Raw genomic sequence first — 42069 nt, 5'->3', positions numbered from 1 at the left:
TGCCGTTCTGAACGAATGCCGTAAAAATAGCCGATAAACATCATTTTAAAAAGAGTAATGGGATGAATCGAAGGTCTACCATTGTCTTTACAATAGTAAGGACGTAACTTTTCCTCTATAAAATCAAAGTCAATCGTTGCTTCCACGGCACGTAAAAAGTGGTCTTGTGGAACTAACTCTTCAACAGAAACCATTACACGCTCATCTCGATGATTTTTCAGTGCTCCCATCATGGGACATCGCTCCTTTTCCTCTTTTCTATCAGTATGAACAGATGAAAAGGCGTTCAGACACAAAAAAGGCTGTAGAGAAGACTTTCTCTACAGCCTGAGAAAGTCTTTATTTATTTTATAAATAAAGACTTTCTGAATAAGATAATCAAATAAACTCCTTATCTTTTTTAGATAGGGAGTTTATTGTTTTACATAATCAGCGTGGAGTTCGGCTGTTCGAAAAAGTAGACCTTTATGAACCGCCAATAATAGAAATAACACTTCTAGCGGTTGTTCTAGGAAAAGAAGGGATTGCATTCTTGGAATTAGAGGTTTTTTCACGCAAACCCGCCTATTTTTCAAAACCATGATATTGAAACAAGCCAACTTATCGGACAAACATTATATAAAGTATAACTCTTCTTATAAGGAGGGAACTTTATTGGTTTCAATTCCAAGACCTACGGACCTTGTTCTCATTACATTTGAAAGAAATCCTATAGACCCGAGTGCACAGCTTACGATTGTTACAGCAAATGTGATCGGAAGTGCCTACCCATGTACAAGCCGTCTCAGACCCGGCCGTTCTGCTCAACACGCCGTCGATTGCCTAGTGGCAAGCGGATTTGTAATTGAGTGTGCAGGCCCATCCACCGATGTAAGCGGATTTGTATTACTGCAGCGCCAACAATCACTTGCTACTTACTGCATATGAAATAACCGTCTGTTCAAGCAGACGGTTTTATTATTTTATCGCTTATGTTTTGGCTCCTCTTGTTTCCCCTTGTACAATCCGGTCGATATTTTAACATATGCGACTTTATTAAAATCAACCTGAACGAAAAAGAAACAGAGCAATTCGCCCATTCTGTTAAAGTTCTAAAAGAAACAATGCCTAAGCAATAGTAAACAAGGGCATCCTTCGTTCTGCTAAGGTGCTTATTTAGCCTGCTACATGTTCACTTCCTAGCTTAAAACTAATAAAGCCTATTGGATATGAAAAATTCCAATGGGCTTTAATTTAACACCAAAGCTGCTTATATATTATCTACTCATATATACCTAACACTTCATCCCAATTTCTTTTTTCATAATATCCTATCATTGAATCAATATTTTTTATCCAAATTCTTGCGTTTGAGCCATCCGCATTTGCGATCCACATATTTGTATGTTCACCGTCTGATCTAAGCCATGTTAATTTTCTTATACGTTTTAAATAATATGGATTATAGTCCCCGTATCCTTTTGGTGGAGAAGTAATGTTTTCTTGATGATTGTTCTGAACGTTAACCTGATACAGCACTGGTAGTGGTCTTTTTTTAGGGTCATTGGACCACTCCGACTCCTTTGCTCTTGAAATCGTAATAAGCGTATCGTTATGCCATGTAAAATCCCAATCGACATACCCTTTCGGAGTAAATACATTCTGTCTAAATGCAGGTAACTCCTTCAACTTTAGATGCTTATTTTCAAGAGCAAATCTTCCCTCTCCTTCTATATAAGCTAACGTAGTTTTAGTTGGTGCCCATTTAAACCAGTTCTCATTAATAATCATCTTATCAACTGTTTCAAACTCGCGTCCATCTGCTGAAATCACACAGAGCGAATCACTATCCATGGACCATGAAGCCGTAGGAATGGCTAAAAAAGCAATCCATTTCTGATTAGCTGACCATTTAAAAGTACTTGTCGATATAGCAAAGAAGTCATTTGACTGTTTTGGCAGTGTATAGAAATGTTTGATTTTACTCGAATCCATCTTTGCATCAATCGGGACTTTGAATAGTTCAACACCAGTCCACCCTGTCGGAAGTAAGTTAGCCATAGAAGAAACTAAAAACCCATTCCCCCCTGGAACCCATGAATAGTTTCCTACTCCTAAAGCTATATTTTCAAATCCTTTTTCCAATTTACGAACATCAATCATATTTAAAACACCATCAGATTGGAATGCCAACACATCTTTATTAGGAGCCCATTGATAATTTGTTGCTTCGGCTAGAAAAGGGTGTATATGTTTATCGTTCTCTATATCATAAAGCCACATTTGATTCTCTTCTTTTCCTCTCGCATATACAATCCATTTTGCATCATAAGACCATTTGGGATTCGTGACAAACTCTCCATGTGTGAGCTGTTTTTCTTTGTCACCTACTTTTATCCAAAGATCATGGTTTCTTGTAAAAGCCATTTTTACATAATCCACTTCTGCAAACACTTGCTGATCAACAATAAAAAGAACTAAAAAACTAATCGCTATTAAAAACTTGTATCTAAAAAGCATCCTGTATACCGTCCTTGTCCATTTTAATAACGCTTTGAATATTTAGCTAACCTTCCATTAATGTTTTGCAAAGTACTGTTTTTCATACAGATTGAAACCTTGTTCATGTAAGAGCAATAACGAAGAGCTCCTTAATAAAATTTGTGTAGAAAACAAAAATAAACCTCCTGTTCAACAGGAGGTTATGTTTTATTTCATTCCTGAATATGGATCGAATACATCATCTCCATATTCATCCACTGTGTCCATTATCATTTTACGAATCTCATGTTTAATAGACTTATCCAATTCTTGTTTAACCATTTCATAACTCTTTTCAAGCCCTAAGTAACCTATAATGGAAAGGGTGACATCGACTAAATCAACAGAATTCACATTCCAATTCTGGGAAACCCAATCCTCGACTCTGTCCTTAGTTATTTCGTCTAACTTTTCGTAAGTATGCCATTGCTTATCAGCTAACTCCAGCAAACCTTCAGAGATCTCCATTGTATCTTGGTGTTCTTCCTTCTCAACGTAATCTAAAAAAGAGGTAAAAAGCCTTTTTAGTTCATCTGCCGATACCTTATCAGGCAATTGATTAAATTTATTTAACATACAATTTCTCCATCTTGATTCTCTGCCGTAAACTGATGAACTTTAAACATTCATAATTACCAATTATCAATCGCTTCTTGAAAACGATCAATTACATAATCATAAAAAGTGTTATATCGAATAGGAGATGCTCCTGAAACACGATCCCATGTTATGACAGGACACTCTCCTTCTTTCATACTCCCCGTATCAAGGCAATACACAAAATCATCCACATCTTCGATTACAACATAGGGCTTAGGTAACCCAAACTTTCTTTGCCGCTCTGTTGATTCGACCACTGAGATTTCTTCTGGACTTTCATATCCTAGAATATACACCCCGCATATTCCTCCAGCATTATAATTCGTTACAAACCATCGATAACTCTCAGGAAACGTAACGCCCAGCTTATTCTCTATCCCCTTTACAACGCTGTCGTCTATTTCCTCATCAAAATCGGCTGTTTCTTCATGTTGATTAATCATCTCTAAAATTTTCTGTTTCATTGCCTCCCCCTACTTCGTATGATTTGTTTTGTTCAACTCAACTAGCTCTCCACCTACCGTTACTTAAGGCGCTTTCTTATTGTTCTTTACAGATTTTGTTCTAATTTATCTCCAATTTGCTGTTGCTCTTCAATCCATTTTAATATTTTTTCTTTCTCTTCTTTCTCTAATTTCCCTCTTTCATTTCTATACTGTACTAATTCTTTAAACCATACTAAGAGCAACTTTCTCAGTTCTATTGTTTCAATTTCACATTGTAGCGGATTATCTTCATCATCAGGGAGTAATTCCTCAATAACTGTTTTATATCGATCCATTTCGATGAAGCTTCCATAATTGCGCTTTTATTATGGGCACCTTTGTACTGTGTAGTGGCAGGACGCCTTTGTTTATGAATTTCTAATACTTTTCCACTGTCGCAATATAAGGTAAATTCCTATACATTTGGGCGTAATCAATGCCGTAACCGACGATGAATTCATCAGGAATGACAAAACCAATATAATCAACAGGCAAGTCTGCTTTTCTTCTCTCGGGCTTGTCTAAGAGCGTGCAAATTTTAATTTGCTTCGGCTTGTGCATGTGTAAATGATCCCGCAAAAAATGCAGCGTAAGTCCGCTGTCGATGATATCCTCAATTACTACTACATTCTGATTCGTAATATTAGCATCCAGATCCTTCAAAAGCTTTACTTTCCCCGTCGTTTCTGTTTGGTCGTTGTAACTGGAAACGGAGATAAAATCGACTTTAATATCGCCCTTCATCTCGCGAATCAAATCTGCGGCGAATACAAAAGATCCTTTAAGAACAATGATAAGGAAGATTGCTTCATTGTTATAATCTTTTTCAATTTCTTCTGCTAATTGCTTTACTCTTTGCTTAATTTCCGTTTCTGAAATCAGTGTATTTTTAATTCTGTATGCCATCTTGCAAACCCTCTTTCCATTTATTGTATAAATTGGAATACGACTGTGACACTTTGCAGGAATACACCGAAACAAGCATTCCATACTATTAACACAAAGGAGGTGCGTATATTTGAAAATCTTGAAATCCATGGTTTCCCTGTTCATCATGCTTTGCTTATTTTGTGCAGATCCTTCAGTTCACGCAGAAATGATCAAAAGAACAGAAGTGGAGCCGACCGGCCAAGTCATATGGAACATTCAAACACCGAAAAAAATCATTGCCCTTACATTTGATGACGGTCCTAACCCTGTTTATACTCCTCAAATTCTCGATCTTTTAAAGCAATATAATGGACATGCCACATTCTTCGAAATCGGCTACCGCATGGAGTGCTACCCTTCCGTAGTGAGCCGCGTGGTGCAGGAAGGGCACGAACTCGGTAATCACACGATGACTCACTCGTACGCCAATAGAGTGACGCTGGAGAGAATGCAGCAAGATATAATGCGTGCGCAGCTTCTGATCGAAAAATGGCAGCCCAACGGTCCCTTGTACTTCCGTCCGCCCGGCGGATATATCGACCAGGATTTGCTGGAGGCTTCCCACCAGCAAGGATACAAAATCATCTTATGGGCATGGCACCAAGACCCAAGAGATTGGGCTTCCCCCGGCTCGGACAAGATTGTTGATCATGTCATAAAACAGGCGCACAATGGAGATATTGTCCTGCTGCATGATGGGGGCGGAGATCAGTCGCAAACAGTCGAGGCACTCAAAACCATTCTCCCGTCCTTACAAAAGCAAGGGTACAAATTCGTGACAGTCTCGCAGCTGCTCAAAATGACCAATCATTAACAAAAGGCGGGCTTTCTCTGCGCTTCCACTGTTTCCGGCTAATACGAGAAGCGGTATACATGCCTTCATAAAGTTAATATTTCCTTGATAGAAGATAAGAATGTAATACAGCTGCTGAACAAGAATGCCCCTCGTTCCTGATTAGAACGAGAGGCATTCTTTCCTATACGTGCAGCAATTTTTCAATCTCAGACTTCAATTCTTCCGGCGCTTTTTGCGGAGCGAAGCGTTCCACGACTTTACCGTTTCGATCTACCAAAAACTTAGTGAAATTCCATTTGACTGCCTTGGACCCAAGCATGCCAGGCGCCTCATTGCATAAATATTTAAACAAAGGATCCGCATTATCACCATTCACATCCACTTTTGCAAATACGGGGAAAGTTACACCATAGTTCAGCTCACAGAAGCTGGAGATTTCTTCATTGCTGCCCGGTTCCTGTCCCATAAACTGATTGCATGGAAATCCTAACACTTCAAATCCTTGTTCCTTGTATTGCTCATACAATGCTTGCAGCCCTTTGTACTGTGGTGTAAATCCACACTTGCTGGCAACATTCACAATAAGGAGTACTTTGTCTTCATAATCGTGCAAAGACTTCTTTTCGGCTTTCATCGTTTCAACTTGAAAATCATAAATAGACATAAGAATGCCTCCTATTTTAAAATAATTTCGATACTTATATCATAAAGTTTTTATACCGTAAAGTCGAACGAATCGACTTCGAAATATTCTGAATAAACACAAGAATATACTAGACAGTAAAATGCTTATCCTATACAATGAGATTGCGAACATTTTGTGACGGTACATTATCTAAAATGTGCCAAAATGACTTTAGACGCAGCAAAGGATGGTGCAATGCAATGAAACACGTGCAACAGGAGACACTTTCCGATCGTGAGTTTTACTTCGTGCTTTACATAATCACTCTTTTAATATTAGGTTGGTTCATGGATGTGAATCATATGTTTGTAAGCAAATGGTTCAACCTTGCAGGCATGATCCTTATTCCAACAATCGGCGGAATTGCCGGGTATTTCGTGATGAAACTTGGTAAACGTACTCAAAACTAGTACCCCTACTCTATAAATTTTACATATTTGGAAGGAAACAGAAAACTTGTTTTCTTCCTTTTTCTTTTCGTCTTATAATAGTAGTATCCATAACTTGGAGGGAGAGATTAGAATGAGCACACCGGAATTATTAGGAGAACAGCTGTATTTAATTGATGATTACGATTTAGGACGCGCCGGACGTACTGGAACCGCAGTATTGTTAGGCGAAAAAATTACATTGATTGAAACATGTGCCAGCCCTTCCCTTCCTTATATTTTAAAAGGATTGGAAGCACTGAACGTGCAATTGGATGATATCGCTTACATCGTTGTAACCCATGTTCATCTGGACCATGCCGGTGCTGCAGGACTCTTGATGGAGAAATGCAAGAACGCAAAGCTCATCGTCCATCCGCGCGGCGCTCGCCATTTAGTTGATCCGACAAAGCTGATTCAAGGGGCGCAAGCTGTATATGGAGAACAATTTGATTCTTTGTTTTCTCCTATTCTGCCTGTATCTGAAGAGAGAATCATTACAGTGCAAGACGGAGATACATTGGAAATTGGGAACAACCGCACTCTTACTTTCTACGACACACCTGGTCATGCAAAGCATCATCTGAGCATTCATGATTCATTGACAAACGGTATTTTTACAGGTGATACAATCGGCATTTATTACCGTGAGCTGATGGATTGCAACGTGGAATTCTATCTCCCGTCCACGTCTCCTTCTCAGTTTGATCCGGAAGCGATGCTGAGCTCCTTACACCGCATTCATGCATTGGGGGTATATCATATTTATTTCGGGCACTACGGCAAATCCTCGCATGTTCGAGGGGTATGCCGTCAAATTGAAAATTGGCTGCCTCATTTTGTACAAACAGGCAAAGATGTATTAGCAAAAGAAAAAGATGATAAAGCTGCCGCTGCAAAAATCACGGAAAAGCTTATGTCTGATATTCGCACCTATTTGACTGAACAAGGCGTACCTGCTTCTCATATGGTATATGAAATTTTACAGCTTGATATGGAAGTGAGCGCAATGGGGATTGTTGACTATTTAGTGAAAGCAGAGGCAATAGAAAAAGCCTAGAATTATCTAGGCTTCTTGCGACCGGTAAATGTCGGTCGTTTTTTCTTTGGCGCCGGCGGCTTTTTCGTAACAAAACTTCCTTTATAAATCTCCAGCTTTTCAAACTCAATTCCGAGCTTCTTCGCAAATTGGAGCAATTTCTTTTCTTCATTTGGGGTAACGAGAGAGATGACCGTACCTTCCTTCCCCATTCGCCCTGTTCTTCCGGAACGATGAATGTATTGATCTACCGTTTCCGGCAAATCTAAATGGATAACGTGCGTCAGTCCTTCAATATCTAAACCGCGGGCTGCCACATCTGTTGCGAGCACAATTTGTACTTTTCCTTGACGGAAGGCACGAAGCGTTTCTGCACGCTCTTGTTTTTTCGCATCAGAATGAATGACGCCTGCTGCAACTTTGCGAAACTGCAGCTTTGCTGCCATATCGTCGAGACGGAACGGATCGTTCATAAACGCAACAGCCTTCACATTGTCCATATGAATAATTTTGCGGATGTTATCCAGTTTCTCCCGAACTTCCCCTACAATATACAGATGCTTGACACGACTTGCTTCTTCGCTTCTCTTAATACGAACGACAGACGGTTCATTGGCTAATTCGCGGGCCGCATCCTCAGCCGCTGTCGGCATTGTAGCAGAAAAGAACATAAGCTGCCGATCGCGCATCGTTGCTTTCACGACGTCTTTAAGAAATCCTGTCATATTTTGCTTTATCATTTGATCAAATTCATCGAATACAATCGCTTTTACCTCATGCATTTTTAACTTTTTCATACGGATAAGCTCTAATATGCGTCCTGGCGAACCGACAATCACTTGCGGATGCTTTTTTAATCTTTCTACTTGACGCTTAATATCTGCACCGCCGATTAAAGATGCACCGGAAATATTGCTTCCTTCCGTGAATTTTTGCACCTCGTTATGAATTTGCATAACGAGCTCGCGCGTAGGCGACAGCACAACTACCTGCGGATTTTGTATGCCCGCGTCGATCTTATGTAGTAACGGCAAGACATATGCCAATGTTTTACCGGTTCCTGTCGGCGATTCGGCAATCACATCTCTTCCTTCCAAAATAAGCGGAATTGTATCTTTTTGAACTTCTGTAAACTCTTGAAAACCAGCCTTCTCCCAGGCTTGCTTTAAAAAGGGCTTCATTTCTTTTATCATAACAGTTTCTCCTTTAACTCTATTTTTCAAGAATGTCTTTTAGTGTATGAAGTGTCTTTATCATATATTCGATAATAACGGGCAAGTCATCTGCGTGATCTTCTGTAATAACCTTTTGAAAGAAAATAGTCACTTCGTCCTCATATGAAATCGCTTGCTTGTTATATTCGTATGAGATTCGCTGCGTAATCATGCGCTCTTTGCCCCATATATCCTCAAAAAGCTGTTGCATGTGACCGCAGCTTTCTAATGAGGATAAGGAAAAAGCGAACTTAAGCTGCAATTGACAGCCAGGGACAAAGCGCTCCTCTAAAATTTCACCTGCCAAATTTTTTGTATCTGCCGTTAAAATGAAAGCAGCGCTTGTTTGTTCCTCTCTAAGCTGAAAGGAAATATGATATGTACGGCTCATTGCTGCCAAATCAATAAGATCTCGACGATTGGTTACGAGAATCTCGCCGTCAAGGTCACGGTCATACACGGCGCCTTCAGCTATCACTTTCAAATTTTCATATACGGTTGGATCAAACATTTTATCCTCCAAAAAAACGGAACGCCTTTCAATGTGAAAGGCGTTCCTTTATCACTCTATACAGTTTACCGAGAACATGGGAGAAAAGCAACTCTATGAGAAAAACGCAGCACGGGAGAAACCCGTGCCACATTCTTTTTTAGGCGGTAGCACCTAAGCTAGACATGACTTAATTTTTATACTTTTTTGCTCTAGAACAACCCAAGCGCCTTTCCGCTTTCGTCCACGTCCATGTTTAAGGCAGCCGGTTTCTTCGGAAGACCGGGCATTGTCAGCATATCGCCTGTCAGCGCTACAATAAATCCTGCTCCGACGGACGCCTTTAATTCGCGAACTGTAATAGTAAAATCAGTCGGACGTCCAAGCTTAGAAGCATCGTCGGATAAGGAATATTGCGTTTTCGCCATACACACCGGCAAGTTCCCCCATCCTTCGCTTTCAAACTGCGTAAGCTGTTTGCGGGCTTGCGGCGTAAAATCTACATCCTTTGCGCCGTATACTTTTTGTGCAACAGTGCGAATCTTTTCTTCCAGCGGCTCATTCAATTCATAAAGCGGCGCATAGTTATTTTCTTTCGTTTCTATCGCATGCACGAGCTTTGCTGCTAAATCGGCTCCGCCTTTTCCGCCTTTTTCCCAAACTTCCGTCAAGGATACTTCATAGCCATGCTGCCTGCACCATGCTTGCAAGAACGAAATTTCTGCCTCTGTGTCGCTCACGAAACGGTTAATCGCAATTACAAACGGCAAGCCGAATGACTGAATCGTTTCAACATGCTTTTGCAAATTTGCCATGCCACGTTCAAGCGCTGCCACATTTTCTTCTTTTAATGCCTCCTTTGCCACACCGCCGTGCATTTTCAAAGCTCGAATCGTAGCGACAAGCACAACTGCATCCGGTTTTATGCCGGCTGCACGCGCCTTAATATTGAGGAATTTCTCTGCGCCAAGATCAGCTCCGAATCCCGCTTCTGTTACAACATAATCACCGAGCTTCGCTGCCATCTTCGTTGCGATGATGCTGTTGCAACCATGGGCGATGTTAGCGAACGGACCGCCGTGAATAATAGCAGGCGTATGCTCGAGCGTTTGTACAAGATTCGGTTTAATCGCATCTTTTAATAGAAGCGCCAATGCTCCTTCTACGCCTAAATCCTGCACCGTCACAGGTCTGTTATGTACATTATAAGCAACGACAATGCGTGCAAGACGCTCCTTTAAATCCTCCAAATCCGTCGCAAGACAGAACACCGCCATAATTTCAGAGGCAACCGTAATATCAAAGCCGTCCTCACGAGGAACACCCTGCATTGGACCGCCAAGACCGATCACGACCTTCCGCAACGCGCGGTCATTCAAGTCTACACAGCGCTTCCATACGATTTTCCGCGTATCAATCTGCAGCTCGTTTCCTTGCTGAATATGATTGTCGATAAGTGCAGCTAACGCATTGTTGGCCGTTGTAATGGCGTGAAGATCGCCTGTGAAATGCAGATTAATATCCTCCATCGGAATAACTTGCGAGTAACCTCCGCCTGCAGCTCCTCCTTTAACCCCCATCGTAGGTCCAAGAGATGGTTCACGCAAAGCAATGACAACCTTCTTGCCGATTTGGTGAAAAGCTTGGCCAAGTCCGACTGTAACAGTGGATTTTCCTTCTCCGGCAGGTGTAGGATTGATTGCCGTGACAAGTACAACTTTTCCGTCTTTCTTGTCTTTGAGGCGATCTAAAATATGTAATGAAAGCTTGCCTTTATAATGCCCGTACGGCTCAAGCTCTTCTTCTTGAATATCCAATTGCGCGGCAATGTCTTGAATACGCTTCATGCTTGCTTCCTGTGCAATTTCAATATCAGATTTCGTTGGTAAAATAATTGTCATTGTCATTGCCTTTTCCTCCTAAATTAGTATCTTGGAAATATTATATCAATTTTCATTATTTCCTGCACTTATTTCCTCGTAAAAGTGAACATTCTCATACATATTTATATAAATATTCGCTTCTTTATCGACTACGCTGTATCCAGCTTCATTTTTAGAGCAAGAAGGCATTGTGTATACAGCCATTTTAATATGTTGTACTTATTCTTAATTTGGACATATGGAATCTTTTTATTTACAAAACGGAAAACAGCATTGCTAGATTTTTAAGAACGCTTAACTCTGGTACAACAGTTGTTCTCCAATATGATGATCAAGCACCGGCTCGCGGTATTTTCGCGGGCTTCCAAAACGGAAACCTTCTTTTATCTAACTTCAATGCCTTCCCTGGTCTTACTCGTATTAACGTAAACAGAGTGAATGCTGTTTCTGTTGGATGATAACTTGAAAAACTAAGACGCCTATTTTCTCTAAAATAAATGAGGGTTATGCTACTGCGCCTTCTCCTAAATGTGGAATGATAGAAAAATGAGAGTCGACTCCACAACTCTCATTTTTATTTGTTTTATTCACTTTACATACACAGCTTTTACTTTACATAATTCCCTTCTCGTAAAAAAATCCGCTTAGCAGCGGATTTACTGTTTTTTCATCATGAACACCCAGAGAAATGTAAGGGACTGCTTGAGCTCTTCCGGCAATTCTTGCAGTTGCTCTGTCTTTACCTCTCGTTTGTACACGCCGATTCCGTCTAAGATAGAAAAACCATTTTCCTTTGCAAGCTTTTCAAATTCCCACGGCATCATCGTATTGCAAATCACATGCTCTCCGTACAAGCGGCGATAGCTGTTCACGCGCGGTGCCGCCGTCGGTCCTAAGATAGCGACACATGCCGTGCCATTTGGTTTCAGCACCCGTTTCATTTCTTCAAGCGCCTGCAGCGGCTGTTCCGTCCATTCCAAGGAATTCACCGCAAGTACAGCGTCAAATGTTTCGGATTCAAACGGGATGGCTGATAAGTCTCCTTGTACGAAAGAAAGCATATCGCTTTCCCCGCGCTCCTTCCCCATTTGCACCATTTGCTCAGATAAATCCACACCACATGCTATGTAACCCGCTTTGCTCAGCTTATATGTACCATAACCATCGCCACAGCCCACATCCAGCACGGACGAGCCTTGCTTCACGAAGGTTTTAAAAAACGGAATAATCGTGCTTCTGCTTCCTGTATCCCACATTTCTTGACTATTTTGATTCCAGAATGCAGCACTCTCATCCCATTTCTTCTGTGCTGCTTCGTGCCACTTAAACGTCATGCATATCCCCGCCTTTCATTAGTTTATCCATGCACGTATTCTACATACATACGAGCATCTCCTTTTATAAGTCCAAAATGGATGGAAAACAATATGGGAGAAAGTAACTCTTATCTTTTTCTATACAATGCGCAAAATAGGAATACCCCCATTGGAAAGTGAGGGATTCCATTGAGACGATTGAACCGTGTCAAAAAGTATCGTTTGCATCATCACGATAACGAGGAATACGCTGCCGAGTTGGCACCAGGACGTTTGTACATGGCCAAAAGTGAAGGCCGCAATCTGTTGACTTTCAAAACGGATACGAGCGTTATCGTAGGATATGTGGCGCTCTTTCTCGCGCTGTTTTCCATCACGTTTTATCCGCTCGTGTTCGGTTCGCTCGGCGTGGTCATCGGCCTTCTGGCTGTGAGATACGGAGCCAGAACCCTTGGTTTCACCGCGATTGGTTTCGGCGGATTTTCCGTTTTGTTCAGCTTGCTGTATCCGCTGATGATCTCGGCATTTTAAATAAAATAACACACCAAGTGCGCTTGGTGTGTTATTTATGAAACAGCATAATATGACCGCAGTTTTGGCAATGGTGTGCGATAATCTCTTGAAACACCGGGTAATTTTCTTCATCGCGTTCTTCAATAAAAACCTTTTCAAAACGATACATATTTGGGGCATACGCCCATTCCTGCTTTGTCCGTGCATATAAGGTCGACGTAAAGAACTCTCTGCCTCCGCATGCCATACATTCCTTCATCTCTTTCTCCCCCTAAAGGCTTGTCTTACCTCTACTATATGAGAAAGAGCTCAGCAATCAGAACTTATTTTTCAGTTACAGACGTGTCCCAAAATGCGCCTAGCATACCTAGCGCTTTAACAGTTTTAATTTGTCCCGTGTTCGTTTGAAATTTCTTTTCAATCGTCATGAAGAAAACACCATTTCTCATATTTGTTCCAATCAGTTCCAGCTCTCCATCAGCTTCTTTGCATGTAAAGCTTCCCTCACGACATGTAATGCCGTACTGTTCCTTCATATGCCGATCAAATTTTTCTTCACCAGGACGTGTCCATATGAACAGAACTACTAATAATAAACTTATAATTCCTGTAATTAAAAATGATTTGTTCATCCCTCTCTCCTTTCTTAACGAAAAAGAAAACTTGACTGCCTCAGTCAAGTTTTCTCATTCCGTTGCCCACTTCCATTCCTGATCCTTTTTGTCAAAGAGTAACCATGCTCTTTCATGAGCTTCCGCTTTTAACTCGTCAAGATTTTCAATAATCTCATCCGTATTTGTGAAGGAACCAATGACATAGACTGGAATCTCCAAACCTCTTCTCGTTTCAGCTTTATTCGTCAAGTCAATTAACAATCCATCCTCTGTAAAAGGAAGCAGCTGGTTCACTACCTCTTTTGCAATAGCGGGATAGATTTTTGTTTTTTGAAATAACATAAATCGTTTCTTTCCAAATGATCCAAGCTTATAAGGAATGACCTTGCTGAGAAGTCCGGTAAAGTCCTGCAGCTTTCTGTAATACATCTTGTTGAACCAGCCGTCATCATGGGATAAGTACACATATTTGTTTTTTAATAACGGGAAAAATGGTTTTCCAATCGGCTCTTTTTTATGAGCCAAATATAAAAGCTCGGCAATTTCTAACGGCTCCAGTTCTTCAAGATCGTTCACATCATCAAAATCAATCCAGCAAAATTCGCCGAATTGCTCCACATCTGCCGAGATAAGCTTCTGCATGTTCTCTTCTTCTACATACTCCAAAAGGGTATGATAGTTATAATCAGTCCATTCAAAGTCATGCTTTAAAAGGAGTACGTTATGGAGCGGGGATGGAATATTGCTGGCAAATTCACGGAATGTTATGCCGGATGTAAGGAAACAATGGTTGCGGCGGTCTCCATTAATATAAATAATATCTTTTACTTGGTCAGATCCTCCAGACAAAGCACCTAGCCACCTTTTTATAGATTAAATGCTACGATTTATTTTATCATGAAAATTTTTATAAACATAGCGAAACACTCGAAAACAGTCTATTTTTACCATTACATTTTAATTATAAATATTACATTTATATTACAAAAAAAGAACCTGCGTTTCCACAGGTTCCGGTTATATCAAATCATTTGGATTTATCTTTGGTGCAGGGTTTATATGATCTGTATGGTTTTGCTGATTTTTATTTTGACCGAACATCGTTTGCAGCTTGTCAATCGTTTGCGGCGCTAAATCGATTACCTTTTCCGCAAGATGCGTTGTATTTTGCAGATGCAGAATATTGACGCCCTCATTGTTCACAACGAGAAAAGCAACAGGCGAAATGGAGACTCCGCCGGCGCTCCCGCCGCCGAACGCATGATTTTCCGTCTCTCCTCTGTCACCGGAAAAATCGCTTCCTCCTGCCCCGAATCCGAACGCTACCTTAGAAACAGTGAGAACGACTCCTCCGTCTGCCGTTTGCACCGGTTCTCCGACGATTGTATTCACATCAACCATTTCTTTTAAATTTTCCATGGCCGCTCTCATTAGGCCTTGAATTGGATGATCCACCACACATTCCCTCCTTTTCTGTTTCTTTCCTAGTTTTTCCTAAAACATTAGAACTAAACATAGAATTTGGGGTTGCATGTCTTTTTTGTTTGTCATGAAATTTCTAAAATACATACTTTTCAAAAGACGGAATCCTTATGATTCGGAAACTGATGAAGCAAGACCATGAACAAGCCTTTTCCTACCCCCAAAGTTTTATACTTTCTTACAATATAAAACGGTCCTCATGTTGCGGACCGGCTTTCCCATTCTTCTCTTAAAATTCCCATTCGAATAGAATCGAAATATTCTCCATTATAACGACAGCTTTATTCCCAAGTAAGCTTACCGGTTTCATCCCTTGCACATCCTTTTACTTCAATAATAACGACAATGCAGCTGCCATTAAATTCGGAATGCTGAACACAAATAAAGCCGCCGCGTATTGCTTTCGTTTTTCTTGCGCCGCCCTGACCGGCGTTCCCGTGTAAGAGCGCTTGTGATTGATTGTCGCCAATACAAGCGAGGCGAATACGACAGCTGTAATGCCGATTACGCCGGAAAACCGGTACAGAAGCGTCCAGTCCTGAAGCAACACCGCTGCAACACCGGCAAGAGATGCGACACAAAAACCAAGCTCAAAGTATTGCTTCATCTCTCCCACCTCCGTTTATGTATAAGTTCGTTTGTTCCTCTTTTGCTTAAGCCAGCTCCGAATCCCGCGGCCAGCATACGGTTCATTTGAAAAAAGGGGAATAACAATGCTCATTGCTTAGTACGATGCTTTACTCTTGCATGCTATCAATATAACAAAATGGACAATTCATGATGTCAGTGTCTCCCTTTTCTCCCTATTTCTACATTTCTTGCTTTATTTCCTGCGAGCTATCACTCAACAAATTACTATTTCACAAGTTTTTATTTGAAAATTATAAAAATTAATTTTATACTTTTTGCGTTTGTCCAAAAGAAATCTAATATATCTTATTAGCGAAAAGAGAGGACAAACCCAGTTCAATTGCTCTATCTTGACTATTCCGCTTCACACCGAACCGCATATACAATTATCCCTTACTATATGCATTTTTTGTCAGCCCATGTGCCTCGTACACCGCATCCCAATTGACCGGGCGAATCATTTTGTTTCCCGGATCTTTTACAACTTGAAATCCGTACTTTTCGTATAATGTATGTGCATCTTTCGTACTAAGATTAAAAGCTGTCCCCTTCAACAGCGAATGTTCCATAATGATACTCATCAGCCATTTCCCCAAACCGGCTCCTTGATATTCCGGCAGAACGAACACATCACCAAGCCAAGAGAAGCGCACGAAGTCCGTCACGACACGTGCAAATCCCACCTGCTTTGCGCCTTTCGGATCTCCTTCATAAATACCGTAGCATAACGAAGAAGTCTCTATGAACGTTTTCACAAGCTCCTTCGAGATGCCATTCACCCAATACGAATCTTCGCTCAAGTATTTGTGAATTACGTCCACATCCAAGTACGCTTTATTGGTACTGATCGTGAATCTGTCATCCCTCGTCCAAATTTCCGCCTTTTGCTCCATTCGTCTCACCTCTTTTTTCTATATTATACCATCAGTAAAGAGAGAAGAGCCTCCTATTTTAGGAGCCTCTCTTCTTTAAAGCGCCTTTCCGAACGAAAAGCTCTTTTTCATGTAGTCTTCCCTTTCATAAAATCGATGTGCATCCACACGATGAAACGCTGATGTTAAATCAATATACGTGCAGCCCTTCTCTTTTCCCCATCGTTCTACGTAAGAAAGGAGCTCATGACCGTATCCCTTTGAACGATGTACGGAAGCAGTTATTAAATCATAAACATATACATGCTTTAAATTATAAAAGTTCGTGCAGACAGCCACACCAGCAAGCGCCATCGGCTGGCCCGCTTCATCGGACAGCGCAATCAATCGATATCCGCTTTTCTTCATTTCATTGTACAAGTCAAAATAGCTCATTTCATCCAAATGAGGACGCAGCTCCTGCATGACAGGAAGCGCACGCTGCAGTTCTTCTTGCGTTTGAAGCTCTTGAATACAATAAGACATTTTGTTTTCCTCCTTATATACAAAAGATTGAAAATAATTTATCCTAATGTTATGAAAAAACTGCCTCCTTTAACAGTGGCAGTTTTCAACTATTTTATAGGGGCAGATGAGAGGTGAAACAGATTGATAGAAATCATCCCAAACCTGCGGCATGATATAAACAAGCCGCTGTACATACAAATCTATGAGTATTTTAAAGAAGAAATATTGAATAGAAAAATTACTGCCGGCACCCGCTTGCCGTCTCACCGGAAGCTTGCGGAGCATCTGCAAGTAAGCCGCAATACAATTGAGCTCGCCTATCAGCAGCTATTGACAGAAGGATACGCAGAAAGCAAGCCGAAAAAAGGATTGTATGCAGCGGATGTTTCCTATGATGTAATGAAACGAAAACAAGAATCCTTTTGCATAACAGCTAAACAAAAGATTCCTGCTATTTCCTATGATTTCAGCCAAGGACATGTAGACGCCTCCGTGTTCCCTCTTACCATCTGGAAACGAATTACAACAGATTGCTTGTACACTAACGAAGAAAGATGGTTTACTGCAGAAGACCCGCAGGGTGAACCAGAGCTGCGGAGTGAACTTTGTCAATACTTATATCACTCACGCGGTGTTGTTTGCTCCCCTGATCAAATTGTTTTTGGCGCAGGTACACAATATTTGCTTTGGCTGCTCATTCAATTAATCGGCACAGATGATGAGTATGCTATGGAGAATCCCGGCTTTCATAGAGTGCGGGCGATGCTTCAAAGCAGCAGCCTCTCTGTCTCTTATATCGATTTAGATGAGCAAGGCATCCATGTAGCGTCCTTGCAGAAAACAAATGCAAAAACCGTCTATATCACCCCTTCTCATCAATTTCCGTACGGAATGATCATGCCGCTTGCACGAAGACTGGAACTTCTGCAATGGGCAAATGAACGAAACGGCTATATTATTGAGGACGACTATGACGGCGAGTTTCGCTATGTCGGAAAACCGATTCCGGCACTGCAAGGACTCGATACAAACGAGCGCGTTATATACTTTGGAACATTCTCCAAAGCGTTTCTGCCTTCCGTGAGAATGAGCTACATGATTTTACCGCCTGCATTGCTGAAGATTTATAAAGAAAGGGGCACTATTTATAAGCAGACCGTATCTAAGCTGCATCAGCTTACGATGTACCATTTTATGAAGGATGGGCATTGGCACCGCCATTTAAGCCGTATTCGGACATTGTATAAGAAGAAACAAAAGGCTCTTATTGCTGCTATCGAGCGTTATATGGGAAATCATACAGAAATAATCGGTTCGCAATCCGGACTTCATATCGTTTTGGATGTCAAGAACGGCATGGCTGAAGAGCAGTTGATACATACAGCGGCACAATACAAAGTAAAGGTGTACCCTGTTTCCCTTTATTATGCTGATTCATCGCCATTTCTCTCTCGGATTCTTATTGGCTTTGGAGGATTGACGGAACAAGAAATAGAAGAAGCTATTTTACTCTTAAATAAAGCATGGTTTGCAAGCGAAGAATGACGGTTCTTTGCTTCTTACAATTTAAATTTACATAATAATATTATGTTTTCGATATAAAAAAGGAGCCCTTCATCAGGCTCCTTTCCCTTACTTACAAAATAGAAGTTTTTTTATTAACCTTCTACTCTTCGTGAACTCGAATTAGAATCTGCGCCCATACGGAGTCGGTTGATTCGGTTGATTCGGTTGATTGCTATAAGCCGGTTGAACCTGAGTTGGTTGAGCATAAGCTGGTTGAACATAAGTTGGTTGTTGATACGTCGGATAGATTGTTGTACAGCAAATTTGCTGCGGATACGGATGACATGGATGACATGGCGAAAATGGCGGATACGGCGGATAAAAAGGATTTTGATAATACATAATAACACCCCTTAGTTTGTCTCACTACTGTATATTCATAAAAGTGGACAAACGAGCCTGTCCGATTGGAAATAATATAGAAAAAAGGGGATGTATTTACATCCCCTTTTTTCTATATTATTTCCATGTATATTCAACTTGTTGCTGTGGTGTAATTTCTTCAAATGATGATTTGTCTCTTGTTTCTGACCAAATGAGAATGCTATATAAATACATTTTATAAGTTCGAGATGGATTTTGTCCATTGCCGAACAGAAAAGACGTTGAGAGAAACCTTTGGATTCATGCAAAGGCTCTTTAGTTATTATTAGATTCACCCATATTTTAATGGAAATATACGCTAAGCATTGTTTGGACATGAAGAAAGCCGACGGGAGGTGGTTTTCTCGTTCACATAATCAGCGTTATCAATACTCTATCATCAAACAAATCAAATTTTTCACAATACCATGAGCTGTTTATTATATCTCCTCCATACATGCCCAGTTAACATAACATACATTATAGTGTTTGGTTTTCTTGGCTATTCATTGCAGCTAATATTTGAAGTTGTTGCTGTGATTTCTTCAAAGCTGTCGGGAAGTAGTTTTGTAACAGTAGTACTGTTATATCATTGAAGTGATACTGTTCCGATACATTCTCCCATGTCTTGCTATTTATAAACCAATCCCATGTTAGTTGAGAGACCCCGGTTCTTTTCAATTCCTTAAATACCCATCTTTTCATTATCTTTTTCCCCTTATCAGTTAGGGAACCCTCTTTTACAAAAACGAATTCAATATTTCTCTTGTACGACTTATGAATATCTTTTTGCTTAATCGCTGTGAGGAAGATATTTGCCGTGTTTTTTGCATCTGCGTAGGCGCGGTGTTGCTCACCTTCCCATTCTAAAGCAAGCTGCTCTACTGCAAATTTTAAATTAGGTTGATTGGGGAACAATTCCTGATATGCATGAAACACAAAACGCTGCAAATCAAAGCGAACTTCTTTCCCAAGGTAAGGACATTCTGTGTCATGCAGCACGCAATCTTTCGTTAGAAATCCATAATCCTCCTTACCCCAAGTAACGAACATATAATCTTCTCCAACAAACTCACGGAACTTCTCAATCACCTGTGGAAAACTCTCTGCACCTTTTACATCTTCCTTTGTAATTCCCGTTAGTTTTGTTGTATGACGAGATAAGGATGCGGTTGGTTTAACAAGTGCAGAGAAAAATTCGATCATGCTCATTGTGTTCGCTTCAATCTTGATAGCTCCAATATCAACAATTTCTGTCGGAGCATCCGATTGGTAAGGTCTGAAATTTCGTTCGATATCAAATACAATATAAAACTTGGGTTCGTACATATTACTTACCTCTTCCTTTTCTCTTTATAACATTATATCCATAATTCTTCATACAAATTGAAGACGGTTGTTTTATTCACTTGTATATAGTATGTAAGAATCTATCTGACTACTGATTTCATTTGAACTAATGACCTACGTAAATCCGTTGCTGTTAATTCACAATTTTCTAAATACCATAACACAGATTCATCATTGAGAAATTGTTTTCTAAAACCTTGTATATCGCCAAATGGTGTGCCAATCAAATGTCTTATTACGTCTATACACCCACCAAGTAACCGCCCTTGTATCTTTACACTATTATTTGAAGTGGTTTTCCAATATGTTTGTTCCGCTAAATGAAATACACAAAGTGAAGGGTTATTGTGTCGCCATTCTCTTTGATATTTTGCTGAGGAATATTGAAGAATTGATTCTCCCGTTTTAGTTGATAAAACAGATTGCCACATTGCTGTCGTATCATCCGAATATTCTCCTCTTAAATCAATTAAATTAGTTCCATGAGCAGTTGCTATCCCTGTCTTTAAAGTGGTTGCCAATAACAATACACTTGTATCTGAATAACCTAATATCTACTTTTCGTTTATATTTTCAAAATCAATATATTCTAGTATCTCAATTAATAGTTCCCCACCCCAAGGAGGAATAATGATATCGATATTATCATTTTGCATCATTTCATTAAACTCATCTGCACGCTTTTTGGCAGGTAACGATTTTGCTTTACTTTGATTCCAAACAGTATCTCCACAGATGACCTTAAATCCTTTCATCTCCATACGACTACATGCAAGTCTAAACATATCATGTAATTCAACTCGTACCCCAGATGAAGGTGCTGTTACTCCTATCGTTGCTCCTTTTTCTAAAAACGGATATTTAATCATACTTATTCCCCCAAAACACTTTACATGATTTTACCAAACCGAAGTTAGTTGAACAAGAACTATTTCACAATCGTTACTCAACTAACCTGCCCCTTTAACCAACCATGAAGCAGAGCTTCACCACAGAAAATGTAAGAAAATTACATTCTCACATGGTAGTTAAAGAAGAAAATCAACATCATTCTTTAACATAGCCTTCTTTAAAAAAGGCTATGTTATAATTTTCTGTAAGTGTTTTAACAGGCAAAAAACAGACATTTTTATCACAAAAAAAGTGTTATTCCAGGTCCAATAAAAAAGTTGAACCTGGGATAACACTACTCTACATTAATGCCCTCTATAATTACTAAAGTTTTGTCTTAAGCAAAATATTAGTCTCTCTTTTCTTTAAAAATCTCTCCAACTGCCCCCAAGCTCCCTAAAACTTCCACGGCATTTGATGGGATAAATACCTTATTTGCCGGTCCTTTCGCTATTTCCCCTAAGGCTTCAAAGGATTTATAAGCAAGCACTTGTTCATTTAGTCCAGATTCACGAAGCGCTTCCACTCTCTTCTTCTCTGCCTCAGCAACGATTTCAAGAGCCTTAGCATTACCTATGGCTACTAATTCTTTTGCCTGACGTATACCCTCTGCTTCTCTTATAGCTGCTTCCTTGTCACCCTCAGCCTTTAAGATTTTACTTTGTTTATCCCCTTCAGCTCTCAAAATCGTATCTTGCCTAGCCGCCTCAGCCTCTAAAATGATAGCGCGCTTATTTCTTTCAGCTTTCATTTGCTTTTCCATTGCCTCTTGGACGTCTTGCGGTGGTTTAATATCGACTACTTCTACACGTTCGATACGGACTCCCCACTTTTCAGTAGCTTCGTCTAAGGCAATACGGATCTCAGAAGAAATCTTTTCACGGCCAGAGAGCGTTTCATCAAGTTCCAACTTACCGATTATCTGTCTCATTGTAGCACTGGTAATATTGCGCACACCATTCACATAGTTTGATATGCCGTAAGTAGCCTGTTCAGGATCAATAACTTGGTAAAAGATGATAGTGTCTATTGACACATGCACATTATCACGAGTTATCACCGCCTGTGGGGGAACAGTCGTTTGTTGAATACGTAAATCGTGATACGTACGTACTCGATCAATAATAGGTACAAGTATATTTAATCCGGGACGCATCAGCCTGTTAAACTTCCCAAGACGTTCTACAACACCAACCTGTTGTTGGGGAACGATTTTTACCGACAACGCCGCAAACACAACAACAAGTATGACTAATAATATGGATAAAATAATTCCTGCCAATACGTTCACTCCTCTAAGTTATATGCTAAACAAAAACCCTTTAATTTTGAATAAACCATTAACATTTAAACATACTTTGTTTACCCAACAGTTAAAATGGATAAAACCGTTCCAACCATTAACTGATCTTCCTTACGACTAAAACGGTGTTGCGCCGTTTTACAATTACTACTTTTTCGCCTTGCGCAATCGCTTCAGATGCAGTGGCGCTCCATGCGTCGCCGCCGATTTTTACGATGCCGTTCATCTCTTCCGTAATGTCCTGTATAACGATTCCCGTTTTGCCGACAATGGTGTCAACTGCGTCTTCATAGCCTTTGCCAATCCGGAGCTTACGAACAATCGGCTTTGAAAAAGCAATCAAAATTAAACTTACAATGGAAGCACAGACAACCTGCACCCATAAATTCGGTACAAATAAAGCAACGCCGGCTCCAACAATCGCACCTATCCCAAGCCAGAGCAAGTAAAATGTGAGCGTAAGCATTTCAGCAATAAATAGTCCGCCGGCCAATAACAGCCAAATAACCCACCCTGCCACGTCTACACCTTCCTTCAAGATATTTGTGCTTATCCTATGTATATGTAGATCATACAGCTTTAGGAAAAAAAGTTGCTTCTTCTTCCTCTTTAATGTAAGCTGCTTCCTATATAAGTCCACTTTGTGATTCCGACATATCTATCGTTTGCCACATAGAACAAAAGGGAAACCGCGCTCCCTCTCTCTCCCTGCATGGGCCACGAAAAGGGGTTGACCGCTTCTACGCTTAGCCGGATGATCTCTTCCCCCTAAAAGAAAAGTTTATGTCGATTTTTTAGTTGCATTTATATAAGTATAATGGAACCTCTTATACTAGTAAACTATTCTTCTTGCGAATCCCTTATATTTCGCGAATTTCAGACAAGCTAAAGCTGTAAAAAGGCGACTTGCTTGTAAGCAAATCGCCCTTTTCTCAAATTTTATGTGCAGCTGCTATATGATGAACGTATGCCCCTTGTTTTCCTGCCAATGATAAACCTTCCTCTATACCTATCCACTTGTAGCAGAATACAAGACCATTATCTTCGCCTGCACACGCAATTGTATGACTCCATTCTTCTTTCACATCTGTCGTCAATGTTACATGATAGAAGTACCGCTTTTGATACTCGTCCTTTTCTTTCACATAAATAAGCTCGTCTGCTACTAAATCCTCGACTGCAATATGCTTTAATCCGGATTCTTCCAATATTTCACGAAGAAGCGCCTCTTCAAGCGATTCCCCATTTTCTACAGTGCCGCCCGGAACTTGAACACCGGCTTCCGGTACGTCGCGATGCGTATGGACAAGGAGCTGTATGTTCTCTTCTTTTTCCCGTGTTACGTAGGCATATACCTTCTTTTTGTACAATTCATTCATCGTATTTTCCCCCTTCTCCCTTATTATTTCGGCATTGCTTCTTCTAGCGTTAACCGCCGCTTAAATAAATAATCAGCGTGCGGATTGCCGACATAGCGAATGTGCCACGGTTCATACATATAGCCGGTTACGGCCGTTTTATCCTCAGGGTAGCGAATGATAAAACCGTATTCATGTGCATGCTCCACCAGCCATTTCCCTTCTTTCGTCTTGCCGAATGAAGTTTCAAGCTGAAAGCGGGATGATTGCGCTGACACATCCACCGCCAATCCTGTTTGATGCTCACTTGTACCAGGAATTGCACTCGATACAGCCGTGACAGCTTCTCCCTCCTGTTTTTGATACATGGTATGTAAAGCCTTTTGCCGTTCATAAGAACGAAAGGCTGAAACCGCAAATAAATATACGCCTTCGCGATCTGCTGCTTGAAACAGCTTTTCCAACTCCTTCGCAGCCTCTTTCCTCATCTGCATCTTTTCCTTATCTCCATTATAAGAAAAGCGCACGTTGGGGATTACAAGATCGGGCGGCGTATAAAAATCCGGCAGCCGTCTGTCTTTGTTGACCAGCACAAGCAGCGAATCCGGATTGCTTACAATAACCAAGCTTCCATCCTTCTTGGCAATTGTTGACGCATAGCTTGGAAATTCAGTCTCTCCTATGTACTGCATACTCTCTTGACCTGGGTGTATCAAATAAAAAATCGGGCTTCGTAACACAAATAACGAAACAGCTGCAATGATAACCGCACCGATAACGGCGCTTCCTATTCGTTTTATCATCATGCACCTTCTTAATTTCGGAATTTCCCCTCACCCTTGCCAATACAGCTCTTTTCCAAAAAACATAAACAATTTTTCTATAAGACGCATATGTTTTTTGGCCATTTTCTCTTGATACATAATCTCTTTTTCATTATGCTGATCCTCTGCCAAATAAAATAAATTCCATATTAAAAAGCGATCCGCTGCATAATACAAAATGATAGTTTTATCTAAATTCGATAGACGCCTCCCAGATTCCTTTTCATAAGAGCGAAGATAAACAGACAAAAACCTCCCAAATTCGAGCTTTCGATTATGAAAATAGTCACACATGTAAAAGATAGATGCACCCAAGTCCTCATGCATGACTGAATAGCGGACATCGCCAAAATCCAGCAGCGCTCCTATACGCGTTCCGTTCATCAGTACATTGTCGAATTTTACATCACAATGAATGAGGAACTTTTCGTGCTTTTTATAAAAAGAAGACAGCTCCGGCTGAACTTCTCTATATACATATTCAAGCTGACTATACAGAGCATTCGGAAATTTCTTAGCCGTAATCGGTTTGCGCTGCTTCATCCGATAGGCCAGCATGGAGTACTGATCATCCGGTTCTTTATAAAAATTTTCTGCAGCAAAACTCACAGCTGCCTTGTGCATCTTCGCTTGTAACGCAGCCATAGCTTGCATATGCGGCAAAGTGTAGAAAAGCGCCTTTCCTTTTATATATTCACTAAGAGTCACGAACAGAAAATGCTCGTTTTGTATCTCTTTTATAAAAAAGCCTCCATCTTTTGTTTGGTACAATGCCGGAACCGGGACTCCCTTCTCTCTTAAAAACATGACAAAGGCAGTTTCTCTTTCCATGATTCTCTCAATATACGAGGCGGTAAAATGACTGCGTGCTATGGAATACAGCTTTAGCACATACATGCTCTGGTGCGCATCTGTTAACATCAGCACGATATTTTCTTGTCCATGGGAAGCAGCCCGAAAGCTTTGAACCTGAAAAGACACAGTAAATTGAGATATCCATTGCTGGATCATGGCTATATTCAACCGCTTTTGCAACTCTGTGTTTTTGCGAAAATACAAATCTCTCATCCTCTCTACAACAAAAACGTGAACATTGCGTCCACGTTTTCGTTATCCATTTACTTTTTCTGCCTGCCAATAATATTCACTGAACGCCTCTGCCAAAATATCAATAGTTCGATTTAATTCTTCAACTGTATTGTCTACACCGCCTACTTCTATTAATATGGCTTGCCCCGATAAATCTTGATTGTATATGCCGTTGCCTGTTCTGAAATCTTTTCGGCCAACACCGCGGCTCACGCCGGGATATTTTTTATCAATCATTTCATGAAGAGCCGTTGCCAGCTTTTCGTTCTTTTCATAGTTTTTGTTTCCGGCTCCGATGATAAAGTACAGTTTGGCGTAAGCTTTACCGTTAATTTCTTTCGTAGTCACAGGTTTACGGGCGCTGTCGCGATGCAAATCAAAAAAGTACTGCAGCCCTTGATTCCCTGCCATCGCTTGCTGCACAACTTGGCGCGACACCTTATAGGAACTGTCTGAATTCAAGCCTTTTGATATCAACAGCTTACCGATATCTGTTTTATCGTTCGTAGAACCTATTCCGTAGTTTTCCAACTGCTCTTTTAAACGCTCTCCAAAAACAGATATGTTGGAAACAGAACTCGTCGCTTTATTCTCATCAGGATTATTTGCCATATTCAGCATCGGCAAATACGATTCCCAGCTATGCGTATGATAAATGAATACGACCTTTTTATCCCCTGTTGAGTGCGCGGGAGGATTTTGCTGCTTTGGCGCATCTGTTTTCGGCGGTGCTGTTCCTTCTCCTTTTCGTTCCTTTAACAGCTCCTCAAGCGGCACACTCGATTCAATCGGCAAGTTCGAGTAGTTCGTGCCTTCTCCTGCAATTAAAATCTCTGTATCATATTTTGTGAACCCCGGCAATTCCGTTCCTATTAAGCTTCTTACATCATTAAAGCGAATGTTTGTTGCGGTGGAAAGAAAAAGCGAGGACAGCGAGAACTCTTTATTTAAATTTCGATATTCTTGAGTGAAATAATGATTTTCTGTTCCAAACGCATACATATATCCATTCATCGAAAGCTCGCTCAGCCATTCGTGCAAGTAGACGGATTTTGTTTGTTTTAAAGACGTTACCATAACTCCCGCAAATAAAAAGGCCGATAAAATGCCGACGAGTATAAGCGCAACGACCTTTGATAAATTTACTTTTTTTACATAAAAATAGCTCCGGCTCATCTCATCACCCTTTCTCTAGCAATATATGTACAAGCCCTAGCAAATAGACCTGAAAAAGCTTGGCGATATTGAGAGTGAGGTGAATTTTGATGAAATTTCTTATTTGTTGCACCTATATAAGTGAATTATAAATTCGACATTTCTATGTGCTATGTGTAACTAAAAGGGCGTATGGTATGCTTCTTCTCTCTCGTTTCCGGTGCGCTTCTATAAACTCTTCTTCTGTAAATTATTTTTTATCCCCTTGTCCACACACATTTGCATGTGTTTTCTTACTATATAGTAAAAGCAGCATAAAGAGGTGATACCATGAAAAAAATTCGCTGCCAGAAATGCGCTAAAACTATTAAAAGACCGCAAGATTTAATCACTGTATTTTTCTATTTTCGTATTTTTTTCTATCACGAAACATGCTATGAAGAAGAATTGCAGTATGCTCGTTTCCCGTTTACAAACCTCATTCCTCTTAACACGCTTTTAAGTAACATCTTTACTGTTTTCACCTTTCTTGCCGCACTCACCTTCCTTTTTACAGATACAGGCGGAACACGGCTTTTAGGCCTCTTGCTTTTGCTTCCCGCCCTGTATCGTCTTATTTCCTACTTGAAGTGGGAACGCACTTTCCGTAAATAATTCTCCGCTTGCCCTCTCGGTATGCTCAGACATTCCCAATCTGTATTCCTTATTTGTTTGCCCATATACAGGATTTGCCCGATATGCAGAGAATAGTGAGCAATCTGTCTCTCGATATCCTATTTTGAGGGGGTGACTTTTAAATGAGATTCTTACAGTTATTCTTTTTTACATGAATATATTCTTTGTCATAATCATTAAAGGCTCCGTCTATATGAAGCTTGCTTGTGATGTAATAGGCAGTATTCGTATTAGGCAGCTCGGTTTCCGTCGGGATACGCAGTTGGAACGACATTGTCTTTTCTTCTTTCGGTTCAATCGAAAATGATTGGCTAACTGTAATTGTTCCCAGTGTATGGCTTCTTTCTATCCCTAATTCATTTTGGCCTTTTACAAAATGAACTTCTACTTTTTCAATTTCTTGTCTTACCTTTCCTCCACGAATCAACACTTCTCCTTCAACCGTTTCTCCGATATGATAAGTAGATTTTGGAAGAGCGATTTCTAATTCCGCTGCACCTTTTCCGAACTTTGCCATAAATGCTTCTAACATATTCACCACTCTCCTTTTGGATCTCGTCTTTCTGTGCCTTCAGCATAGCATAGTTTTTTTGGCGAAACGGCAAAGTTACGAAACCGTGATGATTTTGTAACGGCCTGATGCACCGAGTTAATCTTTCATTCAAAAATTTCGATATTTTGTCATGTATGTTACGAACGCAATATACTTTTTAATGCTTCCAACGTTTCTTCCTCGTCGTACCCGAACGTACAAATCGTTACTGAATCGCCCAGCTGTAATATAAGGCTGCATAAACCAAGCAAGCTCTTCATATTGATAGTCTTCTCTGCCGCCTTCAATAAAGCATCAGACTCAAATGCGCTCAGCCTTTTCACAAGCTCCTGACAGTGACGCAATGTCCACTCCTTCTCTATATCCATCTCCCATATACACATCATGCTCGCTCCCTTCCTTATCGTATCTTTATTACGCAAGAAGCGAAAACACAACCGAAACTATCTTACATCATTCAACAAAATACGACTGTTTCTCTCGTTGTTTGTATGACGTAAAGCAAGTACAATAACATTAAGAATTTTCAGACAAAAACGAGGTGAAGCTATTGCGCTCTTCTCTCTTTTCTCTCTTATTGGACAGTTTTTTATTTTTAGCAATTATCGTTATGTTCAGTTGCTTGCCCGCATTTTTTCTTTCTGATGATATCTCGTTTCTAAAACAAGTGCAGTTTGTTTTTAGAGACATCTTGCACCCTGCTTCTCTTACATTTCCTGCTTCTGCTTGGACGCGAGAACCATTTTTGCTTCCCCCGTTGCAATGGTCTCAGCCAAGTGAGCATGAAACGCTATTTCCGTTATTTCCATACATTCTAGGACCCTACTCCATTACATTAGTTAATTTTCTTTTCTCTCTTTGTCTCGGATTTCTGTCAATCCTCTGGCTTGGCAAACAAATTCATCGTGCCCCCTCTTGGACAAAACGCATTTTCTATGCGATTAAATGGCTGCCTTCGTCCATCTTGACAGTTCTTTTACAGTTTGGAACTATCTTTTTATTTTGCAAAGTACAGGCAGTTCTGTCACTGCCCTATATTTCAACGATTGTTATTATTGTATGCGCCTCGTTCGTATTTGCGGTAGAAGCTGCAAAAGGCTGGCTTCCATCATACATCGCTGTGTCTAAAGCTGTTCCAGCCGGCAAATCCTTGCTTCTTTTTTTTCTGTCGGCGCGCAAATCCATTCTATTCTCTACGCTTATTACGATTTCTTTTTTTGAATTTCTTCTTCATGCAGACGGTCTCGTAAACTTTCTGCTGCGCTATTATCTGACTTCGCCCGCAGTGACAGTAATCGGCATTACAATGCTTTATATTCCCTATTTTTTCTTCACCGCAGCTCAAGCTGTTTTATGGAATCGCCGGACACCTTTCTTGTACCATGTGAGGCAACCGTTACAGCCTGGAGCTGAGCAATAGGACCGTTTTTGACTACCTATGTAAATCCCTTTAAGATAGATATAATTAACAAACTATTTTGTGTAAAGTGAGGGGTTGCATTGACGGTTTTATTATGGATTCTGATTATCGCCTGCTTTATTTTGGCGTTCGTCGGACTCATTTACCCGGTCATTCCAGGGGTTCTTGTATTATGGGCAGGATTTCTGATTTATCAGTTTGGCATAAACAAGGAAGAGCTTACGCTGTTATTTTGGATTTTGCAGGTGCTGTTTACTGTCTTTTTATTTATCGCTGATTTTATTGCAAACAGCTATTTTTTAAAAAAGTACGGCAGCACAAAATGGGGAGAACGTGTTGGTATGGTTTCGATCATCATCGGATCGTTCTTTTTTCCGCCGTTCGGTTTGTTGATCGTTCCATTTCTATCTGTATTTGCAACAGAACTTCTTCATAAAAAAGGAACAAAAGATGCTTTTTTGGTCGCTCTCGCTACAGTCATCAGCTTCCTCAGCAGCTCTATTGCCAAAGCGATTATACAGGTGCTTATGATTATCGTATTTATACTGTACATAACATTGTAAAAGCCTTGAAGAAGCTTCTTCAAGGCTTTTAATACGCAATCCCCACCCGGTCTTGATTATGTCGAAGAGAAAACAATTGCTCGTATGTAAAAAGAGCAGTGTCACCAACGGTAATTTTTATACCGTCAACAGGCAGCATATTCTTTTCCGTCCGGTACTCGCCTGTTGCGTCTCCGTTCACTAAATGCGTGGGACATACAACTGTCCAATCTGTATGTGATTGCTTAAGCAACTCATACGCTTTTAGGTGATCCTCTGCTGCTTTCGTTGACTTGCGGCGCGATTCTGCCGACTGAAAGCGGTATACGCTTGGATTGGAGCGAGCCTGTAAAATGCCGGCAGTGCCGACAGTAATGATGCGCGTGACATTCTCATTTCTCATTGCACGCAGCAGCAGCGGCATACTGTCCGACAATGTACTCGCTTCGTCTGTTCCGAGAGCACTGATAACAGCTTCACATTGAAGCATCGCTGTTTGGACATCGTGTTCCCTCAGCACATTTCCTTCTATTACATGGAGATTGGGATGAGAAATTTGAAGCAAGTTCGGATTTCTTACTAAGGCCGTTACTGCATGACCGTCCTGCAGCGCCCGGCGCAACACTTCTGTCCCGACTCTCCCGGTTGCGCCAAATAAACAAATATGCATAGTTTTATCTCCTTTATCGCGTGCTAGTTCTATTTTGTCATGCAAAAGAAAAAATGCAACAAAAAAGCTCTCTCACTACAGGGTGAGAGAGCTCGCTAATCAATATATTACTGCTTTTTTGTGCTGTCTTTAGAATTAGAATCTGTGCTAGTTTCTTTGTCCTGCTGTTGCTTTGTGTCATCCTTCTTTTGTGAATCATTGCTGCAGCCTACTACTAATAAAGAGCTCATTAATGCAATTGCCGTCAAAGATTTCGTTAACTTATTCATCCTTACCCTCTCCTTTGGATAAAATATGTACATCCTCATAGTACTTGACTCATATAAAGAAAATATTAGGAAGAGGTAAAAGGTAGGTAAATTATCGTAAATTTCTAAAAATTAAATAAAGAGGAATTATTATGATTAAAATCTATCAAGCTCATGAATTTATGTCTGAACTAAAAGAACTGCAATATCAGGAGGCCTTAACGAAAAACGACTTGCTTCATCCTAGATTTTTACTCGATACACATCATGCCTTAGAGATGTATTATGCACCTTTTGATTATATCAACACGAAAGCTAAGATCATGATTATTGGTATTACGCCGGGCTGGACACAGATGCAGCTTGCTTTTACGACAGTACTGAAAGCCTTAAAACAAGGCGAATCGTTAGAGACAGGCGTAAAGCGAGTAAAGCAGCAGGCCAGCTTTGCCGGCTCTATGCGCAGCAATTTAACATCTATGCTCAACGAGTTGCAGCTTCCGCACTATCTCGGCATATCCGATAGTGCATCTTTATTCGCTGAACATCGTCATCTGCTCCACCCTTGTTCTATGCTGCGTTATCCTGTCTTTTTACGCGCTCAAAACTATACGGGGCATACACCGCAGATGGCAAAATCCCCTTTTTTGATGGAATGGATCAGAAGCGTTTTTGTGCCGGAATTGCACTCTGTTCATCCGTTGCTCATTATCCCGCTCGGCAAAGCGGTGTCTGATACATTAAAAGTGCTTGCTGATGAATATCGTATTGATGAAGAACGCTGTCTGCTCGGCTTCCCCCATCCATCAGGAGCAAACGGACATCGGCATGCGCAATTTGAAACAGGCAAGCAGGAATTTTTAAGAAAAATACAATTCGCATTTTCGTAAAAGCATCATTCTCCTTCTGTTCTTTCGTTTGCGTTATACTGAAAAAGTCAATACATAGTAGAGATGAAGATTGGTACAGCGCGTTTGAATTGAATTGAATTTACTGAGCTACATCCGCATGATTCGTCAAACGCTTCCATACATGAAAGAAAATGGCGGCAAATACATATATGACAGGCAACTCGTTCTTAGTCGACGGCGGCATGGTAAAAAGCTTATAACAAGAAAAGCGGAACCGGCTCGTTCAGGCGCAGAGACCAAGGTTCTCAGCCCTAAAAAGCGCTTTTTGCTTTTTTGCGGCTGAGGTTCTTGGACGGCAGCGCCTAGCCGGTGGAGCTAGACATCCCAAAAAACGAAACCTTCGAGGTGCAGAACTAAAAAAGTTATACTTTCATAACTAAAAAAATCCCCGATTCATTCAGGGATTTTACTTTGCTTCTTTCCATATTTCTTCAGAAATTATGGTATTTTGTTTGACGATGTGTTGCCATACTTCATAAGCATGACGGTTAATCTTCACAAAATGCTCTTCCATGAACATTCGCAATTCCGGATTTGCAGCTTCAACAGCAGCCTGCGCATATGCGAGCGCCAATTTCTTTATATTCGCCCCGTAGCGAAGCACTAAATCTGCCTCGTCCTCTTTCTTAGATAATGAAAGAGACGCGAACTCAACAAACGGCTCATTGCAGATTACACGCTGCACTGAGCCCTCTTGAAACTCAACCATCGTATTATAAGTTTCTAACATATGCTGCGCATGTCTTTCTGCCAAAACTTTGAGTTTCTCATCGTGAACATGCTGCATGAGTATCCCCATCTCCTGTATCAGGCTGAATTGATATTCCATAAGTTTTGCTAAATATTGCATGCGCAAACCTCCTCGTCCATTCTATTCTATGCAATAAAACGGCTAACAATAACTAGTCCCAATACATTCATCATTACTTCTTTTTCCTGCTTGCAAATTATGAAGCTGCCGATGAGAAACTTACACATACCGCTTTCGGCCGCACGAAGCTCGCATTTACGAATTCAAACGATAAAAGACAAGCTGTTTAATGAAAATCCGCACTCGCCTACTCCTGCTATCCAGTCAAAATCTCCATTCTGACATATTGTATAATGTAAAAGTAATAAAGGGGGAAAAAACATGAGCTTCGGACACGGCAACGCCTTTGCGTTAATTGTTGTTCTCTTTATCCTTTTGATTATCGTTGGAGCTGCTTGCTTCTGCTAATGCGGGAACTGAAACACTATTGAGAAAGGCACTGTTACAGTGCCTTTTTCTTTTGTACATACACTTTTTTCATTTGAGTTACACTAAACTATTATCAACAGGCGAGGTGTACTATGACAAAAAGCGAGAAGCTCATGTTTTTTAATCATTTCCGCGAGCAGTTAAAGCATTTTATCGGATTGGATTTAGAGTTTTCCGACTCTGATCAGGAAAAAGACATAACCTTTCATTTAAAAACAACAGGTATTTCTCAGAAAACGGCCCGGATGCTTCTGGATGAACTGACGTGTAAAATATTTGCGGTTTTAAGCTATTATTACAATCACACAAACGGATTTGAACTTCGACAGTTCATTTCTGCAGTTGAGGAAATTGCTTTATTAATTATCTTTCATTCTGATTCTCTCTCAGTAAGCTGCTATGACTTAAAAGCGTATTCCTTTATCAAACTGCTGAAAGAAGCCAGCACAAAAACATACGAATCCGCTCATACATCACTTGGTTTTTTTTATTTCCAGCGTCCTTATCTCAATATTGAACAAGAACTGCATAAAATCGGTCTTGAATATTTACCAGCTTCATATCCAATTGATGCCAGCGCTTTTATTGAGGATAAGCGTTCGCTCCGCTTAATTGACAATAAGCATTTATCACTTGTTGTCAATCATGAATTTCTTGTAACCGGCTTTGTAAGAAAGCAATCAGATTGCGAGCTGATTCGCACGGCTATTATGGCGATGTATAACGAGGTTGATGAACTGAAACTGCAATATATGTATTACTCGAGTTTATACGACTACCTAAATGATCAGCTTGCTGAAAACACAATTACACTTTCCCGCGATACATATGATAAATTTTCCAGCTATATTTTTGCCAATTTGGATACGTTGAAAGCCATCAGCGCCCAAAAGGAACAAAAAATACCGCCCTTTCAATTTATCGATATTTATAATCGGGAGCTGAACTGGTACACAAATCACAACTTCACGCTGCGGCTGGCAAACGGCAATTGGAAAATAAAGCACTATTTAGCGTTAAAAGCGATTTTACTTGAAAAGCTGCTCCCTTATGACTGCGATCAGACACTTTCATACTTGGTAAGAAATTACTCTACTTTAAAAACGAATGTAGTAGACATTACAATCAAACGAATTGACCGGCTTGTCGGCTTAATAAAAAGACTTTCTCAAACGGAAAAAGGCTCTTTGTTCGTCATTCTGCTTGATGCCAATCTATGCGACACGACCCGGCCGCAAAAAGAGCCTATACGCCATGAAAAAGCCATACAGCAAATCCCCGTTCAAATGCTTTTAAAAGGAGATACCTCCTTGAACAAATTCGTTCATATTATCAAACGGCACGATTATGCTTTGAACGTGCTGGATGGCGATTTTCTGTTTTTAGAACTTCTCGCTTCCATCGATGGCGCCGTGATTCTCGACTCATCCTTCAATTTCCTTTCATTCGGTGAGCTGCTTGATATTTCCGGCATTCGCACAGAGGCACTCGGAGCACGCACAGCTGCTGCGTATGCGGGTTCCCGCTTCGGCATTGCTATAAAAGTATCGCAGGACGGCGATGTGCTCGTGCTGCACAACGGTGAAATCCTCATAGAAATTTAAAAGTGCAGAGCATACAGCTCTGCACTTTTAGAATATGTACCGTAACAGCCAACATTCCCGCCACTACAGTAACAATATATAAGTGAATAAAAAAACCGTTTTTTTCGACTTTCCCTGTATAAAAATGCGTACTTTTATTTTATACACAGCCCATACCTATTTCCAGACAATTCCAATAACACAAAAAAAGACAAGAAGCATGTTCTTGTCACTTTAAAGAAATTATAATTTTGGGGCATGTCCAGCACCTAGCCGGTGGAGCTGGACATAAAGAAAAGCGGAAACGGCTCGTTCAGGTGCAGAACCAGAGGTTCTCCGCCCTTAAAGGCGCTTTTTGCCAATACGTCGGCGGAGGTTCTCTGGTGGCAGCACCTAGCCGGTGGAGCTGAACATAAAGAAAAGCGGAAACGGCTCAATTAAGCTCCCCGGTACACATACTGATCCTTAGGCGCCTCTACCTTCACCCATTTGGTTATCTTTAAAACAGGAATCGTAGCGTGGAATGGCTGATAATAGGTCGTTCCAATCGTTCCTTGCACTCTAATCCAGTCATCATCCTTCCAGTTTGCGTCCGCAGGCTTTTGTATCATCATCCCATATACACCGGAATCCGCAATACAGTGGATAATACCGAAACGGAACAAGAAATACTCATTTCTTTGTCCCCCTTTATCATGAAACACAAAACCTTGGAAGGACAACTCTTTCCCGATAAACTCTCCAGGATAGTTATAAATAACTTCCATGCCTTGTAAGAAGTTCACGTCGTTAAGTACAATCGAATCCTGTTTAACATAACTTTTCTTTTCCTTTTCCATTAAGCTTCGATATCCTTCAGCACCGTAGTAAATGCTCAAATCCGGCTTTAAAAATTGACGCTGTATGAATGGATCAGTGTTTCCCGGGTCTGAAACCGGAAAATGGAATCCTTTCGCTTTTACGATATTGGAATCGAGCGTAGCAATCGGAAAGAACAATCCAGATATAATCGGAAAAAGAAAAAGACTATACACACCTGCACGCTTCCACCATCGGTCTTGCTCATGAGGATGGTGTCCGCATCCGCAATCCAGGTGGCTGCATCCATGATCGTGATGATTGTCCTTTTTAAAAGCCATAATAACTTGTACAACAGTCAAAAATGCCATAATGACAGCCGCGCTTTTCGATAAATACGCGTATTTCATGTTAATGTATTTTGTGATATTTCCTGAAATATGGAGCTGTGCAATCAAAAATGTAAATCCGAGTAAAATATAAGCACGAAACATACAATCACCTCACAAAATAAAGCACTAATGAACTCACGTAAACCGTTACTGTAACTAATGCAATCACAATGACAACAAAACGCGTTTTAAAAGTACCGAACATCATCAGTGTATTTTTAATGTCTACCATCGGTCCAAACACGAGAAAAGCAACAAGTGAAGCTGTTGAAAATGTGCTTTGGAACGAAGAAGCGATAAATGCATCAGCTTCCGAACAAAGAGACAATATAAATGCCAAGCCCATCATGACTGCTGAGGACGAAAACGGACCTTGTCCAATTGATAGCAGTGTGGATGTTTTCACATATGTTTGCACACTTGCTGCAATAAGTGAACCGATAACTAAGTATTTCCCCATTGAGAAAAATTCTTCTACCGCATGCGTACATACGTCCCACAGCTTCGTTTTAATGGAATGCATGTGCTTGACCGGCGGAAAATGATCATCCTTTAACGGACGATCTTCAGACATAAACGATAATACGATTCCTACAATAAGTGCAACTACAATCGCTGTAACCGAACGAAAAATAACCATTCTAATGCTGCTTCCAAATGCAACATATGTAGCGAATAAGACAACAGGGTTAATAATAGGTCCTGTCAGCATAAACGCAATACCTGCATAAGGTGGCACGCCTTTTCCAATGAGGCGGCGCACAATCGGTACAATCCCGCATTCGCAGCCCGGAAACATCATACCTAAGAATACTGCCAGCAAGACCGCAAGAAACCGATTTTTCGGCATGATCCTTGCGATTATACTTTCTGTTACAAACATTTGAATAATACCGGAAATGAATACGCCGATCAAGACGAAAGGCAGTGCTTCAATCAAAATAGAGATGAAAATCGTATTCATTTGCAGCAGCGATTTTGGTAAATGAAATATGTCCATAATAAATCCTCCTTGCAGTATGTTATTGTATCCCTTTCATGCAAAAGGAACAAGAAAAATATAAAAAAAAATCCGCTGTAGTTCAGCGGATTTCCCATACTAAAAGTAACGTTTCTTCCAAAAAATGAACGCTGTCGTGCAAGATAACGCGGCTGCGATGACCATAATGATGCCAAATGCATGCTTATACCCTTGAAACGGAATAGGCACGTTCATTCCAAAAAAGCTCGCTACCATCGTAGGCAGCGATAGAACGATCGTAATGGACGTAAGAAACTTCATCACGCTGTTTAGGTTATTGCTGATTACAGAACCAAACGTATTCATCATGCCGTTCAAAATGACACTGTATATTTCCGCCATCTCGATGGCCTGTTTATTTTCAATTAACACATCTTCAAGCAAATCCTGATCATCCTCATACATACGCAAATATTCGTTTCGCATAAGTTTCTGGATAACGATCTTGTTCGCTTTCAGAGAGGTGGTAAAGTAAACTAAGCTTTTTTCAAGCGCAAGCAATGTGAAAATCTCTTTGTTTTTCATCGATTTATTAAGCACATGCTCCAAATCATCCGTCTTGCGGTTAATTTGCTTCAGATAACGCAAATAATAAGTAGAAATTATATATAAGAGCTGCAGCACAAAACGTGTTTTCTTAAATGTATAAAACCCTTTAATTTTCTGATTAATAAATCGTTCAAAAACAGGATTTTCTTCCAAGCAAATTGTAACAAAGCAGTCCGGCATAACGATCATACCGATTGGAATTGTATCATAAATCGAATTGCCCTCTTCATCATGACGGACAGTGGGAATATCGACGATAATCAGCGTATTGTTATCTTCCTTCTCAATACGAGAGCGCTCCTCATCATCCAGTGGGTCTTTAATGAAGTCCAGTTCCAGATTCAATGATTCAATTAGAAATTGAATCTCTTCTTCTGTCGGATGCAGAGCATTAATCCAGCATCCCTTTTGAATTTCTTCAATCTCCTGCACTTTGCCGTTTTCATCTGTTAAATAAATGTTTAACATCATTTTCACCCCGATTCTTTTACATACAGCACGCAACCTTTCTTTAATATAAGACCCTTTCAAGCATATGCAACAACTCCCAAAATTTCAATAGAAAAATGCTTTTGAAACTTAAATCAAAATATATTTTTTCGGTTTTTTACATTTCAAAAAGAAAAAACAGAGCATTTTGCCCTGTTTTTATCCCTTCCCATTTTCCATATATTTTCCTATGTGACGATATAATAACCATAGATTAAAGAGTACAGAAAATGTGTAGCCGCAGTACGTGGCGATGATAGAACCGACATAATCGAAATGTGGAATAAGAAGCCCATTCAATATCACTTTTAATGTCAAACCGATGAGCAAGCCAATCACTGTTTTACGCTGCTGGTTAATGCCTTGCAGCATCGCAGCCGTTACGGAAAACAACGAAAATAAAATGCAGGAAGACGCATAATATCGAAGCACTTCTCCTCCAAGAAGAGGGTCATTTTTCACTCCAAATAAAAGAGTATATACCGGCTCTGCCAATAGCATCATTCCAAGAGCAGCCGGCAAAGTTACCATCACAACAAAAAGATTGGTGCGTGTAAAGTGTTTGTATAATAATTCATAGTTTCCTGCCGTAAATGCCTTTGTCATTTCCGGCACAAGGGACATGCTGAACGCAGTTGCAAGTGAAACAGGTATGAGCACGATCATTTGCACAAGACCGATAATTGCATTTACTTTCTCGGCCTCCGCTTGCTGATAGCCGATATTCATAAGCAATTGGTTGATCGTAAAGGTATCCGCCGTTTGATACATTGGAATCGACAAACCAACAATAACAAAAGGGATTGAATATGTGAACAGCTCTTTATACAGCTTAAAAAATGATACATTTGCAGCTGGAATGCTCGTTTTTTCTTTCATCTTTAAATACGGGCGCCGTTTCATATAAAAGAAAAGCAGGACACCAATTCCCGCACCCGCTCCGATAAAGGCTCCGAATGTAGCGACACCTACTGCCATGCTGGTCGTTTCCTTGTAAATACGAATCACGGCGAGCGTACCAATAAGAATCGTCAATACACGAAAGAGCTGCTCTACAACAACGCTTGCTGCAGAAGGCCCCATGGACTGGAACCCTTGAAAAAACCCGCGCAGCAGGCTCATAACCGGCACTAGCAGCAAGGCAAAGCTCACAATCTGAATATTGTATGTAACAGCTTGTACGCTGTTTCCTGTTCCATCTCCATTATCAATAACCAATGCCGCGAGCATCGGCGCCAGCATATAAAGCAGCAGGAAGGACAGAATTCCCATGCAAATCATGAATACAACACCGCTTCTTAACACTCTTTTAACTGTATGATAATCACCCAGCTGATTGTATTTTGATACCATTTTGGAAACGGCCAGCGGCAACCCCATGGTGGCAATGCTCAGCATGATGGTGTATGGCCGGTAAGCATATGTATATAAGACGTATCCGCTCGTTCCCACCATCGCAGTGAACGGAATAACGTACACGAATCCAAGCATTTTGGAAATCATGGTAGACATGGTCAAAAATAAAGTACCCCTTATAAACGGTGATCCTTTCATGTGCTCCTCCGCTTGTCTTTTTTACTACACAATATGGACAACCGCTCTTCTTTAGAACAAAAAAAGCTGTTGGAAACCCAACAGCTTTAACGAACCGCCCTTTTTTTCTTCATCATATATACAGTATAAATAGCAATAAATAGCAGGGCGCCTCCAATAAAGTATGGCGTATAAGGAGCCGCATATTCTTTAATATGCCGCCAGTTTGCCCCTAGCTTCTCACCTAAATAAATGAAAAAGATAGACCACGGAACAATCGCAAGAACTGTATATACTGTAAATTTCAACAAAGGCATTTTAGCAAGACCAGCCGGTATAGAAATAGCATGTCTTACAACAGGAATGAAGCGTGCCGAAAAAATCACTCCGACACCGTACTTATTGAACCAGCTTTCTGCTACATCTAAATGATGCTTCTTAATTAATAAATACTTGCCGTATTTCTCTACAATCGGACGTCCGCCGTAATAGCCGAGCCAATATAAAAAGATTTGCGCTAACGTTCCGCCAATTGTACCGGCTATGACAGCTTCTACGAAATTGATTTGTCCCTTCGCCACAAGATAGCCCGCATATGAAAGGACAATTTCACTTGGAATGACTTCAATCATAAGCCCAAGCGCAATTCCAAAGTAGCCTAAGCTCATAAAAATTTCCAGCAATTGATTAATGATGTTAGAAATCATATACTTCCCCTCAATCTTTCATTCTTTTCAACCTATATCATTATTCCATGAAATGATGGACTTGCCAAGTCTTGGATTTCACATGACAATAGTATACGATATACATTTAGAATGTAGTTTTCTATTTTGACTAAAAGGGAATAAGATTATGAAGTACGTAATATAGAGGGAAATTATAGTTAGAGAAGTGGAAAATTATAAAAAATTTTAAAAATCCAAATAATAAACGCAGCTTTTTGCTGCGTTTATCTTAACTCATCCAAATGATTCCGCAAGAATCGATTGCGCTTTTTAATATATTGGAAAATAATCTCCGGCTCTCCATCAAATTTCTCTATATGGTCCTTAACATGGGGATCCTTCAGAATATAGGGTCTGAGCAGACTATGCAAATCCTCTACTCTCGGCTTCATATACGCTATTGTAAATTGTTCATCCAGCACCTTCCGGATAATCTCTGAATATCTTCTTCGAAAAGAAGCTACATCGAGCAATCTTGCACTCAATGTGTTATAGCCTTGAATGCGGATATAGTCATGCTCTAGTAACCGCCCCTGCACATCTCGTCCCCATGTCGCGTCATAATCCCATGGAATGATTTCAAACAGTCCCGTTTCCCCATTCCGATAGAGCGCGTAGTTATGAACGAATCCGTCAAAGTTAGACGTACAGACGATACCGGCAAGCCAGCGCAAATATTTTTCCACATCCACGTATTTCACGATTTTCTTTTCAAAATCCGCTCGTGAGATTGTATTAACTTGGTACACAAATTCGCTTAAGTGTTCTTCACTTTCCTCGTCTCCGTACTTCAGCTCATAACCGGCGGACAGCGTCGTTTTGACATCCTCATCCAATTCGCTCATAAGCGAAAAGTTCGCATCGTCATCCACCGCATAACAGATGGAGCCTTGAGGCAGATTTCGATTATGCAAAAACCGTTCGTCCACAGATTCGAGCTGCAAATATACGCCTTGAAATCTTCCGTTGATCGTGACCAGAACGTGCTGAGACTTTGGAGAAAGCGTGCCGAGATCGTGAAAAAAATCAAGAGACAGCTTATTGCGTATAAGAGACGGGTCTTTGAATTCGGAATTCAAATGAATCTCATGTACGCCTTGAAACAGCTTTGGCTTATAAAACATGACGTGATACGATTTTTTTTCGAATTTACGAATATGCGATCCGCGGTACACGACATCGATATCATATTTCCTCTTTTGATACGTAAGTTTGGCAGGAACAGGATCGTCACTCCATACATCCTTGCGCATTTCAACTAGATACATAGGGTGGATAAATAGATCATAAGAAGGCAGCATTTTCCCTCTTCCCTTCTTCATAGCATCTATACTTAATGTATGCCTTTCCCTCTGTTCTTGACACTTTAGGTAATTGCGCATTTTTTTAGAAACCAACACTTGTCCTATACCTGAATATATAAACAATCATATTCTAATAGAGAAAAGAGAAGACAAGCTCTCTTTTACGTATCGTTTAAGGAGGGAATATGATATGAACCGCAATATTCGCAAAGCTGTGGAAGAAGTGAAAGCGGCAGGCATGGAGCATTTCATGTATCAAGAACCTAGTGCATACTACTATCATAAAGACAAATCTTCTAAAAAATGTCCTAAAACAAAATGCACTTGTGTGAAAAAATGCACTTGCGTGAAAAAATGCAAGCGCTTTACAACGAAACACGTCTGGACAAAGAAATCTGTCTGCACAGAACGCACTTTCTTTCCAAAGCGCTCTTGTTTCTCCAAGCGCTCTAAGTGTTCTAAGCGCTCTCACTTCTCTAAGCGTTCTTGTTTCTCCAAGCACTCTAAGTG

General features: G+C 40.5%; 50 protein-coding genes and 3 pseudogenes (1 of these 53 cut by a window edge). 14 read left to right on the top strand and 39 right to left on the bottom strand.

Annotated features, from left to right (window positions below; translation table 11 throughout):
- Positions 1–233 (bottom strand): transposase (locus H540_RS0107195; RefSeq protein WP_034670497.1); only part of this gene is annotated, 233 nt, incomplete at its 3' end.
- A gap of 421 nt (positions 234–654) precedes the next feature.
- On the opposite strand from H540_RS0107195, the gene H540_RS0107185 reads away from it, so the two are divergent.
- Entirely contained in the window at positions 655–927 is a 273-nt protein-coding gene (locus H540_RS0107185; RefSeq protein ID WP_028400054.1) for a hypothetical protein, read from the top strand.
- A gap of 333 nt (positions 928–1260) precedes the next feature.
- On the opposite strand, the gene H540_RS0107180 is transcribed toward H540_RS0107185, so the two are convergent.
- From H540_RS0107180 to hpt, 5 genes are all read right to left on the bottom strand, one after another.
- Positions 1261–2499 carry a TolB family protein gene (locus H540_RS0107180; protein ID WP_028400053.1) on the bottom strand — a complete coding sequence of 413 codons (1239 nt, stop codon included), beginning with the start codon at positions 2497–2499 and terminating at the stop codon, positions 1261–1263.
- Between the two features lie 189 nt (positions 2500–2688).
- A complete protein-coding gene (locus H540_RS0107170) occupies positions 2689–3096 on the bottom strand; it encodes a hypothetical protein (protein WP_028400052.1) in 408 nt (135 codons plus the stop codon).
- Between the two features lie 56 nt (positions 3097–3152).
- A complete protein-coding gene (locus H540_RS0107165) occupies positions 3153–3584 on the bottom strand; it encodes an SMI1/KNR4 family protein (RefSeq protein WP_028400051.1) in 432 nt (143 codons plus the stop codon).
- Positions 3585–3670: 86 nt separating this feature from the next.
- Entirely contained in the window at positions 3671–3901 is a 231-nt protein-coding gene (locus H540_RS29140; RefSeq protein WP_051317015.1) for a hypothetical protein, read from the bottom strand.
- Positions 3902–3983: 82 nt separating this feature from the next.
- Positions 3984–4511, bottom strand: a complete 528-nt coding sequence (gene hpt / locus H540_RS0107155) for a hypoxanthine phosphoribosyltransferase (RefSeq protein ID WP_028400050.1) — start codon at positions 4509–4511, stop codon at positions 3984–3986.
- A gap of 130 nt (positions 4512–4641) precedes the next feature.
- On the opposite strand from hpt, the gene H540_RS0107150 reads away from it, so the two are divergent.
- Positions 4642–5349: a polysaccharide deacetylase family protein gene (locus H540_RS0107150; RefSeq protein ID WP_425388090.1), complete on the top strand. Its 708-nt coding sequence runs from the start codon at positions 4642–4644 to the stop codon at positions 5347–5349.
- A gap of 163 nt (positions 5350–5512) precedes the next feature.
- On the opposite strand, the gene H540_RS0107145 is transcribed toward H540_RS0107150, so the two are convergent.
- Entirely contained in the window at positions 5513–5995 is a 483-nt protein-coding gene (locus H540_RS0107145; protein WP_028400048.1) for a glutathione peroxidase, read from the bottom strand.
- Between the two features lie 221 nt (positions 5996–6216).
- Between H540_RS0107145 and H540_RS0107140 the strand changes: the two genes are divergently transcribed.
- Complete coding sequence (locus tag H540_RS0107140) at positions 6217–6426, top strand: DUF3925 family protein (RefSeq protein ID WP_028400047.1); 210 nt, start codon at positions 6217–6219, stop codon at positions 6424–6426.
- 112 nt (positions 6427–6538) lie between these two features.
- Positions 6539–7504 carry an MBL fold metallo-hydrolase gene (locus tag H540_RS0107135; RefSeq protein WP_028400046.1) on the top strand — a complete coding sequence of 322 codons (966 nt, stop codon included), beginning with the start codon at positions 6539–6541 and terminating at the stop codon, positions 7502–7504.
- A 2-nt stretch (positions 7505–7506) separates the two neighbouring features.
- On the opposite strand, the gene H540_RS0107130 is transcribed toward H540_RS0107135, so the two are convergent.
- From H540_RS0107130 to H540_RS0107115, 4 genes are all read right to left on the bottom strand, one after another.
- The gene (locus H540_RS0107130) at positions 7507–8676 is read right to left on the bottom strand and encodes a DEAD/DEAH box helicase (protein WP_028400045.1); all 1170 of its coding nucleotides are present in this window, start codon (positions 8674–8676) and stop codon (positions 7507–7509) included.
- Between the two features lie 19 nt (positions 8677–8695).
- Complete coding sequence (locus tag H540_RS0107125; RefSeq protein WP_028400044.1) at positions 8696–9208, bottom strand: hypothetical protein; 513 nt, start codon at positions 9206–9208, stop codon at positions 8696–8698.
- A 191-nt stretch (positions 9209–9399) separates the two neighbouring features.
- Positions 9400–11088 carry a formate--tetrahydrofolate ligase gene (locus tag H540_RS0107120; protein WP_028400043.1) on the bottom strand — a complete coding sequence of 563 codons (1689 nt, stop codon included), beginning with the start codon at positions 11086–11088 and terminating at the stop codon, positions 9400–9402.
- A gap of 638 nt (positions 11089–11726) precedes the next feature.
- A complete protein-coding gene (locus tag H540_RS0107115) occupies positions 11727–12404 on the bottom strand; it encodes a class I SAM-dependent methyltransferase (RefSeq protein ID WP_028400042.1) in 678 nt (225 codons plus the stop codon).
- A 261-nt stretch (positions 12405–12665) separates the two neighbouring features.
- Here H540_RS0107115 and H540_RS0107110 point away from each other — a divergent pair, with 261 nt between their 5' ends.
- Positions 12666–12917, top strand: coding sequence for a hypothetical protein (locus H540_RS0107110; protein ID WP_245592189.1), 252 nt, complete (start codon positions 12666–12668; stop codon positions 12915–12917).
- 31 nt (positions 12918–12948) lie between these two features.
- Here the strand turns inward: H540_RS0107110 and H540_RS0107105 are convergent, their stop codons facing one another.
- The 7 genes from H540_RS0107105 to H540_RS0107070 form a co-directional block, all read right to left on the bottom strand.
- Positions 12949–13158, bottom strand: coding sequence for a hypothetical protein (locus H540_RS0107105; protein WP_028400040.1), 210 nt, complete (start codon positions 13156–13158; stop codon positions 12949–12951).
- Positions 13159–13222: 64 nt separating this feature from the next.
- On the bottom strand, positions 13223–13531 hold the full coding sequence (locus tag H540_RS0107100) for a hypothetical protein (protein ID WP_028400039.1): 309 nt from the start codon (positions 13529–13531) through the stop codon (positions 13223–13225).
- Between the two features lie 54 nt (positions 13532–13585).
- Positions 13586–14362 carry a hypothetical protein gene (locus H540_RS0107095; RefSeq protein WP_028400038.1) on the bottom strand — a complete coding sequence of 259 codons (777 nt, stop codon included), beginning with the start codon at positions 14360–14362 and terminating at the stop codon, positions 13586–13588.
- Positions 14363–14530: 168 nt separating this feature from the next.
- Positions 14531–14968, bottom strand: coding sequence for a GerW family sporulation protein (gene ytfJ, locus H540_RS0107090; RefSeq protein WP_028400037.1), 438 nt, complete (start codon positions 14966–14968; stop codon positions 14531–14533).
- Between the two features lie 352 nt (positions 14969–15320).
- Positions 15321–15602 carry a DUF5316 family protein gene (locus H540_RS0107080; RefSeq protein WP_028400036.1) on the bottom strand — a complete coding sequence of 94 codons (282 nt, stop codon included), beginning with the start codon at positions 15600–15602 and terminating at the stop codon, positions 15321–15323.
- A gap of 409 nt (positions 15603–16011) precedes the next feature.
- Complete coding sequence (locus tag H540_RS0107075) at positions 16012–16518, bottom strand: GNAT family N-acetyltransferase (RefSeq protein ID WP_028400035.1); 507 nt, start codon at positions 16516–16518, stop codon at positions 16012–16014.
- 75 nt (positions 16519–16593) lie between these two features.
- Entirely contained in the window at positions 16594–17022 is a 429-nt protein-coding gene (locus H540_RS0107070; protein ID WP_028400034.1) for a GNAT family N-acetyltransferase, read from the bottom strand.
- Positions 17023–17148: 126 nt separating this feature from the next.
- Here H540_RS0107070 and pdxR point away from each other — a divergent pair, with 126 nt between their 5' ends.
- Positions 17149–18549: a MocR-like pyridoxine biosynthesis transcription factor PdxR gene (gene pdxR / locus H540_RS0107065; RefSeq protein ID WP_051317017.1), complete on the top strand. Its 1401-nt coding sequence runs from the start codon at positions 17149–17151 to the stop codon at positions 18547–18549.
- Between the two features lie 141 nt (positions 18550–18690).
- On the opposite strand, the gene H540_RS33025 is transcribed toward pdxR, so the two are convergent.
- The 9 genes and pseudogenes from H540_RS33025 to spoIIP form a co-directional block, all read right to left on the bottom strand.
- Entirely contained in the window at positions 18691–18912 is a 222-nt protein-coding gene (locus H540_RS33025; RefSeq protein WP_155890969.1) for a hypothetical protein, read from the bottom strand.
- 501 nt (positions 18913–19413) lie between these two features.
- The gene (locus H540_RS0107055; RefSeq protein ID WP_028400032.1) at positions 19414–20262 is read right to left on the bottom strand and encodes an exonuclease; all 849 of its coding nucleotides are present in this window, start codon (positions 20260–20262) and stop codon (positions 19414–19416) included.
- 116 nt (positions 20263–20378) lie between these two features.
- Positions 20379–21152, bottom strand: a pseudogene (locus H540_RS29135) (S66 family peptidase); the annotation flags it as partial.
- 371 nt (positions 21153–21523) lie between these two features.
- A complete protein-coding gene (locus tag H540_RS0107040; protein ID WP_028400030.1) occupies positions 21524–22456 on the bottom strand; it encodes an SPFH domain-containing protein in 933 nt (310 codons plus the stop codon).
- Between the two features lie 118 nt (positions 22457–22574).
- Positions 22575–22997 (bottom strand): NfeD family protein, encoded by a 423-nt coding sequence (locus tag H540_RS0107035; RefSeq protein WP_028400029.1) that lies wholly within the window; start codon positions 22995–22997, stop codon positions 22575–22577.
- Between the two features lie 412 nt (positions 22998–23409).
- Entirely contained in the window at positions 23410–23856 is a 447-nt protein-coding gene (locus tag H540_RS0107030; protein ID WP_028400028.1) for an NUDIX hydrolase, read from the bottom strand.
- A 23-nt stretch (positions 23857–23879) separates the two neighbouring features.
- Positions 23880–24638 carry a M15 family metallopeptidase gene (locus H540_RS0107025; RefSeq protein ID WP_028400027.1) on the bottom strand — a complete coding sequence of 253 codons (759 nt, stop codon included), beginning with the start codon at positions 24636–24638 and terminating at the stop codon, positions 23880–23882.
- A gap of 30 nt (positions 24639–24668) precedes the next feature.
- Complete coding sequence (locus tag H540_RS0107020; RefSeq protein ID WP_028400026.1) at positions 24669–25718, bottom strand: phosphotransferase enzyme family protein; 1050 nt, start codon at positions 25716–25718, stop codon at positions 24669–24671.
- Positions 25719–25769: 51 nt separating this feature from the next.
- Entirely contained in the window at positions 25770–26924 is a 1155-nt protein-coding gene (gene spoIIP, locus H540_RS0107015; RefSeq protein ID WP_028400025.1) for a stage II sporulation protein P, read from the bottom strand.
- 309 nt (positions 26925–27233) lie between these two features.
- Here spoIIP and H540_RS0107010 point away from each other — a divergent pair, with 309 nt between their 5' ends.
- A complete protein-coding gene (locus H540_RS0107010; RefSeq protein WP_028400024.1) occupies positions 27234–27557 on the top strand; it encodes a hypothetical protein in 324 nt (107 codons plus the stop codon).
- On the opposite strand, the pseudogene H540_RS31885 reads toward H540_RS0107010, so the two are convergent.
- From H540_RS31885 to H540_RS29130, 3 genes and pseudogenes are all read right to left on the bottom strand, one after another.
- Positions 27524–27673 (bottom strand): annotated as a pseudogene (locus H540_RS31885) (DUF1572 family protein); the annotation flags it as partial. The gene H540_RS0107010 and the pseudogene H540_RS31885 sit on opposite strands and share 34 nt — an antisense overlap.
- 23 nt (positions 27674–27696) lie before the next feature.
- Positions 27697–28110 (bottom strand): sporulation protein, encoded by a 414-nt coding sequence (locus H540_RS0107005; protein WP_028400023.1) that lies wholly within the window; start codon positions 28108–28110, stop codon positions 27697–27699.
- 158 nt (positions 28111–28268) lie between these two features.
- Positions 28269–28517, bottom strand: a complete 249-nt coding sequence (locus tag H540_RS29130) for an HPr family phosphocarrier protein (RefSeq protein ID WP_051317014.1) — start codon at positions 28515–28517, stop codon at positions 28269–28271.
- A 164-nt stretch (positions 28518–28681) separates the two neighbouring features.
- On the opposite strand from H540_RS29130, the gene H540_RS0106995 reads away from it, so the two are divergent.
- Complete coding sequence (locus tag H540_RS0106995; protein WP_028400022.1) at positions 28682–29551, top strand: hypothetical protein; 870 nt, start codon at positions 28682–28684, stop codon at positions 29549–29551.
- Between the two features lie 80 nt (positions 29552–29631).
- Positions 29632–30114 (top strand): DUF456 domain-containing protein, encoded by a 483-nt coding sequence (locus H540_RS0106990; protein ID WP_028400021.1) that lies wholly within the window; start codon positions 29632–29634, stop codon positions 30112–30114.
- A 28-nt stretch (positions 30115–30142) separates the two neighbouring features.
- Here the strand turns inward: H540_RS0106990 and H540_RS0106985 are convergent, their stop codons facing one another.
- Together H540_RS0106985 and H540_RS34015 are read right to left on the bottom strand one after the other, a co-directional pair.
- Positions 30143–30763, bottom strand: a complete 621-nt coding sequence (locus H540_RS0106985; RefSeq protein ID WP_028400020.1) for an NAD(P)-dependent oxidoreductase — start codon at positions 30761–30763, stop codon at positions 30143–30145.
- A 107-nt stretch (positions 30764–30870) separates the two neighbouring features.
- Positions 30871–31032: a hypothetical protein gene (locus H540_RS34015; protein ID WP_169729572.1), complete on the bottom strand. Its 162-nt coding sequence runs from the start codon at positions 31030–31032 to the stop codon at positions 30871–30873.
- 131 nt (positions 31033–31163) lie between these two features.
- Between H540_RS34015 and H540_RS0106975 the strand changes: the two genes are divergently transcribed.
- Both H540_RS0106975 and H540_RS34415 read left to right on the top strand, forming a co-directional pair.
- A complete protein-coding gene (locus tag H540_RS0106975; protein WP_028400019.1) occupies positions 31164–31901 on the top strand; it encodes a uracil-DNA glycosylase family protein in 738 nt (245 codons plus the stop codon).
- Between the two features lie 62 nt (positions 31902–31963).
- Positions 31964–32070, top strand: a pseudogene (locus H540_RS34415) (SDR family oxidoreductase); the annotation flags it as partial.
- A 258-nt stretch (positions 32071–32328) separates the two neighbouring features.
- Here the strand turns inward: H540_RS34415 and H540_RS29125 are convergent.
- Positions 32329–32772, bottom strand: coding sequence for a spore coat protein (locus H540_RS29125; RefSeq protein ID WP_051317013.1), 444 nt, complete (start codon positions 32770–32772; stop codon positions 32329–32331).
- Positions 32773–33054: 282 nt separating this feature from the next.
- Here H540_RS29125 and H540_RS31880 point away from each other — a divergent pair, with 282 nt between their 5' ends.
- Together H540_RS31880 and H540_RS0106960 are read left to right on the top strand one after the other, a co-directional pair.
- Positions 33055–33141 carry a YjcZ family sporulation protein gene (locus tag H540_RS31880; protein WP_081415045.1) on the top strand — a complete coding sequence of 29 codons (87 nt, stop codon included), beginning with the start codon at positions 33055–33057 and terminating at the stop codon, positions 33139–33141.
- Between the two features lie 113 nt (positions 33142–33254).
- Entirely contained in the window at positions 33255–34766 is a 1512-nt protein-coding gene (locus tag H540_RS0106960) for a hypothetical protein (RefSeq protein ID WP_028400018.1), read from the top strand.
- A gap of 416 nt (positions 34767–35182) precedes the next feature.
- Here H540_RS0106960 and H540_RS0106955 read toward each other — a convergent pair whose 3' ends face one another.
- From H540_RS0106955 to H540_RS0106930, 6 genes are all read right to left on the bottom strand, one after another.
- Complete coding sequence (locus H540_RS0106955) at positions 35183–36037, bottom strand: TIGR03943 family putative permease subunit (protein ID WP_028400017.1); 855 nt, start codon at positions 36035–36037, stop codon at positions 35183–35185.
- Between the two features lie 4 nt (positions 36038–36041).
- Positions 36042–36935, bottom strand: coding sequence for a permease (locus H540_RS0106950; protein ID WP_028400016.1), 894 nt, complete (start codon positions 36933–36935; stop codon positions 36042–36044).
- Between the two features lie 99 nt (positions 36936–37034).
- On the bottom strand, positions 37035–37973 hold the full coding sequence (locus tag H540_RS0106945) for a magnesium transporter CorA family protein (RefSeq protein ID WP_028400015.1): 939 nt from the start codon (positions 37971–37973) through the stop codon (positions 37035–37037).
- 180 nt (positions 37974–38153) lie between these two features.
- Positions 38154–39548 (bottom strand): putative polysaccharide biosynthesis protein, encoded by a 1395-nt coding sequence (locus tag H540_RS0106940; protein ID WP_028400014.1) that lies wholly within the window; start codon positions 39546–39548, stop codon positions 38154–38156.
- 86 nt (positions 39549–39634) lie between these two features.
- A complete protein-coding gene (uptA, locus tag H540_RS0106935; RefSeq protein WP_028400013.1) occupies positions 39635–40234 on the bottom strand; it encodes an undecaprenyl phosphate transporter UptA in 600 nt (199 codons plus the stop codon).
- Between the two features lie 245 nt (positions 40235–40479).
- Positions 40480–41556: a CotH kinase family protein gene (locus H540_RS0106930; protein WP_028400012.1), complete on the bottom strand. Its 1077-nt coding sequence runs from the start codon at positions 41554–41556 to the stop codon at positions 40480–40482.
- Positions 41557–41749: 193 nt separating this feature from the next.
- Here H540_RS0106930 and H540_RS33015 point away from each other — a divergent pair, with 193 nt between their 5' ends.
- Positions 41750–42069, top strand: the 5' portion of a protein-coding gene (locus tag H540_RS33015) for a CotG/ExsB N-terminal domain-containing protein (RefSeq protein WP_155890967.1). 235 nt of this gene lie beyond the right edge of the window; 320 of the gene's 555 nt are visible here — the first part of the coding sequence; its start codon is at positions 41750–41752; its stop codon lies beyond the right edge, outside the window.

The organism is Ectobacillus panaciterrae DSM 19096, assembly GCF_000430785.1.
In the GTDB taxonomy this organism is placed as follows: Bacteria; Bacillota; Bacilli; order Bacillales; family Bacillaceae_G; genus Ectobacillus; species Ectobacillus panaciterrae.
The sequence above is the reverse complement of the archived record's forward strand: the minus strand, read 5'-3'. Positions and strand labels throughout refer to the sequence as shown.

Excerpts from the sequence above, each read along its gene's own strand:
- H540_RS0107180 (WP_028400053.1), bottom strand. The coding sequence starts at position 2,499 with ATGCTTTTTAGATACAAGTTTTTAATAGCGATTAGTTTTTTAGTTCTT.
- H540_RS0107170 (WP_028400052.1), bottom strand. The coding sequence starts at position 3,096 with ATGTTAAATAAATTTAATCAATTGCCTGATAAGGTATCGGCAGATGAA.
- H540_RS0107165 (WP_028400051.1), bottom strand. The coding sequence starts at position 3,584 with ATGAAACAGAAAATTTTAGAGATGATTAATCAACATGAAGAAACAGCC.
- H540_RS29140 (WP_051317015.1), bottom strand. The coding sequence starts at position 3,901 with ATGGATCGATATAAAACAGTTATTGAGGAATTACTCCCTGATGATGAA.
- hpt (WP_028400050.1), bottom strand. The coding sequence starts at position 4,511 with ATGGCATACAGAATTAAAAATACACTGATTTCAGAAACGGAAATTAAG.
- H540_RS0107150 (WP_425388090.1), top strand. The coding sequence starts at position 4,642 with ATGGTTTCCCTGTTCATCATGCTTTGCTTATTTTGTGCAGATCCTTCA.
- H540_RS0107145 (WP_028400048.1), bottom strand. The coding sequence starts at position 5,995 with ATGTCTATTTATGATTTTCAAGTTGAAACGATGAAAGCCGAAAAGAAG.
- H540_RS0107140 (WP_028400047.1), top strand. The coding sequence starts at position 6,217 with ATGAAACACGTGCAACAGGAGACACTTTCCGATCGTGAGTTTTACTTC.
- H540_RS0107135 (WP_028400046.1), top strand. The coding sequence starts at position 6,539 with ATGAGCACACCGGAATTATTAGGAGAACAGCTGTATTTAATTGATGAT.
- H540_RS0107130 (WP_028400045.1), bottom strand. The coding sequence starts at position 8,676 with ATGATAAAAGAAATGAAGCCCTTTTTAAAGCAAGCCTGGGAGAAGGCT.
- H540_RS0107125 (WP_028400044.1), bottom strand. The coding sequence starts at position 9,208 with ATGTTTGATCCAACCGTATATGAAAATTTGAAAGTGATAGCTGAAGGC.
- H540_RS0107120 (WP_028400043.1), bottom strand. The coding sequence starts at position 11,088 with ATGACAATTATTTTACCAACGAAATCTGATATTGAAATTGCACAGGAA.
- H540_RS0107115 (WP_028400042.1), bottom strand. The coding sequence starts at position 12,404 with ATGACGTTTAAGTGGCACGAAGCAGCACAGAAGAAATGGGATGAGAGT.
- H540_RS0107110 (WP_245592189.1), top strand. The coding sequence starts at position 12,666 with ATGGCCAAAAGTGAAGGCCGCAATCTGTTGACTTTCAAAACGGATACG.
- H540_RS0107105 (WP_028400040.1), bottom strand. The coding sequence starts at position 13,158 with ATGAAGGAATGTATGGCATGCGGAGGCAGAGAGTTCTTTACGTCGACC.
- H540_RS0107100 (WP_028400039.1), bottom strand. The coding sequence starts at position 13,531 with ATGAACAAATCATTTTTAATTACAGGAATTATAAGTTTATTATTAGTA.
- H540_RS0107080 (WP_028400036.1), bottom strand. The coding sequence starts at position 15,602 with ATGAAGCAATACTTTGAGCTTGGTTTTTGTGTCGCATCTCTTGCCGGT.
- H540_RS0107075 (WP_028400035.1), bottom strand. The coding sequence starts at position 16,518 with ATGGAGCAAAAGGCGGAAATTTGGACGAGGGATGACAGATTCACGATC.
- H540_RS0107070 (WP_028400034.1), bottom strand. The coding sequence starts at position 17,022 with ATGTCTTATTGTATTCAAGAGCTTCAAACGCAAGAAGAACTGCAGCGT.
- H540_RS33025 (WP_155890969.1), bottom strand. The coding sequence starts at position 18,912 with ATGTATTATCAAAATCCTTTTTATCCGCCGTATCCGCCATTTTCGCCA.
- H540_RS0107055 (WP_028400032.1), bottom strand. The coding sequence starts at position 20,262 with ATGTACGAACCCAAGTTTTATATTGTATTTGATATCGAACGAAATTTC.
- H540_RS0107030 (WP_028400028.1), bottom strand. The coding sequence starts at position 23,856 with ATGAATGAATTGTACAAAAAGAAGGTATATGCCTACGTAACACGGGAA.
- H540_RS0107025 (WP_028400027.1), bottom strand. The coding sequence starts at position 24,638 with ATGATAAAACGAATAGGAAGCGCCGTTATCGGTGCGGTTATCATTGCA.
- spoIIP (WP_028400025.1), bottom strand. The coding sequence starts at position 26,924 with ATGAGCCGGAGCTATTTTTATGTAAAAAAAGTAAATTTATCAAAGGTC.
- H540_RS0107010 (WP_028400024.1), top strand. The coding sequence starts at position 27,234 with ATGAAAAAAATTCGCTGCCAGAAATGCGCTAAAACTATTAAAAGACCG.
- H540_RS0107005 (WP_028400023.1), bottom strand. The coding sequence starts at position 28,110 with ATGTTAGAAGCATTTATGGCAAAGTTCGGAAAAGGTGCAGCGGAATTA.
- H540_RS29130 (WP_051317014.1), bottom strand. The coding sequence starts at position 28,517 with ATGATGTGTATATGGGAGATGGATATAGAGAAGGAGTGGACATTGCGT.
- H540_RS0106985 (WP_028400020.1), bottom strand. The coding sequence starts at position 30,763 with ATGCATATTTGTTTATTTGGCGCAACCGGGAGAGTCGGGACAGAAGTG.
- H540_RS34015 (WP_169729572.1), bottom strand. The coding sequence starts at position 31,032 with ATGAATAAGTTAACGAAATCTTTGACGGCAATTGCATTAATGAGCTCT.
- H540_RS0106975 (WP_028400019.1), top strand. The coding sequence starts at position 31,164 with ATGATTAAAATCTATCAAGCTCATGAATTTATGTCTGAACTAAAAGAA.
- H540_RS29125 (WP_051317013.1), bottom strand. The coding sequence starts at position 32,772 with ATGCAATATTTAGCAAAACTTATGGAATATCAATTCAGCCTGATACAG.
- H540_RS31880 (WP_081415045.1), top strand. The coding sequence starts at position 33,055 with ATGAGCTTCGGACACGGCAACGCCTTTGCGTTAATTGTTGTTCTCTTT.
- H540_RS0106960 (WP_028400018.1), top strand. The coding sequence starts at position 33,255 with ATGACAAAAAGCGAGAAGCTCATGTTTTTTAATCATTTCCGCGAGCAG.
- H540_RS0106955 (WP_028400017.1), bottom strand. The coding sequence starts at position 36,037 with ATGTTTCGTGCTTATATTTTACTCGGATTTACATTTTTGATTGCACAG.
- H540_RS0106950 (WP_028400016.1), bottom strand. The coding sequence starts at position 36,935 with ATGGACATATTTCATTTACCAAAATCGCTGCTGCAAATGAATACGATT.
- H540_RS0106945 (WP_028400015.1), bottom strand. The coding sequence starts at position 37,973 with ATGTTAAACATTTATTTAACAGATGAAAACGGCAAAGTGCAGGAGATT.
- H540_RS0106940 (WP_028400014.1), bottom strand. The coding sequence starts at position 39,548 with ATGAAAGGATCACCGTTTATAAGGGGTACTTTATTTTTGACCATGTCT.
- uptA (WP_028400013.1), bottom strand. The coding sequence starts at position 40,234 with ATGATTTCTAACATCATTAATCAATTGCTGGAAATTTTTATGAGCTTA.
- H540_RS0106930 (WP_028400012.1), bottom strand. The coding sequence starts at position 41,556 with ATGCTGCCTTCTTATGATCTATTTATCCACCCTATGTATCTAGTTGAA.